Source organism: Acidobacteriota bacterium, from assembly GCA_020349885.1.
GTDB lineage: Bacteria > Acidobacteriota.
In genome coordinates this window covers 497,948-544,078 of sequence record CP070701.1, presented here as the reverse complement: position 1 = coordinate 544,078, position 46,131 = coordinate 497,948, and the positions used below count along the sequence as shown (strand labels likewise).

35 protein-coding genes and 1 tRNA gene are annotated in these 46,131 nt (G+C 63.3%); 15 read left to right on the top strand and 21 right to left on the bottom strand.

Annotated features, from left to right (window positions below; translation table 11 throughout):
- Positions 1–187: hypothetical protein (locus JSV08_02370; GenBank protein UCF81279.1), on the top strand; the 187-nt coding region annotated here is incomplete at its 5' end.
- A gap of 48 nt (positions 188–235) precedes the next feature.
- Positions 236–973: a gamma-glutamyl-gamma-aminobutyrate hydrolase family protein gene (locus JSV08_02365; protein UCF81278.1), complete on the top strand. Its 738-nt coding sequence runs from the start codon at positions 236–238 to the stop codon at positions 971–973.
- Between the two features lie 39 nt (positions 974–1,012).
- Here the strand turns inward: JSV08_02365 and JSV08_02360 are convergent, their stop codons facing one another.
- From JSV08_02360 to JSV08_02345, 4 genes are all read right to left on the bottom strand, one after another.
- Entirely contained in the window at positions 1,013–1,447 is a 435-nt protein-coding gene (locus JSV08_02360) for a CoA-binding protein (protein ID UCF81277.1), read from the bottom strand.
- 146 nt (positions 1,448–1,593) lie between these two features.
- Complete coding sequence (locus JSV08_02355; GenBank protein ID UCF81276.1) at positions 1,594–2,883, bottom strand: tetratricopeptide repeat protein; 1,290 nt, start codon at positions 2,881–2,883, stop codon at positions 1,594–1,596.
- A gap of 202 nt (positions 2,884–3,085) precedes the next feature.
- Positions 3,086–3,859, bottom strand: a complete 774-nt coding sequence (locus tag JSV08_02350) for an SH3 domain-containing protein (GenBank protein UCF81275.1) — start codon at positions 3,857–3,859, stop codon at positions 3,086–3,088.
- A gap of 8 nt (positions 3,860–3,867) precedes the next feature.
- Positions 3,868–5,736 carry a protein BatD gene (locus JSV08_02345; GenBank protein UCF81274.1) on the bottom strand — a complete coding sequence of 623 codons (1,869 nt, stop codon included), beginning with the start codon at positions 5,734–5,736 and terminating at the stop codon, positions 3,868–3,870.
- 178 nt (positions 5,737–5,914) lie between these two features.
- Here JSV08_02345 and JSV08_02340 point away from each other — a divergent pair.
- Both JSV08_02340 and JSV08_02335 read left to right on the top strand, forming a co-directional pair.
- Positions 5,915–5,987, top strand: a tRNA-Thr gene (locus JSV08_02340).
- A gap of 206 nt (positions 5,988–6,193) precedes the next feature.
- Complete coding sequence (locus JSV08_02335) at positions 6,194–7,090, top strand: bifunctional methionine sulfoxide reductase B/A protein (GenBank protein UCF81821.1); 897 nt, start codon at positions 6,194–6,196, stop codon at positions 7,088–7,090.
- Positions 7,091–7,164: 74 nt separating this feature from the next.
- Here the strand turns inward: JSV08_02335 and JSV08_02330 are convergent, their stop codons facing one another.
- The 11 genes from JSV08_02330 to JSV08_02280 all read right to left on the bottom strand — a co-directional run bounded on the left by JSV08_02330 (position 7,165) and on the right by JSV08_02280 (position 19,408).
- Entirely contained in the window at positions 7,165–9,717 is a 2,553-nt protein-coding gene (locus tag JSV08_02330) for an ankyrin repeat domain-containing protein (GenBank protein ID UCF81273.1), read from the bottom strand.
- Between the two features lie 69 nt (positions 9,718–9,786).
- Positions 9,787–10,815, bottom strand: coding sequence for a hydrogenase expression/formation protein HypE (hypE, locus tag JSV08_02325; GenBank protein ID UCF81272.1), 1,029 nt, complete (start codon positions 10,813–10,815; stop codon positions 9,787–9,789).
- Entirely contained in the window at positions 10,802–11,905 is a 1,104-nt protein-coding gene (gene hypD / locus JSV08_02320) for a hydrogenase formation protein HypD (protein UCF81271.1), read from the bottom strand. The genes hypE and hypD overlap by 14 nt, the downstream gene beginning before the upstream one ends.
- The gene (locus JSV08_02315; GenBank protein UCF81270.1) at positions 11,905–12,153 is read right to left on the bottom strand and encodes a HypC/HybG/HupF family hydrogenase formation chaperone; all 249 of its coding nucleotides are present in this window, start codon (positions 12,151–12,153) and stop codon (positions 11,905–11,907) included. The genes hypD and JSV08_02315 overlap by 1 nt, the downstream gene beginning before the upstream one ends.
- 2 nt (positions 12,154–12,155) lie before the next feature.
- Entirely contained in the window at positions 12,156–14,465 is a 2,310-nt protein-coding gene (gene hypF, locus JSV08_02310) for a carbamoyltransferase HypF (protein ID UCF81269.1), read from the bottom strand.
- Positions 14,429–15,172, bottom strand: a complete 744-nt coding sequence (gene hypB / locus JSV08_02305) for a hydrogenase nickel incorporation protein HypB (protein ID UCF81268.1) — start codon at positions 15,170–15,172, stop codon at positions 14,429–14,431. Before hypB ends, hypF begins: the two co-directional genes overlap by 37 nt.
- Entirely contained in the window at positions 15,165–15,515 is a 351-nt protein-coding gene (locus JSV08_02300; GenBank protein UCF81267.1) for a hydrogenase maturation nickel metallochaperone HypA, read from the bottom strand. The genes hypB and JSV08_02300 overlap by 8 nt, the downstream gene beginning before the upstream one ends.
- Before the next feature lie 18 nt (positions 15,516–15,533).
- Positions 15,534–16,169, bottom strand: a complete 636-nt coding sequence (locus JSV08_02295; GenBank protein UCF81266.1) for a hypothetical protein — start codon at positions 16,167–16,169, stop codon at positions 15,534–15,536.
- Positions 16,153–16,677: a hydrogenase maturation protease gene (locus tag JSV08_02290; protein ID UCF81265.1), complete on the bottom strand. Its 525-nt coding sequence runs from the start codon at positions 16,675–16,677 to the stop codon at positions 16,153–16,155. The genes JSV08_02295 and JSV08_02290 overlap by 17 nt, the downstream gene beginning before the upstream one ends.
- Positions 16,678–16,777: 100 nt before the next feature.
- A complete protein-coding gene (locus JSV08_02285; GenBank protein UCF81264.1) occupies positions 16,778–18,337 on the bottom strand; it encodes a nickel-dependent hydrogenase large subunit in 1,560 nt (519 codons plus the stop codon).
- Between the two features lie 84 nt (positions 18,338–18,421).
- On the bottom strand, positions 18,422–19,408 hold the full coding sequence (locus JSV08_02280) for a hydrogenase small subunit (protein UCF81263.1): 987 nt from the start codon (positions 19,406–19,408) through the stop codon (positions 18,422–18,424).
- Between the two features lie 570 nt (positions 19,409–19,978).
- Between JSV08_02280 and JSV08_02275 the strand changes: the two genes are divergently transcribed.
- On the top strand, positions 19,979–21,163 hold the full coding sequence (locus JSV08_02275) for an alkaline phosphatase (protein ID UCF81262.1): 1,185 nt from the start codon (positions 19,979–19,981) through the stop codon (positions 21,161–21,163).
- A gap of 79 nt (positions 21,164–21,242) precedes the next feature.
- Here JSV08_02275 and JSV08_02270 read toward each other — a convergent pair whose 3' ends face one another.
- Positions 21,243–22,346 carry a YedE-related selenium metabolism membrane protein gene (locus JSV08_02270; protein ID UCF81261.1) on the bottom strand — a complete coding sequence of 368 codons (1,104 nt, stop codon included), beginning with the start codon at positions 22,344–22,346 and terminating at the stop codon, positions 21,243–21,245.
- 45 nt (positions 22,347–22,391) lie between these two features.
- Positions 22,392–24,923, bottom strand: coding sequence for an MMPL family transporter (locus tag JSV08_02265; protein UCF81260.1), 2,532 nt, complete (start codon positions 24,921–24,923; stop codon positions 22,392–22,394).
- A 500-nt stretch (positions 24,924–25,423) separates the two neighbouring features.
- Between JSV08_02265 and JSV08_02260 the strand changes: the two genes are divergently transcribed.
- From JSV08_02260 to JSV08_02250, 3 genes are read left to right on the top strand one after another with little or no spacing between them, the layout of a single operon-like run.
- Positions 25,424–27,067 carry an activator of (R)-2-hydroxyglutaryl-CoA dehydratase gene (locus JSV08_02260; GenBank protein UCF81820.1) on the top strand — a complete coding sequence of 548 codons (1,644 nt, stop codon included), beginning with the start codon at positions 25,424–25,426 and terminating at the stop codon, positions 27,065–27,067.
- 24 nt (positions 27,068–27,091) lie between these two features.
- Positions 27,092–30,580, top strand: a complete 3,489-nt coding sequence (locus JSV08_02255) for a CoA activase (GenBank protein ID UCF81259.1) — start codon at positions 27,092–27,094, stop codon at positions 30,578–30,580.
- On the top strand, positions 30,577–30,903 hold the full coding sequence (locus tag JSV08_02250; GenBank protein ID UCF81258.1) for a hypothetical protein: 327 nt from the start codon (positions 30,577–30,579) through the stop codon (positions 30,901–30,903). Before JSV08_02255 ends, JSV08_02250 begins: the two co-directional genes overlap by 4 nt.
- Before the next feature lie 89 nt (positions 30,904–30,992).
- Here the strand turns inward: JSV08_02250 and JSV08_02245 are convergent, their stop codons facing one another.
- Positions 30,993–31,943, bottom strand: a complete 951-nt coding sequence (locus JSV08_02245; GenBank protein UCF81257.1) for a transketolase family protein — start codon at positions 31,941–31,943, stop codon at positions 30,993–30,995.
- 212 nt (positions 31,944–32,155) lie between these two features.
- On the opposite strand from JSV08_02245, the gene JSV08_02240 reads away from it, so the two are divergent.
- The 4 genes from JSV08_02240 (at position 32,156) to JSV08_02225 (ending at position 37,862) form a co-directional block, all read left to right on the top strand.
- On the top strand, positions 32,156–34,465 hold the full coding sequence (locus JSV08_02240; GenBank protein ID UCF81256.1) for an LPS-assembly protein LptD: 2,310 nt from the start codon (positions 32,156–32,158) through the stop codon (positions 34,463–34,465).
- Positions 34,466–34,487: 22 nt separating this feature from the next.
- Positions 34,488–35,522 (top strand): NAD-dependent epimerase/dehydratase family protein, encoded by a 1,035-nt coding sequence (locus JSV08_02235; protein UCF81255.1) that lies wholly within the window; start codon positions 34,488–34,490, stop codon positions 35,520–35,522.
- A gap of 68 nt (positions 35,523–35,590) precedes the next feature.
- A complete protein-coding gene (locus JSV08_02230; protein UCF81254.1) occupies positions 35,591–36,937 on the top strand; it encodes a DUF92 domain-containing protein in 1,347 nt (448 codons plus the stop codon).
- 16 nt (positions 36,938–36,953) lie between these two features.
- Positions 36,954–37,862 (top strand): UbiA family prenyltransferase, encoded by a 909-nt coding sequence (locus tag JSV08_02225; GenBank protein UCF81253.1) that lies wholly within the window; start codon positions 36,954–36,956, stop codon positions 37,860–37,862.
- Positions 37,863–37,938: 76 nt separating this feature from the next.
- On the opposite strand, the gene JSV08_02220 is transcribed toward JSV08_02225, so the two are convergent.
- Together JSV08_02220 and nrdR are read right to left on the bottom strand one after the other, a co-directional pair.
- Positions 37,939–40,428, bottom strand: coding sequence for a leucine--tRNA ligase (locus JSV08_02220; protein UCF81252.1), 2,490 nt, complete (start codon positions 40,426–40,428; stop codon positions 37,939–37,941).
- Positions 40,425–40,964, bottom strand: coding sequence for a transcriptional repressor NrdR (gene nrdR, locus JSV08_02215; GenBank protein UCF81251.1), 540 nt, complete (start codon positions 40,962–40,964; stop codon positions 40,425–40,427). The genes JSV08_02220 and nrdR overlap by 4 nt, the downstream gene beginning before the upstream one ends.
- A gap of 140 nt (positions 40,965–41,104) precedes the next feature.
- On the opposite strand from nrdR, the gene JSV08_02210 reads away from it, so the two are divergent.
- Both JSV08_02210 and JSV08_02205 read left to right on the top strand, forming a co-directional pair.
- Positions 41,105–42,721, top strand: coding sequence for an NAD+ synthase (locus JSV08_02210; GenBank protein UCF81250.1), 1,617 nt, complete (start codon positions 41,105–41,107; stop codon positions 42,719–42,721).
- Positions 42,722–42,768: 47 nt separating this feature from the next.
- Positions 42,769–43,929 carry an ankyrin repeat domain-containing protein gene (locus tag JSV08_02205; GenBank protein UCF81249.1) on the top strand — a complete coding sequence of 387 codons (1,161 nt, stop codon included), beginning with the start codon at positions 42,769–42,771 and terminating at the stop codon, positions 43,927–43,929.
- 37 nt (positions 43,930–43,966) lie between these two features.
- Here JSV08_02205 and JSV08_02200 read toward each other — a convergent pair whose 3' ends face one another.
- Positions 43,967–44,158 carry a 50S ribosomal protein L28 gene (locus JSV08_02200; GenBank protein ID UCF81248.1) on the bottom strand — a complete coding sequence of 64 codons (192 nt, stop codon included), beginning with the start codon at positions 44,156–44,158 and terminating at the stop codon, positions 43,967–43,969.
- Between the two features lie 150 nt (positions 44,159–44,308).
- On the opposite strand from JSV08_02200, the gene JSV08_02195 reads away from it, so the two are divergent.
- A partial coding sequence (locus JSV08_02195; protein UCF81247.1) for a hypothetical protein occupies positions 44,309–46,131 on the top strand: 1,823 nt, incomplete at its 3' end.

The window sequence follows — 46,131 nt, the reverse complement described above, 5'->3', positions numbered from 1 at the left end:
GGGCCTCTACGTCGGAGGCTCGTCGGGGATGGCGGTGGCGGGTGCGCTGGAATACGCGAGGAAAATCGACCGCCCCGCGAACATCGTCTGCATCCTCGCCGACTCGATGAACCGCTACGTCACGCGCTTCCTCGACGAAGGGTGGAGGAAGGAGAAGGGTATCGAAACCCTGGAGCCGGTTTGCTGAGGGAGGCCGGCTGCGGACCCCCGGGCCCTGTGGTATACTTTTCCACCTATGAAGGCGCGCATCGGAATCACGTCTGAGCTCCGGCCCAAAACGTGGAAGACGGGCATGTCCCCTGGGCGCTCGCTGCACTACACGGAAGGGACGATGGTGGACGCCATTGCGGGTGCGGGGGCCTTGATCTCCCTCATTCCCATCACTGGCGGCAAGGCCTACGCCGAGGAGCTTGCGGACTGGCTGGACGGCCTGCTCCTTCCGGGCGGCGAGGACGTCTCGCCCGCGTTCTACGGCGAGCGGCCGCTCAAGCAGGCGTGGAAGGGTGACAAGAAGCGCACTCATTTCGAATTCGCCCTCCTGGACGCGTTCCGCCGGCGCGAAAAGCCGGTGCTCTGCATCTGCCGGGGCGCGCAGGTCCTGAACGTCTATTTCGGAGGAAGCCTTTACCAGGACATTCCCACCCAGAAGCCGAGCCGCGTCGTACACCGCGACCCGAAGAAGCCCCTCACGAACTTCCACAAGGTGCGCGTCGCGGCGGGAACGCTCCTCGAAAAAATCCTAGGCCGCCGCGAGATCAGCGTCGCATGCGGCCATCATCAGGGCATCCGCCGCGTGGGAAAGGGCCTCACCGTGTCGGCGCGCGCCGATGACGGCATGGTGGAGGGCCTCGAGCGCCCCAAGGAGCGCTTCACCCTGGCCGTTCAGTTCCACCCCGAGTGGCTTCCCAAGGTGCGGCGCCAGCGCGCCCTGATGGAGGCCTTCGTCGAAGCCTGCCGCGCTGCGCGTCAATAGACCCGGAGCGGCAAGTAAGATCCCGCCAAAAGCGCCGCGTCATCCGAACGCCGCGCCGTGCTCGCGCATGATGCACTTGCTCTGGACGACCCGGAGACCGGCGGCGCGCGCTTTCTCGGCCGAGGCGTTGTGGGCGATGCCCTCCTGCATCCAGACCGTCCCCGCGCCCACGGCGATGGCCTCGTCCACAACGGCGGGCACGGCGTCGGGCTTCCGGAAAATATCCACGATGTCTATCTTCTCCGGCACTTCGCGCAAGTTCGCATAAGCCCGCTCGCCCAGGATTTCCTCCGCGTTCAGATTCACGGGGATGACGCGGTAGCCCCGCTTCTGGAGGTACGCGGCAACCCGGTGGCTGTCGCGCTCCGGCTTGTCCGAAAGCCCCACGACGGCGATGACCTTCGCGTCTTTCAGAATTCGCCTGATCTCTTCGGGTGGGGCGTTCTTGAGGGGAATCTCGCACTTTTCGGTCATGGCTTATCCTCGCCTGATTCTATTTCAGCAATCTCCCCGGTTGCAACGCCCTTTCATGAAACGCCAGCCCCGACGCACGTCGAGGGAGAAAGCGTAGTCGCTCCCCTGAGCGGATCCGTTGTGTCAGCCCCTCCCCCTCGCTTCTCCTACTGAGTCTTGCAATACGCTATGAGGGATTTCGCCGTCTGGAGGTATTCGGGAGGGTCATCTTTGGAAGGCTTCTCCACGTAGACGCTGAAGTGCTCGACGACCTTGTCGCACTTGCCCTGCCGCATGTAGAGAATGCCCAGGTGGTAGCGGGCGGACACGAGGGTGGGGTCGGCCTCGAGCGCGCCTTCGAAGCCCTTAATGGCGCACGCCGTGTCGTTTTGCTTGAGGCAAAGCAGGCCTTCGTTATAGAGGCCGATGCCGCTTGCGCCTTCTTCACCCTGGTCGGCGGAGAGCTCGCGCAGGCGCTTGTTCGCCTCCTGGGCCTTCTTGTTTTGGCCCGTCTCGCCGTAGAGCACCACGAGGCGGTTGTAGCCCTGCAGGTAGTCGGGGCGCACTTCCGTAAGACGCTCATAGGCGCCAATGGCTTCGGTCTTTTGCCCCGCGTCCTCGTGAGCCTGTCCGAGCACCCAGAGCGCCTCGTCGTGGCCGGCGTCGATGGCAAGCGCCTTTTCACAGAACGAAACGGCCTGCGCATGCTCCTGCGCCTCCCGGGAAAGCATGGCCGCTTTGGCCCAGAGATCGGGCGAGGCTTTTACCTCTGCAACGCGGGCAAAGGCCGTCCGGGCCTCGCCCATCTTTCCCGCCCTCTGGTAGGCATGGGCCAATCCTTCCATGACCTCTTCCTCCTTTGCCTTCTTGATATCGGCCGTCACCGAAGTCATGGCCTCGTCGAAAGATAAATTCTCTCCAACCGCATTTCGGACGGCTTCTTCCACGCGCTCCTCAACGGTCGGAGGCGGAGGCTCACCGATACCGCCCGCGGCGCGAGCCCGCACGGCCCAGATAGAGCGCGCCTCGTCTTCAGGGGCAAGCGTAATCTTGAAGTCGTATTTGATGTCTTCTACGGGGACCACGGCGAAGCCGATAAAAATGGCTTGCGCGGAGTCGACTTCCATTTCATCTTCGATCTTCTGTAGGCGCTCGATCACGGCTCCTGGTTTTTCTGTGGTAACGTAATATTCCGCGTTCACAACCTTGTAGCCTTCCTTGGAGCACTCTATTACGTAGCGGCCAAAGTCAAGAAATCGAATGCTCAGGAAGCCGCGCTTGTTGGTGTCACCGTATTTAGGAAGGTTTTTCTCCGTGGTTAACACACAATGGACGCCCTGAAGCGGTTTGCCCTGGTTGTCGACGGCTTCAAAAAAAACATGGGCATCCTGAGCCCATGCGGCCGCGCCGCTTGCAAGCCACATGGCAGTCACCCATGCCACTCTCGTTGCTTTCATTGCTCTCAAGCTCCTTATTGTATTTAACGAATCGAACACGCCTTCGTTCCAGATCCCGCCTCCCTTGCGAATCCTTGCCGCAAATGATTATACCTTAACCGCCGGCGATTTTCGATTTTCCCTCTTAACGGCCTCCCCTTTTTCCGAACTCCGGACCCGCTCCCGAAAACGAACCCCGACACCGGGGCAAAGCGGGAGGTCTCTACGGCAGGCCGAGAATTCCGACGCTCGCCGCGGGAAGCCAGCCCTCGCGCCCGTCGGCGAGGCGGATGATGAGCCACTCGCCGCGGCGCCCCGTGATGCGAACCGGGGTCGCGGCGTGAAGCTCGAACACCGTGGGGTGGCTTTCGCGCGGGCCGCTTTTGACCGACGCGACCGCTTCGAGCACGACGCCCCGGTCGATAAGCTCAGCGTACGCCAGCCCCGCCCCGAGCCATGCGGCCAGGACGACCGCCGCGGCGCCCCCCGCAAGGAGCGTGTAGAGGAGCGTTTCGCGGCGCGAGACGTAATAGAGCGTGCCGGCGGTACTCAAAACCCACACGAGCGCGATCAGCGCGGGCAGGGCCGCGGAGGGCGGAAGAAGGCGGTACAAATATCCAAGAAAAATTTCCACGGCGCTTTCTTCGGGAACGCGGTCCGCGGTTTGCTCACGAAGGAGGAAAAGATTCTCGCGCGCCTCGCGGTCGCGGGGAGCCCGCAGGAGCGTCTGCTCGAACGCCCACGCCGCCCTTCCGGGGTTCCCCGCCTTGTATTCGGCGCAGCCCAGGTTGTAGTAAAGCGGCGCCGACGCGTAGCCCGCCTCGAGCAGCCGCGCGTAGCGGGCGGCGGCCTCGGAAAAATTTCCCTCCTCGTAGAGGGCGTTGGCCTCTTCAAGAACGGCCTGGGCCGTCGCCGCCTTGGCGGGCAGGTCCGCGCCCAGCGCAAGCGGCGAAGCAAAAAGAACAACTGCTGCGAAAAAGAGTCGGAGCGGCTGCATGGCTTGGCCTAGGCTTGCGCTCGCTTGCTTTTCCACTCCCGCTCGATGGTGCGGACGAGTTTTCCGGCTTTCTCGGCCGCCTCCGCGTCAAGGCGCTGCCCCGCGGGAGAATAAAGGCCCGCGTGGGCCGCCTCCATCAGCTCGCCGTATTCCCGAATCCGCCGCTCGTCCACGCGGGCGGCGCGGAATTCCTCGAAAATATCGCGCGCCGTGAGGCCGTCGGGGGAGCGGCCGGTCTTGTCGGCCGCGTAGCCGCGCAGGCCCTCGTCGAGCGCTTCGAGCGCCCGCGGGGCGTCGCTGCGGCGAAACGCCGCCCGGGCCTCCGCGAACCGCCTGGACGCAGTCCGGCCGGCCCGGCGCGCGCGGTAGCCTTTTTCGTCCTCCCGCAGGCGCCGCTGCCGCGCCACGGCGCCGATGGCGGCCGCGTTCAGGACGAGGGGAAGGCCGAGGGCGATGGCGAGCGCCGCCGGCCTCCGGTAAAGGGGAGCGAAAGATTCCTTAAAGACATGAAGAGGAACTTCGGGACGGATGTAGTGGATGTCCGTGGCAAGCGTTTCCACCTCCCGCATGGCCGGCGCGAGCAGAACGGGCGCCTTCGTCGTGATGGTGCCCCGGACATGAACCTGGTGGCTTTTCGTGGCGAGCCGTTCGTAGGCCTGCGTCTCCGGATTGAAGACGCTCATGGTGAGCATGGGAAGCAGTTGCGTGCCGGTGGTGCGCGGAATGAGAAGATACGTCGCCTTCATGGCGCCGTGCAGGCCCTTTGCGGGAGACGGCTTTACGTTGTACGAGACCTCGGGCTCGTGAACGGTGAAACCGGGAAGCGGAGGAAACACCGGGGGCGCAAGGCTGCGCAGATTGCCGCGCCCCTGCACCGAAACGGTGAACGTCAGGGCTTCGGAGGCGTCAACCTCCTCCGCCGAAAGCGTCTCCTTCAGGGAAAATTGCCCGAGGGCGCCGTTGAAATCGTCAGGGACGGGCTCCGGAAGCGGCTGCACCTCGACCGTAAGCGTCGGGCTTCGCCGGTGCACGGTCTCCGAGGCCCCCATGGAGAAAAACCAGTGCGCCTGCCCGAGTTGAACGCGCACCTCGAGCACGAGCGGCTCTATCGAAAACGTCCCGCTTTGGGTGGGAACCAGAACCTTTTCAAGCACGGGCAGCGCGTAATAGCGCTTTCCGTCCTGCTCCACGGTGTCGGACGTCCTGGTGGCCGGCAGGACAATGTCCTCGGTGACGAAGCCTTCAAACGTCGGCGTCTCGACGGCGGTGGCGCCCAGGAGCGGCCACCGGCTCAGGAGACGGTAGTGTACGACCACGGGCTCGCCGACGTAGGCGCGGGAGCGCGACAGCCATCCCTGGACGCGCACGCCGCGGCGCAGCTCGTCGTCGCTCACGCCCCGCTGCTGCCGCCGCTCGCCCCATGGATCCCATGGGCTGACGAAGGGCGACCGGCGCTGCTGCGGGCTCTGACGCCGGGGCTTCAGGGAACCACTTTGCACGCTGACCACGATGGGCTCGGTGCGGTAGGTCCTGCCTTTTACGACCACCTGGAGCCCGGGAATGCGCAGCATCCCCTCGCGCTTGGGAAGGAGCGTGTAGTGGAACTGATGGCTCTGCACCATCTCGAAGTTCATGATGGTGGCCTGCATGGAGCTCGACTGGCCCCGCACGTGAAAATCCTCGAGCGCCGAGGCCACGTCGGGCTGCGTGACGCCCGAGACGCTTCCCGTCACGGTGACGGTGAGCGTGAGCGTGTCCTCGACGCCGATTTTGGGGGCGTCCACGCCGGCGCTCACGGAGATATCCCTGGCGCCGACCGGGGCGGAAAGCCACGCGGCGGCGCCGAAGAGGAGCAAGAGCGTTCGCATTCGATTCATCGTCGCAGCGCCTCGATCAAAGCAGCGTTCATCCTCCGCTATGATGACTTAACGCCTCGATCAAAGCAGCGTTCATCCTACGCTATGATGCCCTGTAAGGCACGGGAGCGTCAAATGCCGCCGCCAAAGCGGGCTTTCATTGACAACCATTGCGCCGCCGCCCTACAATGAATTTTGAGCCGGCGTAGCTCAGCTGGTAGAGCAGCTGTTTCGTAAACAGCAGGTCAGCGGTTCAAATCCGCTCGCCGGCTCTCTTTTTTTTCCTTTATCGTCGAGCACCTCTTGTAATCCCTGAACCCCGGCCCCCGATAGCCGGTTTTTCGGGGAACAACCCCGGCGCGAAGTGGGTTATCATGTTAATAAGATGAAACTCACCCATGCAGCGGCCTTCCTGATGATGGCGTCCGTCGCCGCGAGCGGCTGCGGCGCGCACGGGGAAGGCCTGGAGGAAGAAGCCATGCAAGCAGAAGGAAAAACTTCCGCCGCGGACCGGCGGCCGCTGACCTCCGAGGAAGAGAGAATCATAGTCCGCAAGGGCACGGAGCCGCCCTTCAGCGGCGAGTACGACAAATTTTCCGGGGACGGGACCTACCTGTGCCGCCGCTGCGGCGCGCCGCTCTACCGCTCGAACGACAAGTTCGATTCGGGCAGCGGCTGGCCCAGCTTCGACGACGAGATCGAAGGGGCCGTCCGCCGCGCCCCCGACGGCGACCGCGTCGAGATCACCTGCGCCCGCTGCGGCGGCCACCTGGGCCACGTCTTCGAAGGCGAGGACTTCACGCCCAAGGGCGTCCGCCACTGCGTCAACTCCCTCTCCCTCGATTTCGAGCCGGCGGAGAAAAAGGAGGAGGAAGCGAAGAAGGAGAGCGCTGTGCTCCACAAGGCCCACTTCGCGGGAGGGTGCTTCTGGGGCGTGGAGCACCTGATGAAGGAGCGCAAGGGCGTGGTCGCCACCTCCGTGGGCTACATGGGCGGCCGCACGGAGAGCCCCACCTACGAGGAGGTCTGCTCCGGCGAGACCGGCCACATCGAGGCCGTGGAGGTGGAGTACGACGAGTCCAAAGTCTCCTACGAGGAGCTCGCCCGGCTCTTCTTCGAGATCCACGACCCGACGCAGGCCGGGCGCCAGGGCCCGGACGTCGGCGAGCAGTACAAGTCGGCCGTCTTCTACGCGGATGATTCCCAGAAGCGGGTCGCGGAAAAACTGATCGCCCTCCTGCGGGAAAAAGGCTACGGGGTGGCGACGGAGCTAAGGGAGGCCGAAAAATTCTGGCCCGCCGAGGACTACCACCAGGACTACTACGACAAGACGGGAAAAAACCCCTACTGCCACGCCTACACGAAACGGTTCTGACGGCTGCCCGCCGAAGGCGGACTTGCCGTCTTTGGCCTTCGCGTTCACGTCCGCTCCTTGCTCAAGCAATCGCTTCACTTCGACGGCACCGCCCCAGCCGCGGGAGCGCAATCCTGAACTTCTCTATATTGCATGAGCGGGAGCCAATGACCTACCCCACCCCGTTCAAAGTGGGTGATTAGGCGGTATTCCATTCCCGCCTCGAACACAGCCTTGAATTCATAGTTGTTAATGGAACTCGCCCGGCAGTCCTCCCCAATTATGTGCATTGAGACGACCAGTGTATGTTCACCGGGAACGATTTTGAATTTCTCCAGTATAAGTACACTGGGAGCGAATTTGAATTTGCCTTTCCCAGATACTCTCTGTCCGTCGACGTATAAAATGTTAATAACAACGCCCTTTTCCTTTTTGATCTGTTCATCGCTGTCTGAAAAGTCAATGATGTCGTCAAAGAGGCCGCTCTTTTTGGACGGATTATAATTTCCAATAATAGCGTATGGGTAAAGCACCCTGGATCGGTTGAAGTAAAGTTTGCCCGCCGCCCACCAATTCTCATTATAGGGCTCCGGACTTTGGTAAAATCCGTTTAAATCCCCGTAGTATTTCCATAATGCTTCGTCTTCAGCGCCCTCTGTCAGTTTCTTTTTCTTTTCCCGTGCTCCGGCCTGTTTGAGAAGCCCCACAATCTCGGTGTGTCCCTTCCGTGCCGCAATCAGCAGGGCGGTCTGGCCGAATCCATATTTCACGTTCACGTCCGCTCCCGCGTCAACCAGGACTCTCACTAGCTCGGTGTAACCATTCGCCGCCGCCGCTTGCAGGGCGGTCCTGCCGCCTGTCATCCTAGCGTTCACGTCCGTACCCGCATCAATCAGCTTCTTCGCCATCTCGGTATGGCCCCCCGCTGCCGCGTTCGTCAGGGCGGTTTCGCCGAATTTGTTTTTCGCGTTCACGTCCGCGCCTGCCTCCATCAGGGCTTTCACCGTCTCGGCGCGGCCCTCCCGTGCCGCCCACATCAGGGCGGTCCAGCCGTTCACGTTCTCCGCGTCCACGTCCGCGCCTGCTTCAATCAGAGCCGTCACCGTTTCGGTGCGGCCCTTCCGCGCCGTCCACATCAGAGCGGTGTCGCTGTTTTTTTCATCCGCGTTCACACGCGCCTCTGTTGTCGTCATGAGCTGATCAATAATACCGGTGCAGTCCCACTCCATCGCGGCCATCAGGTCGGGCTCACTGCCTCTACCCCTCGCGTTCACGTCTGCGCCCGCCTCAATCAGGGCCTTTACCGCCTCGGTGTGGCCTGCTTTTGCCGCAAACATCAAGGCGGTCCAGCTGCCTTTGTCCTTCGCTTCCAAGTACACGTTCTTACCAATTAAAAGCTCCACGGTTTCGGTGTGGCCCTCCCGTGCCGCAGCCATCAAGGCGGTTATGCCGTCTTTGTCCCCCGCGTTCACGAATGCGCCTTGTTCAAGCAATTTTTCCACTTCGGCGGTGTCACCGGCCTCTGCCGCTCTAATCAGTCTTGAATTGATTCCGGCCCGCTCAAGAATTTCCACAACCCCGGTGCGGCCTTTGGATTTCGCATACATCGAGGCGGTCGCGCCTTTCGGGGTCTTCGCGTTCACGTCCGCTCCCGCGTCAAGCAAGGCATTTACAACCCCGGTGCGGCCATTCGCTGCCGCGAACATCAAGGCGCTAGTGCCTTTTTCGGTCCTCGCGTTCACGTCAGCGCCCTTGCTAATCAAAATCTCTACAATCTCAGTTTCGCCATAGCGTGCCGCAGCCATCAGGGCGGTCGTGCCGGCTTCGTCCTTTGCGTTCACGTCCGCGCCTTCTCCAAGCAATTTTTCCACTTTGGTCGTATAACCAGCCTTTGCCGCTTCTATCAGTTCTGAATCGATATCTCCGTAGGACGTTGCTCCGGCCTGTTTGAGAATTTCCACAATCTCGGTGTGGCCACCCGCTGTCGCAACCCTCAGGGCGGACCTGCCGTCTTTTGCCTTCGCATTTACGTCCGTTCCCGCTTCAATCAGGGCCTTTGCCGCCTCGGTGTGGCCGACCGCTACCGCAAACCTCAAAGCGGTCCAACCGTCTTTGTCCTTCGCGTTCACATCCACGCCCGCGTCAAGCAAAATCTTCGCCGCCTCGATGCGGCCCATCATCGCCGTAAACATCAAGGCAGTCCTACCGTTTTTTTTCTTCGCGTTCACGTCCACGCCCAGACCAATCAGGGTCTTCACCGTCTCGGTGTAGCCAAATAATGCTGCAGCCATCAAAGTGGTCTGGTCATTATTTTTCTTTGCATTCACGTCCGCCCCGGCGTCAATCAGGAACTTCGCTGTCTTGGTGTAGCCTCGGTCTAGCGCAATCAGCAAGGCGGTCTCGCCGCCTTCGTTCTTCGCATTCACGTCCGCGCCTTTTCCAAGCAATCGCTCCACTTTGGCGGTATCACCGGCCTCTGCCGCTTCGAGCAGGTCTGAATTGATATCACCATAGGCCGTCTGCGCGAAAAGCAGCGGGAGCAGGAGCAGGAAAGCAAGAGTTCGCAAATGAAGAGAGACTCGGTCGTGGAAGGCGTTCCCTCCCGGAGAACGGGCCTCGGAAAAGACCTTGGTGACTTTGAAGGCCATGCGGGAATTCTAAGGTGAAGCGTAGAAGCGTTGCAAGCGGATTTTCGCGGTCGAGCCCCTTCACCCCCCTCAACAAATACGCGGGAGAAGCTCGCCCGAAAGCACGCTGATCTGGCGCTTCCCGCCCGCGCGGGTGTTCATCGAGACGCCGCCTCCCTCGCTTCGCTTCACGACGCGCCCGATCCGGCACGCCTCGCGCCCCAGGGGATGCCCGCGCATGGCGCGAAGCACCGCCTCCGCGCGCTCCGGAGGGACGAAGGCCAGAAGTTTTCCCTCGTTCGCGACGTAGAGGGGGTCGAGGCCGAGAATCTCGCAGGCGTTTGCGACGTCGTCGCTCACCGGAATTTTCTCCTCCTCCACCTCGACGGCCACGCCGGCCGCCTCCGCTATCTCGCAAAGCGCCGTGGCGAGCCCTCCCCTCGTCGGGTCGCGCATTGCGTGAATCGAGGGGCACGCTTCGAGCATGCGCTCGACCAGGGCGGTCAGGGGCGCCGCGTCGCTGCGGACGCCGCTTTCCAGATTGAGCCGCTTCGCCATCACGGCCACGCCGTGCTCGCCGATGGACCCGCTCAGAATCACGGCGTCCCCGGGGACGACCCGCTCCACGGAGGGCGCCACATCGGCCGGGACCGCGCCCACGCCCGTCGTGTTGATGAAAAGCCCGTCGGCCTTGCCGCGCTCGACGACCTTGGTGTCTCCCGTGACGACGTGGACGCCCGCCGTCCTCGCCGCCTCCGCCATCGATTCGACGACGGACTCGAGAGCCGCAAGCGGCAGCCCCTCCTCGATGATGAACCCCGCGCTCAGGTAAAGCGGCCTCGCGCCTCCCACGGCGAGGTCGTTCACCGTGCCGTAGACCGCGAGCGAGCCGATGTTTCCCCCCGCGAAGAAAAGCGGACTCACGACGAACGAATCCGTCGTGAGCGACAGCCGCTTTCCCTCCCAGGACAGGGTCGCCTGGTCGTTCCGCGCGTCGAGAAAGGGATTTTCAAGATGGCGGGCGAACAGGTCGATGAGGTCGCGCGTCAGGCGGCCGCCGCTTCCGTGGCCGAGCGTGACAATGCTCCGATTATCTCCTGAAACCTTATCGCTCGGCATACCTGTAAAAGGCGGCGCAGGTGCCCTCGGAGGAAACCATGCAGGCTCCGATGGGGTTCTCCGGCGTGCAGGTTTTATCGAAAAGAGGACAATCCGGCGGCTCGGCCACGCCGCGCAAGATTTCTCCGCAGAGGCATCCCTGGGGCTCCTGGGAGGGAGCCGCCTCCAGCTCGAACTCCTCCGCGGCGTCGAACGCCCGGTATTTTTCGGAAAGGTGAAGGCCGCTTCCCGGAATTTTTCCAAGGCCCCGCCACTCGGCGTCGCCCGGCTCGAACACCTCTTCGAGCAGTGAGAGCGCCGCCCGGTTTCCCTCCGGGCGCACCACGCGACTGTAGGCGTTCTCGACTGACGCCTCGCCGCGCTTGCGCTGGCGGACGAGCATGAGGATGCCCGCCAGCATGTCGAGCGTCTCGAAGCCGGCCACCACACAGGACAGACTGTGCTCCTGCGCCAGGAACCGGTACGCGTCCGCGCCGATAATCGCGCTCACGTGGGCGGGGCAGAGGAACCCGTCGAGGCTCACCTCCCCGCTCTCCACGATGGCGCGCATCGCGGGAGGGATGAGCTTGTGGGCGCAGTGGACGAAAAAATTCCCGAGACCGCGCCGCCGCGCCTCGACCACCGCCGCCGCCACGGCGGGCGCCGTGGTCTCGAAACCGACGCCGAGAAACACCACGCGGCTCTCCGGCTCCCGCCCCGCAAGCTCGAGGGCGTCCATCGGCGAGTACATCACGCGCACGTCCGCCCCCCGCGCTCGCTCCAGGACGAGGGAAGACTCCGTCCCAGGCACCCGCAGCATGTCCCCGAAGGTGGCGACGATGACCTTCTCCCCGCGGGCGCACTCGAGCGCCGTATCGATGTAGGAAGTGGGAGTGACGCACACTGGACAGCCGGGTCCCGAGAGAAGCTTCAGGTTCGCGGGAAGAAGCGATCGAATGCCGAAGCGGAACGCGGCCATCGTGTGCGTGCCGCAGACCTCCATAAAACGGCACGTGCCGCTCGTCCCTTCCATCTCGCCCAGGAGGGCGTCGGCGAGAGCGCGAGCGCGCGGGCCGTCCCGGAAATCTTCAATGTATTTCGCCGTCGCCATTACGGCGTTTCCTCTGAATCGCTCCCCTTCCCTCCGGCCGCCCCCATTGCCTCGAACAGGGACAGAGTCTCCAGGGCTTCCTTTTCGTCGAGGCGCTCGATGGCGAACCCCACGTGCACGATGACGTACTCGCCCGGCCTCGCGTCCTCGACGAAATCGAGGCGCACTCGCCGCCGGACGTTCCCCAGTTCGGCCACGGCGTCGACCCCTTGAATTTCGACAATCCTCATGGGAACGCCCAGGCACATGGTTACGACCCCTTCTTTTCGGCTATGAGCGCCTGCCCCAGCGCCAGGCCGCCGTCGTTGGGAGGAACCCGCTCGGGCACGTACACCTCGAAGCCGAGCGCCTCGAGCCGTGTCCGCATGGCGCGAAGGAGGCGCACGTTCTGGAAGACGCCGCCTCCGAACACGACGCGGTCAAGCCCGGTCTCTCCGCGGGCGCATACCAGGAACCGCGCCGACGCCTCCGCCAGCGTGGCGTGAAAGCGGGCGGCGATGCGCGGCGCCGGGACGCCGGAGGCCCGCTCGGAGATAACCTCGCGTATCATCGGAAGGAAGGAAAGACGCGCTTCGCGCATTTCGAATCCGTAGGGCGGCGCCTCGCCCTCACCGGCGCACAGGGCTTCGAGCTCCATCGCGGCCTGCCCCTCGTAGCTCATTCGGTGGCGCAGGTCGACGAGGGAAGCCACCGCGTCGAAGAGCCGCCCGGCGCTCGACGTGAGAGGGCTGTTCACGCGCTCCTCGACCATCTTAATCCAGACTCCGACTCTCGAATCCTGAAAAGCGTCGGGGAGCTGGTGAACGACGTCCTTCCACTCGTCGCCGAAGGCCGCACGGAGGTACGCCGCCGCCATGCGCAGGGGTTCGCGTGCGGCGGCGTCGCCGCCCGGCATGGGAATATATTCGAAGTGCCCCAGGCGGCGGAACGCGGAAAAATCTCCCGCGAAAAACTCGCCGCCCCAGACGGCGCCGTCCGCGCCGTATCCCGCGCCGTCGAAGAGCGCTCCGAGAACGTCGCCCTCCAGGCGATGCTCCGCCATCACGCTCGCAAGGTGCGCGTGGTGGTGCTGTACGCGCACGATTCTGCCGCCGTAACGCTCCTCCGCCCAGCGGCCCGTGAAGTAATCCGGGTGCATATCACAGGCGACTATCGCGGGGGAAACGCCGAGAACTTTCTGAAGATGCGCGACGCCTTTCTCCAGCCGCTCCAGGGACGCGGGCGATTCTATCGTCCCGAGGTGGTGACTCAGAACGGCCTCGCCCGGACGCGTCAGGCACAGTGTGTTCTTGAGGTCCCCGCCGAGCGCGAGCACGCGGCGTTGAACGTCGGCCCCTATCGGCAGGGGGGCATGTCCCCGCGAGCGCCGCACGAAAAGCGTCCGCCCCCGCTCGGAGCGCACGACCGAATCCTCGTTGGGCACGGCGATGGGGCGGTTGTGAAGAAGAAAGGCGTCCGCGAGTCCCGAGAGCCGCCCCAGTGCTTCTTCCTTTGTGTAGCACAGGGGCTCGTCGCTTTCGTTGCCGCTCGTCATCACGAGCACCTCCTCCGGGGGCGCAAGAAGCAGGTGATGAAGCGGGGTGTAGGGAAGCATCGCGCCGAAGGTGCTCTGTCGCGGCGCCACGCTTCGTGCGATGCCGTTGGGCGTTTTCTTCGAGAGGAGCACGATGGGCGCCGCGGGAGACAGAAGCAGCCGCTCTTCCTCCGGGGAGACGCGGGCGAATTTCCCGACGGCTTCCACGTCGCGCGCCATCAGGGCGAATGGCTTTTCCTTTCGCTGCTTTCGCTCCCTGAGCCTGCGGACGGCCTCCTCACGGCGGGCGTCGGCGGCGAGATGAACGCCGCCCAGGCCCATCACGGCCACGATGCGCCCCTCGCGGAAAAATTCGCGGCACCGCTCCAGCGGGTCCTCCGCTGAGACGGGCGAGCCCGCCTCGTCGAGCACCTCGAGACAGGGGCCGCAGACGGGGCAGGCGTTCGGCTGGGCGTGAAAGCGCCTGTCGAGCGGATCCTCGTACTCCTTCTCGCAGGCGGGGCACATCGAAAAATCTTTCATGGTGGTGCGCGGCCGGTCGTAGGGAACGTCCTCCAGGATGGTGTAGCGCGGGCCGCAATGCGTGCAGTTCGTAAACGGATAACGATGGCGGCGGTCGCCGGCGGCGAGCACCTCTTCCATGCACGCCCGGCACACGGCCATATCTGGCGTGAGAAACGAGCGCTTCTCGCCTCCCGGCTCGCTTTCGCGAATGTGGAATTCCTCGCCCAGGGAGCGCGGTGCTTCTTCTTCAAAGGCACATTCCGCCACGGAGGCGGCGGGAGGAATTTCTTCTTGAAACCGCTCTCGAAAGCGCGCCGCGGCCCCGGGCTCGCCCTGAAGGAACGCTTCCACTCCCTGATTCGTATTGGCCACCCAGCCGCTCAGCCCTTCCTCCACGGCCAGGCGATAGACGAACGGGCGGAAACCCACCCCCTGCACCACGCCGCGCACGCGGATGCGGCAGGCTACAGGCGAGGCCGCCTGTTTTACTCGTGCAAGCGCTTTTCCAGCCACCGGTGCCATTCCTCCATGCCCTCTCCCGTGCGCGCCGAGAGGGCCAGGATCTCCACCTGCGGGTTCACCGAGCGGGCGCTTCGCTCGCACGCTTCGCGGTCGAAGCCGATGACGCCCGCCAGGTCCATCTTGCTCAAGACAACCGTGTCGGCAATGCGAAATAATCCCGGATACTTGAGAGGCTTGTCCTCCCCCTCGGGCGTGCTGAGGAGCGCCACCCTGCGCGCCTCGCCCAGGTCGAACAGGGCCGGGCACACGAGGTTGCCGATGTTCTCGATAAAAAGAAGCGCGGGCCCCTTGCAGGAGAGCGCCTCCAGCCCGTGCGCGACGAGGTGCGCGTCGAGATGACACATGGAGTGGGTGTTGATCTGGTGCACTCTCCCGCCCGCCTCGCGGATACTCTCCGCGTCTAGGCTGGTCTCCTGGTCGCCCGTCAGGACAAAGACCGAAATGTCCTTGGGAAGGGAGCGTATCGTGCTCTTGAGAAGCGTGGTTTTCCCGGAGCCGGGGGCGCTCATGAGGTTTACGGAAAAAATGCGCTCGCGCCGGAAATATTTTCGGTTTTGTTCCGCATGGGTTTTATTCTCGGCCAGAATCTCCCTGCCGATGCGAACCGTCCGGCTTTCCGCGCCGTGAGCATGCGAGTGTGAGGAACCCTCCCCGTGCGCGTGCTTCGGCGGCGCGTCGGGGTCTCCGCAACCGCACCACTCACACATATTCCACCTCCAGTTCCCGGATGCCGAATTCCCAACCGCGCTCCCACTGGACGTCGGGAGCCCGGCAGGACGGGCACGGAATCTTTCCTTCGCCGCGGGGAGCCACCTCCCCGCCGCACCGCCGGCAACGCCCCCGCGGCTCCTCGGTCTCGAAGTGCAGCGCGGCCCCATAGGCAGGTGTGTCCTTCGCGGCGAGGGCGAAAACCCACGCGAACGCCTCCTGCGAGACGCACGACCATTTGCCGAGGGTGAACACGATGCGGCTTACGCTTTTCACCCCTTCCCGGCGCGAGTAGTCCTCGATAAACCCGAGCGCTCGCTCGGCGAGGTAGGCTTCATGCATCGCGGGGCGCTTTCCCTGTTATATCCACCAGAGGGCCACACCCGTGGCGGCAATGATTCCGCCCGCCATGACGTGCGCCAGCCGCTCGCTCATCATGAACGACCACCGCCGCGCCACGCTGTCCCCCGCGTGCACCATCACGAGCATGGTGGCGAGGGTGACGGCGGTGAACAACAGCGCCACTCCCGCCACGCCCTGCCATTGCCAGGAAGAGGCCGCGAACATGAGCGGCACGAGCGGCTCGCACGGCCCCAGGACAAACACAGCATAGAGCGACCAGAAGACGGTCGTCCGCCGCACGAGCGTCTCCGGCTTCACATGAGCGTGGCGATGCCGGCGGCGCATCAAGCCCCACGCCATGTAGGCCAGTCCAAACGCCACGAGGAGTATCCTTCCGGCGTCTCCCCGAAGCGCCTCAAACACCTCGAGGCGCGTAAGGGCGATTCCCCCCAGTATTCCAAGAGCGCCCAGGACGACGGACGAGCCCGCGTGCAACAGTGCGCCGACGACCGTCACGAACGAAAGGAACTTCCGCGACCAGCGCCTCGTGCTCGCAAGCGCGATGAAAGGCACGTAGTGGTCGGGCCCCATGACCGCGTGGAGAAAAGCAATCGCGGCCGTGGAAAGAAGAAGCGCGTTATACCCGTGCGACATGACGCCCTTTCCTTCGCTTCAAGACGCCGTCCTTGCATTCGCCCTGCTCCGTCTGGATGAGCCTCTTGATCACCTCGACGGCTTCCGGGATCCGTCGTTTGATTTCCGGTGACGGCTCCAGGCCCGGCGAGACGTCTTCAGGCTGAATCCCGACGATTACGATTTCTTTCGGAACGGTCCCGAGCATCCCGGCCATCTTGAGGGCCTCGAGCAAGCCCAGTTGGTGAAGAGAAAGGGATTCGCTTCGCTTCTCGAAAATATCCTCGGGGGAAAACCTGTATATCGCGCCGGGCTCGTCCCCTCCCCTTACCGCGTCGACAACGATGAGCTTGTCCACGTCGGCAAGCGATTGCAGCGCGTCGAGCGCCGCCGTGCCGCAGTCGACGACCTCGACGTTCGGGGGCAGCGCTCCGTCCTTTTTCAGGGCGCGTATCACGTGGATGCCGACGCCCTCGTCCTTGAGGAGGATGTTTCCCGCTCCCATGACGACCGTTCTGGGTTGGGCCATGTTTAGATGATACCCCGCTTGTCTTTACGGAAAAAGGGCTACGCCGCCTCCGCCGGCCCGCGCGGCTCTCTTTTTCTTCCCGCGGCTTCAAGCCGCGTGCCTATACGGCCCGGAACTCGTTCAGCGTGCGGCCGTCGGGCGTGACCATGTGGACGGCGCACGCAATGCACGGGTCGAACGACCGGACGACCCGGAGCGCCTCGATGGGATTCTCGGGGTCGGCAATCGGCGTTCCCACGAGCGCCTGCTCCATCGGGCCGGGCTGTTTCCTGTCGTCGCGCGGGCTGGCGTTCCACGTCGTGGGAACGACGCACTGGTAGCTGTCAATCTTTTTGTTCTTTATCGTAATCCAGTGCCCCAGCGCACCGCGCGGCGCCTCCGTAAGTCCCATTCCGGTCGCTTCCTTGGGAATCTCGAACTTGGCGTGCGATGGCTCGCCGGGCTTGAGCTCCGCGACCCATTCGGCGCACCTGTCCGCAACCACCTTGCACTCCAGCGCCCGGGCGGCGTGCCTTCCGAGCACTGAGAACAGCGCCGACACAGGAGCATCGTATCGCTTCAGCGTGTCCGTCACCAGCTTGGAGGCCTTATCGTTGCCGCCCGTCAAGTGGGCGACGGCCATGCGCGCCAGCGGGCCGACCTCCAGCACCTTTTTATCGTACCGCGGCGCCTTGAGCCATGAGTAGGCGCCTCTCTTTCTCTCGTCAGGCGTCGTCTCGCCCTCCGACGGATGCTTTCCCGTAGCGGAGCTGTATCTCGATTTCTTGACGTACTCGGCTATCTTCGCATCCGAAAACGGCCCGGCGGCCCCATCGATGTACGTTCCCGCGGGAAACAGCTTCTTGCTTCCGGAAACATCTTCCTCGAACACTCCGTACGCGAGGAGGTTGCCGCAGCCTACGCCGATGCCGAAGTACTGCTTGTAACCGTCCGCAACCGCCAGCACGTCGGGGATGTACACGGTGTCGATGAACGTCCGGAGCTCCCTCAGCCTGGACTTGAAGGCGACGATCTTGTCGACCGTGACCTTTTCCGAAGCGCCGCCGGGGAGAATCGCTACCGCGTGCGGCATCTTGCCGCCGAATATCGCGAGCATCTCCTGGGCTTCTCTTCTCATCTTCAGCGCCTCGAGGTAATGGGCTATGGCGCCTATGTTGAGTTCCGTATCGGCAATGTAGTCCCCCTTGTACCTGGGCAGGAAAGGAGCCACCGCCGTCGCCCTGCCGCTGTCCACCTCGGCCTGCGCCCACGCTTTCACCCGCTTGAGGTTCGGATCGTTGCCCGTGTACTTGAGGATTGCCGTGATGTCAACGTAATCGAGGGCCGCGAGATGATAGAAGTGGAGAATATGCGACTGGATGTAGTTGGCTCCGAGCACCAGGTTGCGTATCAGCCTTCCGTTCTCCGGCGGGGTGACGCCGAATGCGTTGTCGAGGTTCAAAGTGGCCGCCTGGGCATGGCTGGCGGGGCAGACTCCGCAGATGCGCTGGGTAATCTGCTGGGCGTCGACGGGGTTCCTTCCCCGCAGGATGCCCTCAATGCCGCGGAACATCTCTCCGGCAGCGCGGGCGTCGGTGACCTTGCCGTCCTCCACCTCCACGTCCACCCTCAGGTGGCCTTCAATCCGGGTAATCGGATCAATCACGACCGTTGTTTTCATTTCAATACTCCTTTCTTCAATTTAATGTAGTGCTCCGTCCTGGAGGGCCGCCCACATCAGCGGCGCCCCCTCGAACGGGCAAGTCTATCCGGCAAGTGCTTTTTTCCCGGCGTAAGGACCCGTCCAGGCGATTCCGTACGTCTTCTCTATCGGAAGCCTGGCGTACAATCCCTCGCCCTCATGGTCGGGGAAAGTCGGCTCGGTGCACCCGATGCAGGGAGAGCCGCTGCGCACGCACCAGTTGCCCTTGTCGTTCCAGCCCCTTATCGGCGTGTCGCAGTATGCTATCGGCCCCTTGCAGCCGAGCCCGTACAGGCACCCTTCGTCCCCGAAATCGGCCGCCATCCTGTCGTTCTCGAAGTCGGCGCGCCTCTCGCACTGCTCATGAACCAGCTTGCCATAGAACATCTTCGGCCGCCCGAGCCGGTCAAGCTCCGGAACGCCGAAAAGGAGCACATGCGCCACCGTTCCCACGACCCAGTCCGGGTGCGCCGGACATCCCGGGATGCTGATGATCGTGGCCTCGGGGATGACGTCACGGACGCTCTTCGCCTCGGTTGGATTCGGCCTTCCGGCGGGAATGCCGCCGAAAGCCGCGCACGTGCCCACGGCGAGCACCGCCTGGGCGGCACCGCCGAGTTCTTTGATCCATTCCTCGATGGTGACGGGCTTGCCCTCCCTCTCGCCGACCGTGCAGTAGTCCAGGTGTTCCCCGGTGGGTATGGAGCCCTCGACCACGAGGACGAACTTGCCCTTCAATTCCGCTATTGCCCTCTCCGCGACGCTCATGGCGAGGTTCCCCGAGGCCGCCATCACGTTCGGATGAAACTCCAGGCTGATGGTTTCGGTAAGGACCTCCACGATGTCGGGATGCACCGTGTTGAGCACTGAGACGGAACATCCCGTGCAGGACTGTCCATGCATCCAGATTACTGGAAGGTTGCCGACCTTTTCCTGAATTGCCTTCTTGATGGTCTCGGCCGCCTGCGGGTATCCGACGAAGCCCGGCAGCGCCGCAGCCATGCCCGAGCAACCCAGCAACCCTAAAAACTCTCTCCGTGTTAGCGCCATTGAAATTCTCCTTTCTTAGTGGAACCGGAAAATCTCCGGACTACACATACCTCGAACATAGAAACCTGAAATACGCTTTTTTCAACACCACTACATATGGCGCAGGTTTCTATACGGTGCAGAATATTTCTACGTTTCACACTACCATACTTTCTGATTAAAAACTCTCCCCGCGTTAAGGTCATTGAAAGATTCCCTTCCTGGTGGAGCCGAGGATTCCTGAGTTTGTGTATTCCATGCTTAGGTAGTTTAAGGCCTGCTTATCTTAATATGCCCCCTTCGTTTCGTCTTGTCAAGAGGTTTTTTCTTATTTTAATACATTAATAAGCGAACCGAGGAATCGCCTTCGGTATTTTGTTTTGTCAATAGCTCGCATGGCACCATCCAAAATCTTACCGAAGGAAGCAGGTAACGCCCCAATCCCGATGTCGGGATCGGGGACATCATGCGGGGCTTGAAAGCCGACCCTTCGGAAACCCCATTGAAAAAGCGGCTCGGGCAAGTAACATGGAAAACTCGGGATGCCTCTCCCGACAATCGAAATTTCTCGGAAAAACAGAAGGTAAAACGATGGCTTTGAGATCGGGGACACGCTTGTTGATATGTGTATTATTTCTGGCGAACCCCTGCGGTTCCTGGGGCGGGGAAGCGCAGCCCCGAAGCCGCGTTTTTTCCGGAAACGCCCGCCCCCGAAACATCATTTTGATGATCGGGGACGGGATGGGAATTTCCACCCTGACGGCGGGAAAGGTGGCCAAGGGAAAGCTGGCGCTCGAGGATTTTCCCGTGGGGGGATTCGTCACCACCTGGTCCGAGGACGACCTCGTCACCGACTCGGCCGCCGGCGCGACGGCCTACGCCACGGGGAAGAAAACGCGCAACGGCCGTCTATCGATCGCCGCCGACGGGGCGCTTCTCAGAACGATCGTGGAAGAGGCCCGGGCGCGCGGCATGAAGACGGGCGTCATTGCCACGAGCACCGTGACCCACGCGACCCCCGCGGCTTTTCTCGCGCACCACGAAGACAGGGACTGCGAATTCGACATCGCCGGGCAGGAAGCGGCTTCCGGCGTGGACCTGCTCATGGGCGGCGGCCGAAAACACTTCCGCCCTTACGCCGAAGACGTCTGCGAGGACGCGAAGCCTCCCTGTGATAAAGGAGCGGGCAAGGAAAACCTGATTGTCAACATGAAGAAAGACGGTTATTGCTATCTGAGCGACCTCGAATCGTTCGACGGTGACTGCGGCGGAAGCACGAAGCTGCTGGCTCTCCTGGCCGAGTGCGAGATGGACGAAGCGCCCGGCCGCGAGCCCGCGCTTGCGGAAATGACCGGCTTTGCCCTCGACTTTCTCTCCAACGTCAGCCGGGACAGCGGCTTTTTCCTGATGATCGAGGGCTCGCAAATCGATTGGGCCGGCCATGAAAGAGATTCTTCATGGCAGATCGCCGAGATGGTGGACTTCGACGACGCCGTGGCGAGCGCCCATGCGTTCGCCAAGGAGCGGGGCGACACGCTCCTCGTCGTCATCTCCGACCATGAAACCGGAGGCTACGCCGTTACCGGCGGCGACCTTTCCAAAGGGAGGGTTACTGGAAAATATTTATCCGGCGGCAAGACCAAGGAGGCAACCCATACGGCGCAGATGGTGCCGCTCCTCGCCTCCGGGCCGGGCAGTGCGGCCTTCGGCGGCATTCACGACAATACCGAGATTGGCGAACTGTTGTTCAAGCTCCTGGCAATCGGGCCGGACTGACCGTCCTAGCCGGGCGAGCGGGGCTCGAACGGGATGAGCCCGTCCCCGTCGAAGGGCCCTTTCCTTCTTCCGAGCAGTCCTACCCTTTCTCCCTGTGAAGCAGGCCTATAAGAAGGACAAGAACCAATCCCAGCACAACGGCCGCTTTGCCGTGCGTGGTGGCAGCTCCGGCCAGCCCGAAGTTGTGGACGATCGCCGCCCCCGCCAGCATACCGAGGATCGTGAGCCCCGAGTCCGTGTTTCCGTTACCGGCAAGGACAAGCTGTCTAAATGGGCACCCGCCGAGAAGAGCGGAGCCCACCCCCACGAGAGCCATTCCGAGGAAATTCCATAAATGCGCGGTGTGGGATGCGGGCTGCCCTTCAAACCCGATGCGCCAGTATGCAAACGCCTCGACACCGGCCTCGTGAAGTATAAGACATCCGGCGAAGCAGAGCACCAGGATTGCGATGAACCCGCTCACGCGGTGCCAGCTGCGCACGAGCATCAGGTCCGTGATTCCTCCCACAAGGCACAGCCGGGACCTTTGTGCAAGAATTCCCACAAGGAGGCCCGCCGACAGGGAAATCGCGATGCCCAGTCCCTCCGAAACGAGCGGGTCGTCGCCGCAGCCCGGGTGGCCTTTCGCTCCGACGAAGATGGGGCCCCCGGTCTTGAAGACGGGCGGGAAAACCGCCATCATAAGCAGCCCCGCCATAATGCCGGGCATGATCCACCCGTTTACGTCTCTTTGCCGTTGCGCCCGCCCAAAATTGAATCCCGCCTTCAGCAAAACCACGCCGACAAAGACGCCGCAGACGAAACCCGCCAGGGCCACGAGGGCGTTAAGGTCTCCGCCGCCCAGCCGAAGGATCATCCTGAGGGGACAGCCCAGGAACGCGAGGGCGCCTATCATCACGAGCATGGCCACCAGAAACCGCGCCATGGGCGAGGAGCCGCCCCTGGGCCTGAACTCCCTTGCGAAAAGCGCCGTCAGGAATGCGCCCAGGAGTATCCCCGGTATTTCGGGTCTTATCCATGCCGCCTCCCACGGACGGTGCAGCCCGATTGCTCCCGCGATGTCGCGTTCGAAACACGCAATGCAGAAACCCATATTGGGAGGATTCCCCAGCAGGACGAGGATCACCGCGAGGATTCCCACGGCGGCCCCCGCGATCAGAATCGGCGCCTTTTCTTTACTCATGACTCATGTGACCGGACGCCGGTTTCCGGGCCATAGGGCTTCCCGTTAAATCCAGTGCGCGAAGCGGCGGATGAGGAGCGGCATCAGCCCGAGCGTCGCCACGAGGCATGACGAAATCCCGAGGAAGGCCACCTGCCCCACGGTGTGCAGCCCGCCGTAGGAGGAGAAGACGAGCGAGCCGAAGCCGGCCATGGTCGTAAGCGACGTCATCATCACGGCGCGCCCCACGAGCCGGAAGGTCTTCGTCAGGTCCCGGCCGGCGTCCGTGAGGTAGTGGTGCAGCATGTGGATGCCGTCGTCGATGCCGATGCCCAGGATGACGGGCAGGACGACGACGTTGACCAGGTTGAAGGGAATCTTCAAGAGGCTCATCAGGCCCACCATCCATACGGCGCCGAGGACGAGGGGCGCGGCGACGATGGCCATGCGCGCGGGGCGGCGGAAGTGGAACCAAAGCACCGCGAGCACGGCGAGAAAGGCGTAACCGCTCGCCCGTCCGAAGTCCTCGCGGACGATGCGCTTCAGCTCGTAGGCGAGCACCTTGGGGCTTACGACCTCGGTTTCCCGAAGGCCGGCGGCCGTTTCCATGAGAACGCGCGTCGCCTCTTCGCCCGGAAGCTTTTGGGGAAGATAAACGTAGAAGACGAACTCGTAGGGCTCGCCCTGCCCGCCCACGCGGCGGAAGCGCTCGAGCAGGCGCGACATGCCCGCCTCTTCGAGGTCGCGGAACTCCATGGGGCGCGACACGGAGAGAGCGCGCTCGATTCCCGCGAGCGCGTCCTCGAAGGGCGCGACGGAATCGAAGCCTTCGCGCTCGAGCGCCTCTTCGAAGGTGCGCCGGACGCGGGCATAGGAGAAAGCCTGCGGCTCCTCCGAGCGGGCGCGGGCGAGCCGCCGAAGGGCGCGCTCCTGCTGCGCGCGCGGCGGAAGGAACGAAAGGATGCTCTGGTGCGAGAGCACGTAGCCCTCCCGCGTGAGCCTCGCAAGAAGCGCGTCGAGCGTTGCCGCGCGGTGGAGCGCCTCCTCCTGCGAGTCGCCGCGCACGAGCATCAACGTATGAAGAAGCGGGCTTCCCACTTTTTCGACGAGCCGCCCCTGTGTTTCAATGGCCGGCCCTTCCTTGGGGCGGATGTTTCGAAAGTCGTCGTCGAATTTCACGCCGAGGGCCGCGACAGCGAGCACCCCGCTCACGAGCACGCTGAGAAACATCAGCGCGCGCGGATGGCGCATGAGCCTTTCTTCGACGTGCGCGAGGCCGAAGCTCCGCATGACGTAGCGCCCCGCCGTATCGCGAAAGTAGCGCGCCCGCAGCGTAAAAAGCGCCGGCATCACGAAGTACATGCTCAGGAGACAGAGCAGGATGCCGATTCCCGTCGCGAGACCCATCTCGGAAAGTCCCCGGAACTTCGTCGGCACGAGGGCGAAGAAGGCGAGCGCCGTCGAAAACGCCGCCGAGAAAAGGCCCGCGCCGATGCCCGTGAGCGCCGCCACGATGGCCTCGTCGGCTGTGCGCCCCGCCGCGCGCTCCGCGGCGTACTGGTTGTAGATGTGGATGCCGTAGTCGATGCCAAGGCCCAGCAGGATGGCGCCCACGGTGCTGGTAACGATGTTCAGGTGGCCGAGCGTGAAGTACGTAACGCCCAGGGTCCAAATCACCCCCATGAGAAGCGGCATGCCCACGACCACGAGCATTCCCGCGCGCCGGAACGCCACGAGGAAAAGCACCATCACGCTCGCAAACGAAAGCGCGAACATCCACACGGCGTCGCGCTTGATGGCCGTCACGTAATCGTTGCCGATGGCGTAGCAGCCGGTGTAATCGACGCGGAGATTCTCCGATTCCTCGGGAAACTCGGCGCGCACCTCCGCCTCGATAGCCCGCACCTCCCGCAGGAAGCGGACGCTGAAGCGCGTGTCCTGGGCCAGGACCGAGGGCTTGACGAGCATGAAAAGCATAGTGTGATCCTCGGAAAAGTAATAGCCGTCGGCGAACGAGATGCTCATCCGTCCCCGCGCCGAGGCCATGGGCCGGGCGAACACCTCGCGCATGCCCAGAGGGTCGCGCAAGATCAAGCGCCGCGCGCCCGGAACCGCGGCCGTGCGCAGCATCTCGCGGTTCAGGGCCACCTGCCGGTGGACGGCGTCGTCCGAGAGGCGCACCTTGACCTCCTCCAGGGCTTCGTCGTCGAGGTAAAGAAGGGCGAAGTCCAGGAACGTGTTCCGGTAGAACTCGCGCACCGACTCGTCGATGCGGTGGTCGACGTACTGGACGTCCGGATGCCCTTCGAGGGCCTCGGCGAAGGCGTCCAAGAAGTCGAGGTAGGCTTCGACACTTGCTCCCTCAGAGTCCTCGACGGTGACCACGAGGAAGTCGGCGGAGCCGTACTTGTCCGTGACGGCCAGGAAACGCTGAACGACGGGGGAACGGGGGGGCAACAAGTCCACCACCTCGCTCGTGAGCTCGAGGTGCAGGGTGCCGTAGAGGCAAAGGGCCGTAAGAAGCGCGGCCGCGACGAGAACGCCGACGTAGCGGCGGTGGGAAAATTCCGCGATGGCTCGGAGGATCGATTCGCGCAAAGGAATGCTCGCTGTGTTCCGGCTATAAAGTTTTCAGAACCTCAGTGTAGCACATCAGGGAGAGTGGTTCCCGCGCGAGCACCGTCCCGCCCCCTCTCACCCTCATGGGGGACGAGCATGACCCCCGTATCAATAATAGTGCCGGGGCTGCCGCAATAGGGAAAGTACCGCCGCGCGTCGTCCGGCTCGCAGGCGTCCGCCGCTAAACAATCTCGACATTGTAAGGACTTTTTAATGGTTTACTTGAGCAATATGCGTATATTATGCGCATATATTGAACTAATCTTTAACTTGACAAGCGGAATTTAAGAGGCTATAAAATAAAATCGTCTGAAATTCTAAGCTAACATGGCAGTAAGGACTCCTATAATGGAAAACGGAAAAAGGGGGCCTTGATGCAGCAACGCGGAACCGCTTCGCTCCCGACATCCCGGAATCCCGAAGCTCTCATAGACCAGCTCCTGGAGCAGGAGCGCCGGCGCCTGGCCTCAGAAGAGGGGTTGCGCACCGAGCCGGTCCGCCATTTCAAGCGTCCCGAAGAGCGGCCTTTCAGGCGGGCGGAGCGGGACCGCACAACGATTTTGTTCGGCGGCCTCACGCTCAAGCACGAGGCCCTCATCAAGGGGCACCTCACGGGGTTAGGCTACCGGGTTGAAAACTTGCCGATCCCTGACGCGAAGGCGTTTCATCTCGGCAAGGAGCTTGGCAACAAAGGTCTGTGCAACCCGGCCTATTTCACCGTCGGCAACCTCGTGCGGTATCTCCAAAACCTGCGCGCGCAGGGCATGTCCCCCGAAGAGATTAATGACAAGTATGTGTTCATGACGGCGGGCGCCTGCGGCCCGTGCCGGTTCGGGATGTACGAGGCCGAATTTCGCCTGGCGTTGCGCAACTCCGGCTTTGAGGGTTTCCGGGTCTTGCTTTTTCAGCAACAAGCCGGCCTCAATCAGTCGGAAATGGACGCCGGCGTTGAATTCAACTATGACTTTTTCCTGGGTTTCCTCAACGCCCTCAACATGGGGGATCTCCTCAACGAAGTCGGCTATCACATCCGCCCCTACGAGGTGACTCCCGGCCAGACCGACGAGGTGTTCGCCCGCGTGATGGACTACCTCACCGAGACCATGCGCAATCCGCCGTCCCGCCCCTTGACGCGGCGGGTGAATGACTGGGTAGCCCGCAAGGGCAACGTCCCGGGTTTGCTGGTGATGGTGGCGAAACTTGCCTGCCAACTGTGGGATGAGCAATACGTCGGCCCCTTCCGCGAGGCGGCGAAGAAATTGGACGCCGTCCAGGTGGACTACACGCGCCCCAAGCCACTCGTTAAAATCACGGGCGAATTCTGGGCGCAGACGACGGAAGGGGACGGCAACTTCAATATGTTCCGCTTCCTGGAGGAGGAAGGTGCCGAGGTTCTGGTCGAGCCTGTGGCCACCTGGGTGAGTTACCTGCTGTTCCTCGCCAGGCAGTTCATCGAGGATCGGAGCGGCATACGAGAAGGAAAAAACCCGACACCCTGGTATCGGGTGGACGAGAAACTTGTGTACTGGACGGCCGAACAAGCCAAGAGCGCCAAGCTTGCCCTTGCCCAGTATCTCCTGACCAGCGAATACGACCGCCTCCGCCGTGCGTTGGGCGGCACGGCCCATCCGCTGGGGAACCAGGACATCCTTCGCGACCTGGCACTCGGCTATTACAACAGCCGCTCCCAGGGCGGGGAAGGCCACCTGGAAGTCGCCAAGAACATCTACTACCACCAGAATGATCTATGCCACATGGTCCTGTCGCTCAAGCCCTTCGGCTGCATGCCCTCCACGCAAAGCGACGGTGTCCAGTCGGCGGTCACCTCCCACTACGGCAAGATGATTTACCTGCCCATCGAAACTTCCGGCGAGGGCGTGGCCAACGCGCACAGCCGGGTGCAGATGGTCCTGGGGGAGGCAAAATCGATCTGCAAGGAAGAATTCGCCCGGGCGGTCGAAGGCGTAGGCTTTACGCTGGAGCAGATCCGCGACTACATCGCGGACCACCCCGGGCTGTCTCATCCGCTGGTCCGCGTCCCGCACACCAAAGGCATCGTGGGGCGCGCGGCCAATTACGTCAACTACGTGGGCAACCTGATGCGGCGCGAGTACGCCAGCTAGAGCCGAGCCATGGCACCCGAAACCATGCGAGATCTAATTGTCGGCCTCGACGTGGGATCCATCTCTGTCAAGGCGGCCGTCGTGGATGTGACCACGCAGAAACTCGTCTGGCAGGATTACCAGCGCCACGAAACCGAGCAGCAAGCCAAAGTCCTCGAATTCCTCAAACGCATGGAATCGGAGGCCGGGATCGCCCCCCACAGGACGCGGCTGTTTATCACGGGTAGCGGCAGCCCGGGGGTCGCTCCGTTTATTGGTGCAAGGTTCGTGCATGAAGTCAACGCCATCTCCCTGGCGGTCGAGCGCCACTCTCCCAACGCCCGCTCCGTCATCGAGCTGGGCGGCCAGGATGCCAAGATCATCGTGATCCGCGAGATCGAAGAGAACGGCCGGAAAAAGAAAATCCCGTCCATGAACGACAAGTGCGCGGGCGGGACCGGCATGGTCATCGACAAAATCTCCGCCAAGCTCGGCATTCCGTCCGAGCGGCTCTGCGAGATGCGCCACACGGGGCTCAAGCTCCATCCCGTTGCGGGCAAATGCGGCGTCTTCGCCGAGATTGACATCAACGGGCTCCAGAAATCCGGCATGCCGGAAAATGAGTTGATGGCCTCGCTTTTTGAAGCCATCGTGCAACAAAACCTCAGTGTTCTGACGCGAGGGTACACCCTTCAGCCCGAGGTGCTTCTGCTCGGGGGGCCAAACAGCTACATCAAGGGCATGGCGGAGTGCTGGCAGGAGAACATCCCCTGCCAGTGGGCCGAGCGGGGCGTCAAGGTTCCCGACGGCGTGCCCATTGAGGAGTTGATCCGGGTGCCCGATAACGCGCTGTACTTTGCGGCCCTGGGAGCGGCCTACTTCGGCATGGACGAAGACCCCGATGTCGGCGTCTACCAAGGATTTGCGGCCCTGGACGCCCATCTCAACGGCGGCCGTGACGAGGCGAAAGCGGATATGGGCATATGCGGATTGGTGAAGGAAGGAGAAGATATTTCCGCCTTCATCCGACAATATTCGCCGCCGCCGTTTGAAGCGCCTACCTTTGGAGCCGGGGAAAGGGTGGACGCTTACTTGGGAGTCGATGGAGGCTCCACGAGCACCAAAGCCGTCCTGCTCAGCCCCGACGCGGAACTCCTCGCCGCTTCCTATCAACTCAGCAAGGGCAACCCCATTAAGGACACCATGGAGGTCGTGGCGGCCGTGCGGGAGGAGATTGAGAAGCACGGGGCGACGCTGCGCATCCGCGGCGCGGGCACCACGGGTTACGCCAAAGACATCCTGCGGGAAATTCTCGCCGCCGACGTGGGCATTGCCGAGACCATCGCCCATACCCAATCGGCGCTGTATTACTACGGCGATGCCGACGTAATTTGTGATGTCGGGGGACAGGACATCAAAATCATCATGCTCCACGACGGGAAGGTCAAGGACTTCAAGCTCAACACCCAGTGCTCGGCCGGAAACGGTTACTTCCTCCAGAGCACCGCGGCGGGATTCGGCTATAAGGTCACCGACTACGCCGATCTTGCCTTCACGGCCAAGCGGATGCCGGAATTCGGCTACGGTTGCGCCGTCTTTATGCAGAGCGACATTGTGGATTTCCAGCGGAAAGGCTGGACTCCGGCAGAGATCATGGCGGGCCTGACCAACGTGCTACCCAAGAATATCTGGCTGTATGTAGCGCAGATTCCGAACGTGGCCAAGCTGGGAAAGAAATTTATCCTCCAAGGCGGCACGCAGCGGAACGCGGCCGCGGTGAAGGCGCAGATCGACTTTCTCAAGGAGCGCTGCAAGAACGATGGCGTGGACATCGACATCATCGTCCACCAATTTTGCGGGGAAAGCGGAGCCATCGGCGCTGCGTTGGAAGCGCGGCGCGTTGTCCAGACCCGTGGAACGGAGACGCCGTTTATCGGCCTGGATGCCGTCAACAACATCCGGCTTGCCTCGAAGCGGGACGAATCGACACGCTGCTATTTCTGCAAGAACAAGTGCCTCCGGACGTTCATCGACTACCAAACGACCGCCCCCGTCGCGCAACCGGCCGCCCCGGAGCCGCCGAAGAAGCCGGACACCAAGCGGCTGATCATCGCCAGCTGTGAAAAAGGGGAAGTGGAAGACATCAACGCCATGCGCGAAATCAAGAAGGGGCTGGACAAACTTAAAGATGCCAACCCCAATTTGGTGGCGCTGGCGGCTACGGAGGCCTGGAAGAGCACGTCGCCCACCGTGATCGCCGATCCCGTTCCAGCGGTTGCGCTGACAAAAGCCAAGAGACGCCGCGCGGGGCTGATGCGCAACCGGAAGCGTCTCCGCTTTGGCATGCCCCGCGTCCTCAATATGTATTCCTACGCCCCCTTCCTGCGAACCTATCTCGAAAGCCTAGGCGTGGACTTCAGGAACATCGTCTTCTCCGACTTCACCTCATCCGAGCTGTACAAGGAAGGTTCGCGCCGGGGCTCCATTGATCCGTGCTTCCCCAGTAAGCTCGGCATTGCGCACATCCACAATCTGCTTGCAAAGCATGTCAAGCGGCCGTTCGATTACATCCTTTTTCCCATGATCTACACCCTCACGACGGAGCTTGTGGGGACGCATAAACGTCAGGGGGCCTGCACGACCGTGGCAGAGACGCCGGAGACGGTGCGCGCGGCGTTTGTCAAGGAAAATGATGTCTTCGCCGAAAAGAAAGTCTCCTATCTCACGCCGCTTCTCAACTTCAGCGAGCCGCGGCTTCTGGAAAAACAGTTGTACGAGGCCTTCAATCCCATCCTCGGCCTGTCCCGGAAAGAGAACCGCAGAGCGGTCGAGGCCGGCTACCGGGCGCTCGATCACCTCAATGAGGCTCTGCGCAGGACGGCACGTAAGGTGCTCGACGAACTCGAACGCGAAGAGCGGATCGGGATCGTTTTTCTGGGCCGACCCTATCAAAACGACCCCGGCGTTTGCCACGAGATTCCCGACGAATTTCAGAAGCTCGGCTACCCCACCCTCTCGCAGGACTCGCTTCCCATCGACGAGGACGTTCTCGAGCGCCTTTTCGGCGATGAGGTCCGTCAAGGAGTTATTGCCCATCCGCTTGATATCTCCGACTGCTGGAAGAACTCCTACAGCGAGAATACCAACCGCAAGATATGGGCGGCGAAGTTCGTCGCGCGCCATCCCAACCTCGTGGCCATTGAGTTCTCCAGCTTCAAGTGCGGCCACGATGCCCCCATTTATTCCGTGATTGAGGAGATCGTGGAAAATTCGGGAACGCCGTATTTTTCCTTCAAGGACATAGACGAGAACAAACCGACGGGCTCCATCAAGCTCCGCGTGGAGACGATTCACTATTTCCTCCAGCGGTACCACGAGGAATTTGTCCGCCAGAATCGAGCGAAGCGCCGCGTGGAAGATCGCATGAAGGCATACCGGGCGCACCTAGAGGAAACCCTCCGGCGCGAGGGAGCCCTGCCCGCGGAGCTGGTCGCCAAGGTTTCCGCCGGGCGCAGTGTTGAGACGCGCACATGAAAATTTCACCGATCCGCGAAATGCACGTAGAGGCCGAGGAGAACCTTCCCCTCGACGCCGCGAAAACGATGTTCGAGATCTACCGCGAGGCGCAGCCGCCCTTCACGGCGCGCGTCGTGTACTACACGGAGCTGCAGGAATTCCAGCACCAAAGGGAAATCGAACGCGCCTTCTCGGCGGACTCCATATTTTCCGGCTTTCTGTGGGATCGAACCAAAACCGAGGCGAAGAAGGAGATCGCGGCGCTCCTCGATTGCCTGAACGACGAGGAAGACATCTCCGACGAGGAAATCGGCGCGCGGCTCCACCCCTACCTTGCTTAAACCGCCTCCCGTTCCGGTTCCCGAAACGGTTTTCCTAATGGCTCAAGGCGATTTCCCGAAGAGAAATGATTGCGTTCGCCGCGATGGACTCACGCGCGCTCCCGTTTGCGCGCGATGGCTTTCTCGGCCGCCTTTGCAAGGTTTTCGGGCGTGAAGCCGTAGTGTTCGAGAAGAGTCCAGGCGTTCCCGGACACGCCGAACTCGTCCTGCATCCCCACGCGCTCCACGGGAACGGGGTATTTCGAAGAAAGCGCCTCGCAGACGGCGCTCCCCAGGCCTCCGATGACGTTGTGCTCCTCCGCCGTGACGACGGCGCCCGTTTCGCGCGCGGCGGCCGCCAGCTCGCCCTCGTCGAGCGGTTTGACGGTGGACATGTTGACGACGCGAGCGGAGACGCCCTTCTTCTGAAGGAGCTCCGCCGCTTCGAGCGCCAGATGAAAGCAGACGCCGACGGCGACGAACGTCACGTCGCGTCCATCGCGGGCCCGGTGGGCGCGGCCGATCTCGAACGGATAGGAATCGTCGTAGTGGACTGGAAATTTTTCCCTCGCCAGGCGCACGTAGCACGGTCCCACGTGCTCGTAGACGGCCACGATGGCCTTCTTCGTCTCCACGGCATCGGCCGGCGCGATAACGGTCATGCCGGGAAGCACGCGCGTGACGGCCAGGTCCTCGAGAGCCTGGTGCGACTTGCCGTCCTCCCCCACCGTGATGCCGGCATGGGTGGCCACGATCTTGACGTTGAGGCCCGTGAGCGCCACCGAGTTGCGCATCTGCTCCCAGGCGCGTCCCGTGGCGAAGACGGCGAACGACGAGACGAAGGGGATCTTCCCCGTGGCGGCCAGCCCGCAGGCCGTCACCATCATGTCCTGCTCGGAAATCCCCAGGTTGAAGAAGCGCTCGGGAAATTTTTTTCCGAAAACGGCCGTCTTCGTCGAGCCGGAGAGGTCGGCGTCCAGGGCGACGACGCGGGGATCCTTCGCCCCCAATTCGGTAAGAGTTTCTCCGTAAGCTTCCCGCAGTGCTTTCTTCTCGGCCATGGGTTTCGTAGTATAAGCATCCCCCGAGGCACATTGCAAGGGACGCGGGGCCTCCCCCGATCCCGACATAGAAATGGGTGCCCGTGCCACGCTATCAATGTGCTTGTGGATGGAAAACCTCTGTCCCGTAAGGCCTTGTTTTCTAACCTTCTTTTCCCGTACCGGGATTAGGTTTCTTGCGCCTTTCTGCGCCGTCGTGCTACGCTACGCCCATGCACTCACTGGCTCGCGCACTGGCTGTTTCGAGCGCGCTCCTTCTTTTCCCAAGCGGAACCTTCCTTGCCCGTCCCGGGGAAAAAGCACCGGAACTATTGCCGCCCGAGGAGGCCGAGTGGACGCTCGAAGCCGCCTCCCAGGAGCAGATCGGGGACGAGCTGGTTGCGGAGGGGAACGTCTACCTCGCCTACGGCTCCATGCGCCTCCAGGCCGACCGCGTCACGTTCAACCGCGAGACACACGTCGTCGGGGCCGAGGGCAACGTCGTCCTGTTTGAGGGACCCCAAAAGATTACCGGCGACTTTCTGGAGATGAATCTCAAGGACGGCACGGGCAACGTCTACGGCGCGGTGGCGTTCGACGAGCCGACGTATCTGTTTGTGGGTGACCGCGTCAAGATGCTCTCGCGCGATCGCTTCATCCTCTACAAGGGCTTCTACACGACCTGTAACCAGCCCACGCCCTACTGGGGCATTCGCTCCTCCCGGGCCAAGGTCAAGCTCGAAGGCTACGCCCGCTTCCGCAACCTGCGCCTCACGGCGCGCGGGGCCCCCGTGTTTTACATTCCCTATTGGGTATGGCCCATCAAGCGGGAACGCACGTCGGGCTTTCTTATCCCCGAACCGAATTATTCCGAGGTCAAGGGATTCTCGATCCGCAATCAATTCTACTGGGTGCTCGGGCGGAGCACGGACGCGACCATCACCTACGACTATTTCGAATACTTCGGCCAAGGCGGGGGACTCGAGTTCCGCTTCCTGACGGGTCCCCGCAGCAGGGGAATGTTCGACGGCTACATCTTCGAAGACGCAGACACGGGACACCACCGCCACTTCGCGCGCCTGGAATACAACGCGCAGCCGTGGGGCGGGTTCTTCCGCGTGGAAGGCGAGCTTGCGAGCAGCCTCAGTTACTACCGGAACTTCGAATATTTTCTAGATACCATTTCGACGCGCCGCCTCACGTCGCGCATGTTCTACTCGCGGACATGGAAAACTTACTCGCTCAACACCCTCGCGGAGCGGGAGGCCAACTTTCTTTCCGACGACGACGCCATGGTGCTCCTGCGCCTTCCGGAGCTGTCGCTCCGGCGCCGCCTCACGCCGCTTTGGAAGAACGCTCCCCTTTTCCTTTCCTTCGAGGTCTTCGGCACCTCCCTCGACAAGACCACGCCCATCCTTAACCGCCCCTGTGCCGATTGTGACGACATCGACTGTTCCAACGGTATTGACGACGACGGGGACGGCTTCACAGACGAGACCAATTGCGCCGACGGCGCTGACAACGACGGAGACACCTTGATAGACGAGCTTGATCCTCTCACCGAAATTGTCTGGGACTACGAGCGCTTCGTATTCCGCCCCGTGCTATCGCTTCCGTTTCAGCCGGGCCCCTGGCTCAGCATGAATTTCCGGCTGCGCGGCTTCGGCACCTACTACACGCATTCCGTGGACCCGAACGATTCACGGCACCTCGTGGAAGAGTCGCTCACCCATCGCTACTGGCAGGGGGAGACGCAGATCCTGGGGCCGCGCTTCGAGAAAATCTTTGCGGAGAGACAAAAGGGGTATTTTTCCCGCTTTAAGCATGTCATCGAGCCGCAGGTCAATTATGCCTACCATGCCCGCGATGAGGACATCGCCGGCAAGAACCCGACCCCGATCCCGCGCTTTGACACCTACGACTCGCTCTCCGTCTTCAACCACAAGCTCTCCTACAGCCTGATACAGTATTTCTACGGCAAACCACGGGGCGGCTCGGGGTCACCCGCGGAAATTGCGAAGCTCTCTCTCCGGCAAGAGTACTCTCTCAACAGCGAGCGCTACCTGAGCAGGCGCTATGAAAACGCAATGGAAGTTGAAAAAAGCTACTTCGGCCCCGTGAATATCGGCTTCCGCTTCTATCCGCTGCCCCATGTGGGCTTGGACGCGGGCACGGTGTACGACCATATGAATCAGGACTTTCCAAGCGCCCAGCTCACGAGCCGGCTTGACAGCCCCCGCGGAAGCCATGCGAGTCTCACCTGGAGCATGTCGCGCTCCGTGATGACCGAAACCACCACGAGCCAGCAGGTGCGCGCGAACGCGGGCGTGCGTTTTCTGGACAAGCGTTTGACGCTCCAGAGCGAAATGAATTACGACATCGAGCGCAAGGTGCTCCAGCACCAGCGCCACAGCTTCCGCTACCAAAACCAGTGCTCGACGTTCATTTTCGACGTCATCCAAAAGCGCCTGGGCATCTTAGACGACCTCGAATACCGCCTCATCATCGAGCTCAAGGACGTGGGGCGAATCCTGAGCATTTGAGAACGAGAGGAGCGCGCGACCGATGAAAAAAATCCTCGTCACCGGCGGCACGGGCTTCCTCGGGCGGCGCCTGCTGGAGAAGCTGGCGGCGCGCGGCGACGTGCCCGTGCGCGCCATGGTGCGCGACCCCGCGCGGGCCGATTTTTCCCGAAACGTCGAAGTGGTGCGCGGCGACATGCTGGAGCCCATGACCATCGACGCCGCCCTCGAGGGCGTCTCCCGCGTGTTCCACTGCGCGTCGCTCGTCAAGGTGTGGGTCAAGGACGAAGCGCTCTTCGACCGGGTCAACGTCGAGGGCTTCGCGCACCTCCTGCGCTACGCGCGAGCCCGCGGCGTCGAGCGGGTGCTCTACACGTCGTCGTTCATGGCGCTGGGTCCCACGGACGGGAAGACGGCGGACGAAGAGACGCCCTACCCTTCGGAGCACCGCCCCCGCGGAGGCTACGAGCGCACCAAGTTCATTGCCGAGGCGCTTGCGCGCCAGGCCGTGCGCGACGGCCTCGACCTCCGAAGCGTCTATCCGGGCGTGATCTACGGCCCCGGCCCCATGACGGACGCCAATCTCCTGGGAGGAATCCTCCTGCGCTTTTTCCGGAAAAAACTTCCGGGCATCGTCGGCCCGGGCGACAGGCGCTGGTGCTGCGCCTACGTCGAGGACGTGGTGGAAGGGATGCTCCGGGCGATGGAGCGCGGCGCGGCGGGCGGGCGTTACATCCTGGGCGGCGAGAACCGGACGCTTGCCGAGGTGTTTCGCCTGGTGAAGGCGTGGACGGGCCGCAAGCCTCCGCGGCGCATCCCATATTTCCTGGCCGACCTGGTCGGCTACGCCAAGTGGGCGCGGGCCGAGATATTCAAGAAGCCGCCCGACCTGGTTCCGTCGGTGGTGGAAATTTTCCGGCATGAATGGGCCTATGAGAGCGCGCGCGCCCGGCGCGAGCTCGACTATCGCGTGACGCCCTTCGAGGAAGGGCTGCGGCGGACGCTCGAGTGGCTGCGCGACGCCCACGACCTTCCGTTTTCGCTTGCTCCAGCCGCTCCATCGAGTCAAAGTAGATAAGGAATTATGAGACCGCCTCCGAGAAAAGCGAAAGAATCTTCCCGCGGCGTTCCGGGCGAGGCCCCGAGATGACGGCCGGAGAATTTCTCCGAAAAATTTTGCACATCGGCCTGGGCGCCTCCGCCCTCCTTCTGGCGCACCTTCCGTGGTGGGGCGCCGCGGCGGCCTGCCTGGGCGGATTCTTTTTCAGCTATTACGTCCTTCCGCGGCTCACGGCGCGGCGCCTCGAGCGGCCGGAGGAGCACGGCTTTCCCGTGGGCATGTACGCCTACCCCCTCTCGCTCGGCCTCCTGTGCCTCCTGTTTCCGAATCGTCTCGAGGTCGTGGCCGTGGCGTTCGGCATGATGGCGTTCGGGGACGGGGCCGCGACGCTCGCGGGGCTGCTCGTGGGCGGACCCGCCGTTCCCTGGAACTTCGAAAAACGCTGGAGCGGGTTCGCGGCGTTCTGGCTTTTCGGCACGCTCTCAAGCGGCGTCCTCTACGCCTACGTGGCCGAGGGCCGGTGGACGCCGTGGAGCGGCGCGACGTGGCTGTTCGTGGCCGCGACGGCGGCGGTCGCGGCCTTTGTGGAAAGCTACCCCTCGGGACTTGACGACAACATCGTGGTGCCCATAGCGGCGGCACTCTTCTTCTACAGCCTCGATTCCGCCGTGGACGCTTCGGCGTTTTCGTGGGAGTTTTTGCGCGTGTTCGTCCATCCCTTTCTCGAGGGCGTCGTCGCGGTGGGCGTCGTGGCGGTGCTCGCCCGCGCACTTCGGCTCGTGAGCCGGAGCGGATGGCTCGGCGGATGGATTCTGGGAATCATCGTTTACGCCGCCGCGGGCTGGCGGGGATTCCTGACGCTCCTCGCGTTTTTCGCCCTCGCGACGGCCGCGACCCGCTTCGGCTACGCCCGCAAGGCCGCGGTGGGTGTCGCACAGGAGCGAGGCGGGAGGCGCGGCGCGAAGCACGCGCTCGCCAACTGCGGCGTCGGGGTGTGGCTCTCGCTCTGCGCGGCCGCGACGGTTTTCTCGCCCGACGAGAGCGCGCTCTGGAAGATAGCCCTCGTCGCCTCGTTCGCCACGGCGCTCTTCGACACGCTCGGCACGGAGATCGGGCAGGCCCTCGGCCGCACGCCCGTCCTGCTAACGAGGTGGCGCGTCGTCGCGCCCGGGACCGAGGGCGCCGTCTCGCTCGAGGGCACGGCGGCCGGCGCGGCGGGCGCTCTTCTCCTCGCGGGCTTCGCGTGGCTCGTCGGGCTCATTCCCGGCGCGGGCGTCGCGGCCGTGTTCGGCGGGGCCTTCGGCGGCGCGGTGCTCGAGAGCCTCCTCGGCGAGCGGCTGCCCCGGGAGCGAGTGGACAACGAATTCTTGAACTTCGTAAACACCGCCGTGGGCGCGGCGATCGCGTATGCCCTAGGCGTTGCAATCTTGTAAGCCCCCATATAACCCCATGGAACGTCTCCGCCTCTACTTCGAGCTCTCGCGCCCCTTCACGCTCATTGCGCCCTTCGTGGGGTTCTGGGCGGCGGGGCTCGCGGCGTTCGGGGCGCACGGCCTTTCGCTCGAGAAAGAACGCGTCGTCCCCCTCGTCCTGGGCGCCGTCATGGCGGCCACGCTGAACGTGGCCTCGAACACCGTCAACCAGATTTTCGACCTGAAAATAGACGCCGTCAACAAACCCACGCGCCCCCTGCCCGCGGGAACGATATCACTCCGCGCCGCGTGGCTCTTCGCCGCCGTCTTCTTCGCGCTCTCCCTCTGGCTCGCGTGGCTCGCGCACCCGCCGGAAGGGGGGCGCGAATGTTTCCTCATCGTGCTCGCGGCGTCGCTCCTCGTCTACGCCTACTCGGGGCCGCCGTTTCGCACGAAGCGCTGGGGTCTTTTAGCGAACCTCACCATAGCGCTCCCGCGCGGGCTTCTCCTGCCCGTCTCCGGATGGTCCGCGGTCGCCACCGTGCGGGACGGGGAGCCGTGGTTTCTGGGAATCGTTTTCGGGCTGTTCATCCTGGGCGCGGCGACGACGAAGGATTTTTCCGACATGGAAGGCGACAAGGCGCAAGGGTGCATCACGATTCCCATCCGCTTCGGCGTCAGGGCAGCGGCCTGGATGACCGCGCCGTTCCTCGTGTTCCCGTTCCTGCTTTTCCCCATCGGAGTGGCCACGGACGTTCTGCGCGGCCACGCGGCGGGGCTGGGCGCCGCCGGGCTTCTGCTTGCGCTCTACGGCGTCTACATCGCCTACCTCATCCTGCGCCGGCCCGAGGCGCTCGCCACCGAGTCGAACCACGTCTCGTGGAAGCACATGTACCTCCAGATGACCGTGGCGCAGATAGGCTTCGCCGTCTGCTATTTGGTGTGAGGCCGCGCCCGGAGGCGTGCTCTTAGGAATGCGCCCCGGAAAAGGGGCTTCGGTTCGCCTCCCCCCCCCTGGCCTTCTATTTCACCACGAAATTAACCAGCCGCCCCGGCACGTAGACGGCGCGGGCGATTTTCCCGGCGTCGGGAACGTGCCGCGCGACGTTCTCGTCCGCGAGGGCTTTTTCCTTGACCTGCTCCTCCGGGGCGTCCTTCGGCACCGAGATCTCGCCGCGCTTCCGGCCGTTCACCTGCACGACGACGGAAATTTCCTCCGTCTCGATCCGCTTCGGGTCGTAGCCCGGCCAGCCGCAGTCGAAGACGCTCGTACCTTTTTCCCCGCGAGAAAGGGGGGCGGAGGGTGAGGTTATAAACCGCTCCCACAGCTCCTCCCCCATGTGCGGCGCGAAGGGCGCGAGGAGCTGCGAAAAAATTTTGAGCGCTTCCCTCGCGTCCGGCTCGGAAAGTTTTTCCGCGGAGCCCTGCAGGAAATTCGAAAATTCCATCAGGCGGCTGAGCGCGGTGTTGAAGTGGAATTTTTCCAGGTCCCCCGTCACCTCGCGGATGGTCAGGTGCAGGATTCTCAAAAATTCCCTGCGGAGCGCGGCGCCGGTTTCCGCGGGGCGCTCCTTCCGCGCGCACTCCGCGTCAAAGAGCCGCCACACGCGGTCGCGGAAGCGGGCGATGCCGTGGATGCCGCTGTCGCTCCAGTCGCCGCCGTCGGAATAGGGGCCCATGAACATCAGGAACATGCGGAACACGTCCGAGCCGTACTTTTCCAGGTACGGCTCGGGCGCGATGACGTTGCCGCGCGACTTGGACATCTTCGCGCCCTGGTTCGTGATGACGCCCTGGTGGCGGAGGCACGAAAACGGCTCCTCGAACGGCACAAGCCCCGCGTCGTGGAGCGCCATCGTGATGAAGCGCGCGTACAGAAGATGCATGCACGCGTGCTCGGCGCCGCCCACGTACATGTCAACGGGAAGCCACGTCTTCGCGAGCCCGTCGTCCCAGGGCTTTTCCCCGAGGTCCGGAGATATGTAGCGCAGGAAGTACCACGACGAATCGACGAACGTGTCCATCGTGTCGACCTCGCGCCTCGCCTCGCCGCCGCAGGCGGGGCACTTCGCCGCAACGAACGACGGCGCGAACGCGAGCGGCGACTTCTCCGAGCGCGATTTCGAGAGGTCGACCTCGTAGGGAAGAAGCACGGGCAGGTTCTCCTCCTTCTCGGGCACGATGCCGCACGCCTCGCAATAAAGCATAGGAATGGGCGCGCCCCAGTAGCGCTGGCGCGAGATGAGCCAGTCCCGCAGCCGGTAATGGACGGTCTCCTCGCCGCGCTTCCGGCGGCCCAGCTTGGCCACCACGGCCTTGCCCCCCTTCTCCGACGGCATGCCGTCGAATTCTTTCGAGTTCATCATGACGCCGCTCTCGACGAAGGCGCCCTGCGCTTCCATGTCCCAGGCCCCGTCTTCCGGGCGGATGACCTGGCGGATGGGCAGGTTGAACTGCTTGGCGAACTCGAAGTCGCGCTCGTCGTGCGCGGGCACGGCCATGATGGCGCCCGTGCCGTAGCCCATCAGGACGTAGTCGGCGATCCACACGGGAATCGTCTCGCCGTTGACGGGGTTCCGGGCGTAGGCTCCCGTGAAGACGCCGGTTTTTTCGCGCTCGGCCGACGTGCGGTCGATCTCGCTCGTGCGGCGCGCCTGCTCGCGGTAGGCCTCGACGGCGGCGCGGTTCTCGCCGGTCGTTATCCCGTCCACGAACGGGTGCTCCGGCGCGAGCACCATGTAGGTCGCGCCGAAGAGCGTGTCGGCGCGCGTCGTAAAGACGGTGAGCGTCTCGTCGTGCCCCTCGAGGTCGAAGACGAGGTTCGCGCCCTCGCTCCGGCCGATCCAGTTGCGCTGCATCACGAGCGTCTTCTCCGGCCAGTCGAGCGTGTCGAGCCCCTTCAAAAGACGCTCCGCGTGGTCCGTAATCTTGAAAAACCACTGCTCCAGGTCCTTCTTCGTGGCCTCGCTCTCGCACCGCTCACAGACGCCGCCCTGCACCTGCTCGTTCGCGAGCACGGTCCGGCACGAGGGGCACCAGTTCACGGGGGCGAGTTTCCTGTAGGCGAGGCCGCGTTCGTGGAGTTTTAAGAAAACCCACTGCGTCCACCGGTAGTAGTCGGGCTTCGAGGTGTCCACCTTGCGCGTCCAGTCGTACATGGCGCCGATAGTTTGAATCTGCCGCTCCATGGTGGCCGTGTTTTCCTCCGTCAAATCCTTCGGGTGGCTCCCCGTCTTGATGGCGTGGTTTTCGGCGGGAAGGCCGAAGGCGTCGAACCCCATGGGCTCGAAAATTCTCCGCCCCTGCATGCGCTTGAAGCGCGCCCAGGTGTCCGTGGGGCCGTAGTTGTACCAGTGCCCGATGTGGAGCTTTTCGCCCGACGGGTAGCTGAACATGACGAGGCAATAGAGCTTGTCCGACGCGTCCGCCAGATCGGGCGTGTGCGCGTGGGAATCCTCCCAGCGCCGCTGCCACTTGGGCTCAACGGTCTTGGGGTCGTAGGAAGCGGTCATGGCTCGCCCGGATTCCTGCTCTTTGGCGCGCGGCGCGTCGTCTTCTTTCGCGAATCGGCGCGGCCGTCCGTCCGCTCCGCCTCGCGGTCCGAGAGGATTCCATGAATTTCCTTCACGAATTCCTCCGGGTCCTGGAAGTCCTTGTAGACCGAGGCGAAGCGCACGTAGGCCACCTTGTCGAGCTCTTGCAGGCGCCCCATGACGAACGCGCCGACCTCCTGCGCCCGCACCTCGCGGTCCACGCGCTCCGAGAGCATCGCCTCGACGTCGTCCGCGATGGCCTCGATGGCACGCGTCTCGACTGGGCGCTTCTCGCAGGCCTTGAGGAGTCCCTCCATCAGCTTTTTGCGGTTGAAGCGCTCGCGGCGGGAGTCCTTTTTGACGACCATGTAGGCGATCTCCTCGAGGTGCTCGTAGGTCGTATAGCGCCGCTTGCACGAGAGGCACTCCCGCCTACGGCGCGTGGCCTCTCCCGCGCGCGTCTCGCGCGAGTCGATGACCCGGTCGTCCCGGTGGCCGCAGTAAGGGCATTTCATAAGGCGCTGTTCATACGTCGAAGCCGTGTGATACGGCTGAGATGTCCATAATACGGGAAAAGGGGCGTCGATGCCAAAACGCGGGGCGCGCGCCCGCCGTTTTCGGCGCGGGGAGGCGCTTCTTTGTATAATGGAGTGTTATGAAAATCGCGCTCCTGCAGTGCAACCCGACGGTGGGGGACTTCGAGAAAAACGTGCGCCTCATAGAGGAGGGGCTCTCCCGCGCGCGGAAGCGCGGGGTGAAAGTGGCGGCCTTTCCGGAGCTTGCGGTGACGGGCTATCCGCCGCAGGACCTTCTGCTCGGCCGCGACTTCGTCCGGGCGAACCTCCGGGCGGCGCGGCGGGCGGCGCGGGCGACGCGCGGGGAGACGGCGATATTCGGCTTCGTCGAGGAGGCGCGCGGCCGCCTCTACAACGCCGCGGCCGTCGCCACCGGCGGGCGCATCGTCGCCGTGCGCCGCAAATGCATTCTTCCCAACTACGACGTCTTCGACGAGAAGCGTTACTTCTCCCCCGGCCCGCACCCGGAGCCGGTCCGGTCGGGCAAAAACCTCCTCGGCGTCCACATCTGCGAAGACCTCTGGGACCGGGAAGCGCAGCTCAAGGTGGCGGACGTCCTCGCGCGCGAGGGCGCGGAATTCTTCGTGAACATTTCGGCCTCGCCCTTTCACCTCGGGAAGCTGGCCGCTCGCACGCGCCTCGCGCGCGCCAAGAGCCGGCGCTTCGGTGTGCCCTACCTTTACGTGAATCTGGTGGGGGGGCAGGACGAGATCCTTTTCGACGGGCGGAGCTTTGCGCTCGACGGCAAGGGCCGCCTCTGCGCCCTGGGCTCCGCCTTCGAGGAAGACATGCTCGTGGTGGACACCGGGCGCCTGCGCCCCATCAGGCCCCGCCCGGCGCCGCGCGCCGAGAAGCTCTACCGCGCCCTGGTCATGGGCGTCCGCGACTACGTGCGCAAGAACGGTTTCCGCGAGGTGGTGCTCGGGCTGAGCGGCGGCGTCGACTCGTCGCTCGTCGCCTGCCTTGCGGCGGACGCCCTAGGCCCCCGGAACGTCCTCGGCGTTCTCATGCCCTCGCGCTTCACGTCGCGCGCGAGCGTCGAGGACGCGCGGGCGCTCGCGCGGAACCTCAAGATCCGCACCGCCACGCTCTCCATAGAGGAGACGGTCGAGTTGAACCGACGGCAGTACGGCGCGGTCTTCGGCGGCTTGCGGCGCCGCGTCACGGACGAGAATCTCCAGGCGCGGGAGCGCGGAAAAATTCTCATGCAGATCGCAAACGACCGCGGCGCCCTGGTCCTCTCCACGGGCAACAAGACGGAGCTCGCCATGGGCTACTGCACGCTCTACGGCGACATGACGGGCGGCCTCGCCGCCATCTCCGACCTGAACAAGCTAGAGGTCTACCGCCTCGCGCGCTGGCGCAACGCCCGCAAGGGCCGCCTGAGGAGGCCCGTCATTCCGCGCCGCGTGTTGACCAGGGCGCCCACGGCGGAGCTTGCGGCCGGGCAGAAGGACGAGGACTCGCTTCCGCCCTACGCAACGCTCGTGCCCATCGTGGACGCCTACGTCGAGGACGGCAAAGGCGTGGGCGAGATTGCCGCCATGGGCTACGAGCGCGCCCTCGTGCGGCGGGTCCTCAACCGCATCCGCCGGAACGAGTACAAGCGCCGCCAGGCCCCCCCCGGACTCAAGGTTACCCCCAGGGCCTTCGGCATCGGAAGGCGCGTTCCCATCACGAACGGCTACCGGTCGTAGCGGCCGGCCGTTGTCGAGTTCGGTCAATGAGTGGTAAAATGGAATCTATGGAAAAAGGAACGTGCCTGCTCCTGGCCCTCTTGCTTGTCGTCCACGCGTCGGAAACCGCCTTCTCGGCGCCGCGGGGTGGCCGCGGGGGGGCCCTGTCGTCGGCGGCACGGGAGGGCGACGTCGAGAAGGTAAAGGCCCTGCTTTCTGCAGGCGAAAAAGTGAACGTGAAGGACCGGTCCGGCAGGACCGCCCTGATGGTGGCGATAGAGGAGGGCCACATAGAGGTGGCAAAGGTCCTCATCGAGGCGTCCGGCCCGCAGTTGAACGAGACGGACAAAGGAGGCAGGACCGCCCTGATATTGGCGGTAAGGGAGAACCACATCGAGTTGGTAGAAGCCCTCATCAGGGCGGGCGCGGCCTTGAACGAGATGAGCCGGGACGGCCGGACCGCCCTGATATTGGCGGTAATGGAAGGTTACAGCGAGGCGGCGAAGATCCTCATCGCGGCGGGCGCGGACTTGAACGAGACGGATAAAAGAGGCCGGACGGCCCTGATAGCGGCGGCACAGGATAACAACATCGAGGTGATGAATGCCCTCATCGCGGCGGGCGCGGACTTGAACGAGAGAGACCAAAGAGGCTGGACCGCCCTGATGACGACGGTGAGGGAGGGCTACGTCGAGGCGACAAAGATTTTCATTGATGCGGGAGCGGATTTGAACGAGAAGGACCAAAGAAACTGGACCGCCCTGATGTTTGCGGCAAAGGAGGGCAGCGTCGAGGCGGTAAAGGCTCTCATTGATGCGGGTGCGGACTTGAACGAGAAGGACAGGGAGGGCGTGACTGCCCTGCTGTTGACGGTAAAGGTGACCCGCATCGAGGCGATAGAGGCTCTCATCGAGGCGGGCGCGGACCTGAACGAGAGGGACAATGACGGCTGGACCGCCCTGCTGATGGCGATAAGGATGGACCGCATCCAGGCGGTAACGGCTCTCATTGAGGCGGGCGCGGACCTGAACGAAAGGGACAAGGAAGGCCGGACCGCCCTGATGCTGGCGGCGGAGTACGGCCAGATCGAGTCGGTAGAGGCCTTACTCGAGGCGGGGGCGGACTTGAAGGGAAAGGCCAAGGACGGCCGGACCGCCCTGAAGCGGGCGCAAGGGGGAGGCTATACCAGGATTGTGGAGCTCCTCAAGGAGGCCGGGGCGAAGAAATAACACCCGTGCGCCTCGCGGCGCACAGGGGTCAATCCGTTTAGGAGGCTTTTTCGACTCTGCCGGCGCGCAGGCACCGGGTGCACACGCGTATGCGCTTCGTGCGCCCGTCCACCTTCGCGCGCACGCGCTGGAGGTTAGGGAGCCAGCGGCGGTGCGTGCGGTTGTTAGACTTGCTCACGTTCATGCCCGTGAGTATGCCCTTGCCGCAGATTTCACAGTGTCGCGCCATAACAAAGTCTCTCGTGTATCGAAGGCATTAGGATAGCTTAACTTCGCCGAAGCTGCAAATCCGAGGGAGCGCAGAGGTAGTGTAAGGGAAGCCGCGGTTGACTTGCCGAGACGGCGAATTCTATAATGGTGTGTAAAAAGGAGACCGGGAATGAAAGGAGCGGCAACTTGGATTGGCTTCACGCTCGCGGCTGCCTCGGCCGTATGGGGAGGTGAAGCGCCCGCATCCCCAGGGAAAGGCCCGCCGCGCGTCGGCGGCGAAGTCGAGATAGCAAACGTCCCCTTCGACCTGAACGAAGTCATCCGCACGGTAAGGAAAAACCGCGGCCTTCCCGAAGAACCCCCCAAGCAAGGATTCCGCGCCGAAACGAGGGGCGAGCGTCCTTTTGTTTCCAAAGGGAATGCTTTCCTTCATGAGACGCCGCGCTTCCAGGCGGAGTTTGGCGAGGACGGGCTGAGGTATTTCGCGCAAGGAAATAAGGAAAAACCTGATTTAGAGATACTTTCGGTGAGCTTCGAGCGGGGAGGCGTCACGCGGACGGTGTTTGGAAAAAACCGCCTGGAGGAGCACGCGCCCGGCCTGCTTCGGGGAGAAGCACGCGACGGCGTTACGCCTTTCGTGCGAAACCGCGGTGAGGAAGGGATGGAAATCTACTGGACGATCGACGAACCGCTCAGCCCCGATGCTTCGGCGTTGCGCGTGCGTGTTGCGATCCGGGCTGTGGGCGAGCCGGAGGTGCATGATGAAGGGCTGGTATTTCCGGCCTGGCGAGAGGAAGGTCAAGTAACCTTATCCAACGTAACCGTGGTGGACAGCGCGGGGCGTCTGGAAAGAATTCGGCCTTCACTTGCAGCCGATCACGAGATTCTGTTCGAGGTACCGCACGAGTTTCTTGAAAACGCCCAATACCCCATCCTGATCGACCCTACGGTGGGGCCGGAGTTTCTGGTGGATTCGAATGCGGTGATTGGCCCGGCGTCAGGCAACCAGTCGTCTCCCTCGGTGGCCTCGAACGGGACGGACTATTTCGTCGCGTGGCGGGACAACCGAAGCGGCACGGGCGGGGACATCTACGGGGCGCGCGTGGCCTCGGATGGGACGATGCTCGACCCCATGGGTATCCCCATCTATACGGCGGCGGGCAACCCGAGGAACCCCTCGGCAGCTTCGAACGGAACGGACTATTTCGTCGCGTGGGATAACGGCAACAACATCTACGGAACGCGCGTGGCCCCGGATGGGACGGTGCTCGACCCCTCGGGCATCGCCATCTCCACGGCGGCAAACGACCAGCAGTATCCCTCCGTGGCTTCAAACGGAACGGACTATTTCGTCGCGTGGCATGACGACCGAAGCGGGACGGACTGGGACATCTACGGAACGCGCGTGGCCTCGGATGGAACAGTGCTCGACCCCACAGGCATTGCCGTCTCCACGGCGGCAAACGACCAGGAGTACCCCTCCGTTGCTTCGAACGGGACGGACTATTTTGTGGTGTGGGAAGACCGTCGAAACGGTGGTGGCCCCGACATCTATGGGGCACGGGTGCGGGCATCCGATGGCTTGCTCCTAGACGGCCCGCCGGATACGGGAGGTATCCCCGTCTCCACGGCGTCCGGCGGCCAGTACGAACCCTCGGCAGCCTCGAACGGAACGGACGATTACGTCGCGTGGGAGGACGGACGGAACTGGGGCACGACATGGTCTGACATCTACGGGGCGCGGTTGCGGGCGTCCGATGGCTTGCTCCTTGACGGCCCGCCTGAGACGGGAGGCATCGCCGTCTCCACGGCGGCGGACTGGCAAGTGTATCCCTCCGTGGCCTCGAACGGGACGGACTATTTCGTTGTTTGGGAAGATGAAGGCCCTAATGACATCTACGGGGCGCGCGTGGCCTCGGATGGAACAGTGCTCGACCCCACAGGCATTGCCGTCTCCACGGCGGCAAACGACCAGGAGTACCCCTCCGTTGC

Excerpts from the sequence above, each read along its gene's own strand:
- JSV08_02235 (UCF81255.1), top strand. The coding sequence starts at position 34,488 with ATGAAAAAAATCCTCGTCACCGGCGGCACGGGCTTCCTCGGGCGGCGC.
- JSV08_02225 (UCF81253.1), top strand. The coding sequence starts at position 36,954 with ATGGAACGTCTCCGCCTCTACTTCGAGCTCTCGCGCCCCTTCACGCTC.
- JSV08_02240 (UCF81256.1), top strand. The coding sequence starts at position 32,156 with ATGCACTCACTGGCTCGCGCACTGGCTGTTTCGAGCGCGCTCCTTCTT.
- JSV08_02350 (UCF81275.1), bottom strand. The coding sequence starts at position 3,859 with ATGCAGCCGCTCCGACTCTTTTTCGCAGCAGTTGTTCTTTTTGCTTCG.
- JSV08_02365 (UCF81278.1), top strand. The coding sequence starts at position 236 with ATGAAGGCGCGCATCGGAATCACGTCTGAGCTCCGGCCCAAAACGTGG.
- JSV08_02270 (UCF81261.1), bottom strand. The coding sequence starts at position 22,346 with ATGAGTAAAGAAAAGGCGCCGATTCTGATCGCGGGGGCCGCCGTGGGA.
- JSV08_02315 (UCF81270.1), bottom strand. The coding sequence starts at position 12,153 with ATGTGCCTGGGCGTTCCCATGAGGATTGTCGAAATTCAAGGGGTCGAC.
- JSV08_02245 (UCF81257.1), bottom strand. The coding sequence starts at position 31,943 with ATGGCCGAGAAGAAAGCACTGCGGGAAGCTTACGGAGAAACTCTTACC.
- JSV08_02335 (UCF81821.1), top strand. The coding sequence starts at position 6,194 with ATGCAAGCAGAAGGAAAAACTTCCGCCGCGGACCGGCGGCCGCTGACC.
- JSV08_02200 (UCF81248.1), bottom strand. The coding sequence starts at position 44,158 with ATGGCGCGACACTGTGAAATCTGCGGCAAGGGCATACTCACGGGCATG.
- JSV08_02345 (UCF81274.1), bottom strand. The coding sequence starts at position 5,736 with ATGAATCGAATGCGAACGCTCTTGCTCCTCTTCGGCGCCGCCGCGTGG.
- JSV08_02295 (UCF81266.1), bottom strand. The coding sequence starts at position 16,169 with ATGTCGCACGGGTATAACGCGCTTCTTCTTTCCACGGCCGCGATTGCT.
- JSV08_02290 (UCF81265.1), bottom strand. The coding sequence starts at position 16,677 with ATGGCCCAACCCAGAACGGTCGTCATGGGAGCGGGAAACATCCTCCTC.
- JSV08_02330 (UCF81273.1), bottom strand. The coding sequence starts at position 9,717 with ATGGCCTTCAAAGTCACCAAGGTCTTTTCCGAGGCCCGTTCTCCGGGA.
- nrdR (UCF81251.1), bottom strand. The coding sequence starts at position 40,964 with ATGAAATGCCCTTACTGCGGCCACCGGGACGACCGGGTCATCGACTCG.
- JSV08_02300 (UCF81267.1), bottom strand. The coding sequence starts at position 15,515 with ATGCATGAAGCCTACCTCGCCGAGCGAGCGCTCGGGTTTATCGAGGAC.
- JSV08_02255 (UCF81259.1), top strand. The coding sequence starts at position 27,092 with ATGCGAGATCTAATTGTCGGCCTCGACGTGGGATCCATCTCTGTCAAG.
- JSV08_02220 (UCF81252.1), bottom strand. The coding sequence starts at position 40,428 with ATGACCGCTTCCTACGACCCCAAGACCGTTGAGCCCAAGTGGCAGCGG.
- hypE (UCF81272.1), bottom strand. The coding sequence starts at position 10,815 with ATGCCGAGCGATAAGGTTTCAGGAGATAATCGGAGCATTGTCACGCTC.
- JSV08_02285 (UCF81264.1), bottom strand. The coding sequence starts at position 18,337 with ATGAAAACAACGGTCGTGATTGATCCGATTACCCGGATTGAAGGCCAC.
- JSV08_02230 (UCF81254.1), top strand. The coding sequence starts at position 35,591 with ATGACGGCCGGAGAATTTCTCCGAAAAATTTTGCACATCGGCCTGGGC.
- JSV08_02210 (UCF81250.1), top strand. The coding sequence starts at position 41,105 with ATGAAAATCGCGCTCCTGCAGTGCAACCCGACGGTGGGGGACTTCGAG.
- JSV08_02280 (UCF81263.1), bottom strand. The coding sequence starts at position 19,408 with ATGGCGCTAACACGGAGAGAGTTTTTAGGGTTGCTGGGTTGCTCGGGC.
- hypB (UCF81268.1), bottom strand. The coding sequence starts at position 15,172 with ATGTGTGAGTGGTGCGGTTGCGGAGACCCCGACGCGCCGCCGAAGCAC.
- hypF (UCF81269.1), bottom strand. The coding sequence starts at position 14,465 with ATGGCACCGGTGGCTGGAAAAGCGCTTGCACGAGTAAAACAGGCGGCC.
- JSV08_02275 (UCF81262.1), top strand. The coding sequence starts at position 19,979 with ATGGCTTTGAGATCGGGGACACGCTTGTTGATATGTGTATTATTTCTG.
- JSV08_02205 (UCF81249.1), top strand. The coding sequence starts at position 42,769 with ATGGAAAAAGGAACGTGCCTGCTCCTGGCCCTCTTGCTTGTCGTCCAC.
- JSV08_02355 (UCF81276.1), bottom strand. The coding sequence starts at position 2,883 with ATGAAAGCAACGAGAGTGGCATGGGTGACTGCCATGTGGCTTGCAAGC.
- JSV08_02360 (UCF81277.1), bottom strand. The coding sequence starts at position 1,447 with ATGACCGAAAAGTGCGAGATTCCCCTCAAGAACGCCCCACCCGAAGAG.
- hypD (UCF81271.1), bottom strand. The coding sequence starts at position 11,905 with ATGGCGACGGCGAAATACATTGAAGATTTCCGGGACGGCCCGCGCGCT.
- JSV08_02250 (UCF81258.1), top strand. The coding sequence starts at position 30,577 with ATGAAAATTTCACCGATCCGCGAAATGCACGTAGAGGCCGAGGAGAAC.